Annotated in this window: 45 protein-coding genes and 1 pseudogene (1 of these 46 running past the window's edge); 17 read left to right on the top strand and 29 right to left on the bottom strand. The window is 71.6% G+C overall.

Going from position 1 to position 47,741, the window contains the following annotated elements:
- Positions 1-549 precede the first annotated feature (549 nt).
- A complete protein-coding gene (trpS, locus tag AC07C1_RS27590) occupies positions 550-1,578 on the top strand; it encodes a tryptophan--tRNA ligase (RefSeq protein WP_478943227.1) in 1,029 nt (342 codons plus the stop codon).
- A 125-nt stretch (positions 1,579-1,703) separates the two neighbouring features.
- Here trpS and proC read toward each other — a convergent pair whose 3' ends face one another.
- The 6 genes from proC to AC07C1_RS27560 form a co-directional block, all read right to left on the bottom strand.
- The gene (proC, locus tag AC07C1_RS27585; RefSeq protein ID WP_478943215.1) at positions 1,704-2,516 is read right to left on the bottom strand and encodes a pyrroline-5-carboxylate reductase; all 813 of its coding nucleotides are present in this window, start codon (positions 2,514-2,516) and stop codon (positions 1,704-1,706) included.
- A 71-nt stretch (positions 2,517-2,587) separates the two neighbouring features.
- A complete protein-coding gene (locus tag AC07C1_RS27580; RefSeq protein ID WP_478943214.1) occupies positions 2,588-3,370 on the bottom strand; it encodes an ABC transporter permease in 783 nt (260 codons plus the stop codon).
- Entirely contained in the window at positions 3,367-4,167 is an 801-nt protein-coding gene (locus AC07C1_RS27575; protein WP_478943212.1) for an ABC transporter ATP-binding protein, read from the bottom strand. The genes AC07C1_RS27580 and AC07C1_RS27575 overlap by 4 nt, the downstream gene beginning before the upstream one ends.
- 233 nt (positions 4,168-4,400) lie before the next feature.
- The gene (locus AC07C1_RS27570) at positions 4,401-5,195 is read right to left on the bottom strand and encodes a class I SAM-dependent methyltransferase (RefSeq protein WP_478943210.1); all 795 of its coding nucleotides are present in this window, start codon (positions 5,193-5,195) and stop codon (positions 4,401-4,403) included.
- A gap of 73 nt (positions 5,196-5,268) precedes the next feature.
- On the bottom strand, positions 5,269-5,793 hold the full coding sequence (locus AC07C1_RS27565; RefSeq protein ID WP_478943208.1) for an EamA/RhaT family transporter: 525 nt from the start codon (positions 5,791-5,793) through the stop codon (positions 5,269-5,271).
- 61 nt (positions 5,794-5,854) lie between these two features.
- Positions 5,855-6,175 carry an SH3 domain-containing protein gene (locus AC07C1_RS27560; protein ID WP_478943206.1) on the bottom strand — a complete coding sequence of 107 codons (321 nt, stop codon included), beginning with the start codon at positions 6,173-6,175 and terminating at the stop codon, positions 5,855-5,857.
- A gap of 176 nt (positions 6,176-6,351) precedes the next feature.
- Here AC07C1_RS27560 and AC07C1_RS27555 point away from each other — a divergent pair, with 176 nt between their 5' ends.
- Positions 6,352-8,478, top strand: coding sequence for a protein kinase domain-containing protein (locus AC07C1_RS27555; RefSeq protein WP_478943204.1), 2,127 nt, complete (start codon positions 6,352-6,354; stop codon positions 8,476-8,478).
- Positions 8,479-8,545: 67 nt separating this feature from the next.
- On the opposite strand, the gene ilvD is transcribed toward AC07C1_RS27555, so the two are convergent.
- The 4 genes and pseudogenes from ilvD to AC07C1_RS27535 form a co-directional block, all read right to left on the bottom strand.
- Positions 8,546-10,399 carry a dihydroxy-acid dehydratase gene (gene ilvD, locus AC07C1_RS27550; RefSeq protein ID WP_478943202.1) on the bottom strand — a complete coding sequence of 618 codons (1,854 nt, stop codon included), beginning with the start codon at positions 10,397-10,399 and terminating at the stop codon, positions 8,546-8,548.
- 124 nt (positions 10,400-10,523) lie between these two features.
- Positions 10,524-11,114, bottom strand: a pseudogene (locus tag AC07C1_RS27545) (TetR/AcrR family transcriptional regulator); the annotation flags it as partial.
- A 314-nt stretch (positions 11,115-11,428) separates the two neighbouring features.
- Entirely contained in the window at positions 11,429-12,241 is an 813-nt protein-coding gene (locus AC07C1_RS27540) for a sugar phosphate isomerase/epimerase family protein (RefSeq protein WP_478943200.1), read from the bottom strand.
- Positions 12,242-12,367: 126 nt separating this feature from the next.
- Entirely contained in the window at positions 12,368-13,300 is a 933-nt protein-coding gene (locus tag AC07C1_RS27535) for a Ppx/GppA family phosphatase (RefSeq protein WP_478943198.1), read from the bottom strand.
- A 71-nt stretch (positions 13,301-13,371) separates the two neighbouring features.
- On the opposite strand from AC07C1_RS27535, the gene AC07C1_RS27530 reads away from it, so the two are divergent.
- A complete protein-coding gene (locus AC07C1_RS27530) occupies positions 13,372-14,211 on the top strand; it encodes a DUF3109 family protein (protein ID WP_478943197.1) in 840 nt (279 codons plus the stop codon).
- A gap of 100 nt (positions 14,212-14,311) precedes the next feature.
- Here AC07C1_RS27530 and AC07C1_RS27525 read toward each other — a convergent pair whose 3' ends face one another.
- The gene (locus AC07C1_RS27525; protein ID WP_478943196.1) at positions 14,312-15,994 is read right to left on the bottom strand and encodes a BACON domain-containing protein; all 1,683 of its coding nucleotides are present in this window, start codon (positions 15,992-15,994) and stop codon (positions 14,312-14,314) included.
- A gap of 197 nt (positions 15,995-16,191) precedes the next feature.
- Between AC07C1_RS27525 and radA the strand changes: the two genes are divergently transcribed.
- The 3 genes from radA to AC07C1_RS27510 all read left to right on the top strand — a co-directional run bounded on the left by radA (position 16,192) and on the right by AC07C1_RS27510 (position 19,387).
- Complete coding sequence (gene radA / locus AC07C1_RS27520; RefSeq protein ID WP_478943194.1) at positions 16,192-17,601, top strand: DNA repair protein RadA; 1,410 nt, start codon at positions 16,192-16,194, stop codon at positions 17,599-17,601.
- Positions 17,602-17,680: 79 nt separating this feature from the next.
- On the top strand, positions 17,681-18,805 hold the full coding sequence (disA, locus tag AC07C1_RS27515; protein WP_478943192.1) for a DNA integrity scanning diadenylate cyclase DisA: 1,125 nt from the start codon (positions 17,681-17,683) through the stop codon (positions 18,803-18,805).
- Positions 18,806-18,940: 135 nt separating this feature from the next.
- Entirely contained in the window at positions 18,941-19,387 is a 447-nt protein-coding gene (locus AC07C1_RS27510; protein WP_478943191.1) for an RICIN domain-containing protein, read from the top strand.
- 128 nt (positions 19,388-19,515) lie between these two features.
- On the opposite strand, the gene AC07C1_RS27505 is transcribed toward AC07C1_RS27510, so the two are convergent.
- The gene (locus AC07C1_RS27505) at positions 19,516-20,340 is read right to left on the bottom strand and encodes a hypothetical protein (protein ID WP_478943189.1); all 825 of its coding nucleotides are present in this window, start codon (positions 20,338-20,340) and stop codon (positions 19,516-19,518) included.
- A 180-nt stretch (positions 20,341-20,520) separates the two neighbouring features.
- Here AC07C1_RS27505 and AC07C1_RS27500 point away from each other — a divergent pair, with 180 nt between their 5' ends.
- The 5 genes from AC07C1_RS27500 (at position 20,521) to cseC (ending at position 24,968) form a co-directional block, all read left to right on the top strand.
- On the top strand, positions 20,521-21,396 hold the full coding sequence (locus AC07C1_RS27500) for an HhH-GPD family protein (protein WP_478943188.1): 876 nt from the start codon (positions 20,521-20,523) through the stop codon (positions 21,394-21,396).
- A gap of 272 nt (positions 21,397-21,668) precedes the next feature.
- Positions 21,669-22,208, top strand: a complete 540-nt coding sequence (locus AC07C1_RS27495; protein ID WP_478943187.1) for a SigE family RNA polymerase sigma factor — start codon at positions 21,669-21,671, stop codon at positions 22,206-22,208.
- A complete protein-coding gene (locus AC07C1_RS27490; protein WP_478943185.1) occupies positions 22,196-22,846 on the top strand; it encodes a hypothetical protein in 651 nt (216 codons plus the stop codon). The genes AC07C1_RS27495 and AC07C1_RS27490 overlap by 13 nt, the downstream gene beginning before the upstream one ends.
- A 48-nt stretch (positions 22,847-22,894) precedes the next feature.
- Entirely contained in the window at positions 22,895-23,599 is a 705-nt protein-coding gene (gene cseB / locus AC07C1_RS27485) for a two-component system response regulator CseB (RefSeq protein ID WP_478943183.1), read from the top strand.
- A gap of 13 nt (positions 23,600-23,612) precedes the next feature.
- Positions 23,613-24,968 (top strand): two-component system sensor histidine kinase CseC, encoded by a 1,356-nt coding sequence (cseC, locus tag AC07C1_RS27480; RefSeq protein WP_478943181.1) that lies wholly within the window; start codon positions 23,613-23,615, stop codon positions 24,966-24,968.
- 281 nt (positions 24,969-25,249) lie between these two features.
- Here the strand turns inward: cseC and AC07C1_RS27475 are convergent, their stop codons facing one another.
- Positions 25,250-26,827 carry an MDR family MFS transporter gene (locus tag AC07C1_RS27475; protein ID WP_478943180.1) on the bottom strand — a complete coding sequence of 526 codons (1,578 nt, stop codon included), beginning with the start codon at positions 26,825-26,827 and terminating at the stop codon, positions 25,250-25,252.
- A 124-nt stretch (positions 26,828-26,951) separates the two neighbouring features.
- Here AC07C1_RS27475 and AC07C1_RS27470 point away from each other — a divergent pair, with 124 nt between their 5' ends.
- Entirely contained in the window at positions 26,952-27,551 is a 600-nt protein-coding gene (locus AC07C1_RS27470) for a TetR/AcrR family transcriptional regulator (protein ID WP_478943178.1), read from the top strand.
- Positions 27,552-27,630: 79 nt separating this feature from the next.
- Here AC07C1_RS27470 and AC07C1_RS27465 read toward each other — a convergent pair whose 3' ends face one another.
- A complete protein-coding gene (locus AC07C1_RS27465; protein ID WP_478943177.1) occupies positions 27,631-28,182 on the bottom strand; it encodes a M23 family metallopeptidase in 552 nt (183 codons plus the stop codon).
- 455 nt (positions 28,183-28,637) lie between these two features.
- On the opposite strand from AC07C1_RS27465, the gene AC07C1_RS27460 reads away from it, so the two are divergent.
- On the top strand, positions 28,638-29,243 hold the full coding sequence (locus AC07C1_RS27460) for an HAD family acid phosphatase (RefSeq protein ID WP_478943175.1): 606 nt from the start codon (positions 28,638-28,640) through the stop codon (positions 29,241-29,243).
- Positions 29,244-29,318: 75 nt separating this feature from the next.
- Here the strand turns inward: AC07C1_RS27460 and AC07C1_RS27455 are convergent, their stop codons facing one another.
- Complete coding sequence (locus AC07C1_RS27455) at positions 29,319-31,844, bottom strand: ATP-dependent Clp protease ATP-binding subunit (protein WP_478943174.1); 2,526 nt, start codon at positions 31,842-31,844, stop codon at positions 29,319-29,321.
- 430 nt (positions 31,845-32,274) lie between these two features.
- Here AC07C1_RS27455 and AC07C1_RS27450 point away from each other — a divergent pair, with 430 nt between their 5' ends.
- On the top strand, positions 32,275-32,964 hold the full coding sequence (locus tag AC07C1_RS27450) for an SCO3374 family protein (protein ID WP_478943172.1): 690 nt from the start codon (positions 32,275-32,277) through the stop codon (positions 32,962-32,964).
- 11 nt (positions 32,965-32,975) lie between these two features.
- Here AC07C1_RS27450 and AC07C1_RS27445 read toward each other — a convergent pair whose 3' ends face one another.
- From AC07C1_RS27445 to AC07C1_RS27400, 10 genes are all read right to left on the bottom strand, one after another.
- Positions 32,976-33,311 carry a histone-like nucleoid-structuring protein Lsr2 gene (locus AC07C1_RS27445; protein ID WP_030751806.1) on the bottom strand — a complete coding sequence of 112 codons (336 nt, stop codon included), beginning with the start codon at positions 33,309-33,311 and terminating at the stop codon, positions 32,976-32,978.
- A gap of 205 nt (positions 33,312-33,516) precedes the next feature.
- Entirely contained in the window at positions 33,517-34,050 is a 534-nt protein-coding gene (locus tag AC07C1_RS27440) for an amino-acid N-acetyltransferase (RefSeq protein ID WP_478943170.1), read from the bottom strand.
- 9 nt (positions 34,051-34,059) lie between these two features.
- Positions 34,060-34,509, bottom strand: a complete 450-nt coding sequence (locus tag AC07C1_RS27435; RefSeq protein ID WP_478943168.1) for a BlaI/MecI/CopY family transcriptional regulator — start codon at positions 34,507-34,509, stop codon at positions 34,060-34,062.
- A 158-nt stretch (positions 34,510-34,667) separates the two neighbouring features.
- Positions 34,668-34,850: a hypothetical protein gene (locus tag AC07C1_RS27430; protein ID WP_478943166.1), complete on the bottom strand. Its 183-nt coding sequence runs from the start codon at positions 34,848-34,850 to the stop codon at positions 34,668-34,670.
- Between the two features lie 98 nt (positions 34,851-34,948).
- A complete protein-coding gene (locus AC07C1_RS27425; RefSeq protein ID WP_478943225.1) occupies positions 34,949-35,605 on the bottom strand; it encodes a hypothetical protein in 657 nt (218 codons plus the stop codon).
- A gap of 154 nt (positions 35,606-35,759) precedes the next feature.
- Positions 35,760-36,557: a type III pantothenate kinase gene (locus AC07C1_RS27420; RefSeq protein WP_030651508.1), complete on the bottom strand. Its 798-nt coding sequence runs from the start codon at positions 36,555-36,557 to the stop codon at positions 35,760-35,762.
- 5 nt (positions 36,558-36,562) lie between these two features.
- Positions 36,563-37,540 (bottom strand): carboxylating nicotinate-nucleotide diphosphorylase, encoded by a 978-nt coding sequence (gene nadC, locus AC07C1_RS27415; RefSeq protein ID WP_478943164.1) that lies wholly within the window; start codon positions 37,538-37,540, stop codon positions 36,563-36,565.
- A 5-nt stretch (positions 37,541-37,545) separates the two neighbouring features.
- Positions 37,546-39,267, bottom strand: a complete 1,722-nt coding sequence (locus AC07C1_RS27410) for an L-aspartate oxidase (protein ID WP_478943162.1) — start codon at positions 39,265-39,267, stop codon at positions 37,546-37,548.
- The gene (panC, locus tag AC07C1_RS27405) at positions 39,264-40,265 is read right to left on the bottom strand and encodes a pantoate--beta-alanine ligase (protein ID WP_478943160.1); all 1,002 of its coding nucleotides are present in this window, start codon (positions 40,263-40,265) and stop codon (positions 39,264-39,266) included. The genes AC07C1_RS27410 and panC overlap by 4 nt, the downstream gene beginning before the upstream one ends.
- Positions 40,262-41,218: a Rossmann-like and DUF2520 domain-containing protein gene (locus AC07C1_RS27400; protein WP_478943159.1), complete on the bottom strand. Its 957-nt coding sequence runs from the start codon at positions 41,216-41,218 to the stop codon at positions 40,262-40,264. The genes panC and AC07C1_RS27400 overlap by 4 nt, the downstream gene beginning before the upstream one ends.
- Before the next feature lie 195 nt (positions 41,219-41,413).
- Here AC07C1_RS27400 and AC07C1_RS27395 point away from each other — a divergent pair, with 195 nt between their 5' ends.
- Complete coding sequence (locus AC07C1_RS27395; protein ID WP_478943157.1) at positions 41,414-42,610, top strand: threonine aldolase family protein; 1,197 nt, start codon at positions 41,414-41,416, stop codon at positions 42,608-42,610.
- On the opposite strand, the gene AC07C1_RS27390 is transcribed toward AC07C1_RS27395, so the two are convergent.
- The gene (locus tag AC07C1_RS27390) at positions 42,607-42,816 is read right to left on the bottom strand and encodes a hypothetical protein (RefSeq protein WP_478943155.1); all 210 of its coding nucleotides are present in this window, start codon (positions 42,814-42,816) and stop codon (positions 42,607-42,609) included. The genes AC07C1_RS27395 and AC07C1_RS27390 overlap by 4 nt on opposite strands.
- A 185-nt stretch (positions 42,817-43,001) precedes the next feature.
- Between AC07C1_RS27390 and AC07C1_RS27385 the strand changes: the two genes are divergently transcribed.
- Complete coding sequence (locus AC07C1_RS27385) at positions 43,002-44,105, top strand: DUF5937 family protein (protein ID WP_478943153.1); 1,104 nt, start codon at positions 43,002-43,004, stop codon at positions 44,103-44,105.
- 42 nt (positions 44,106-44,147) lie between these two features.
- Here AC07C1_RS27385 and AC07C1_RS27380 read toward each other — a convergent pair whose 3' ends face one another.
- Positions 44,148-44,819, bottom strand: a complete 672-nt coding sequence (locus tag AC07C1_RS27380; protein ID WP_478943151.1) for a response regulator transcription factor — start codon at positions 44,817-44,819, stop codon at positions 44,148-44,150.
- Between the two features lie 82 nt (positions 44,820-44,901).
- On the bottom strand, positions 44,902-46,107 hold the full coding sequence (locus AC07C1_RS27375) for a sensor histidine kinase (protein WP_478943150.1): 1,206 nt from the start codon (positions 46,105-46,107) through the stop codon (positions 44,902-44,904).
- 117 nt (positions 46,108-46,224) lie between these two features.
- Here AC07C1_RS27375 and AC07C1_RS27370 point away from each other — a divergent pair, with 117 nt between their 5' ends.
- The gene (locus tag AC07C1_RS27370) at positions 46,225-47,394 is read left to right on the top strand and encodes an SAM-dependent methyltransferase (RefSeq protein ID WP_478943148.1); all 1,170 of its coding nucleotides are present in this window, start codon (positions 46,225-46,227) and stop codon (positions 47,392-47,394) included.
- An 8-nt stretch (positions 47,395-47,402) separates the two neighbouring features.
- On the opposite strand, the gene AC07C1_RS27365 is transcribed toward AC07C1_RS27370, so the two are convergent.
- Positions 47,403-47,741, bottom strand: partial view of an NADH-quinone oxidoreductase subunit D gene (locus tag AC07C1_RS27365; RefSeq protein ID WP_478943146.1) — the 3' portion only. The gene runs 813 nt beyond the window's last position; only the last 339 of its 1,152 coding nucleotides appear in the window; its start codon lies beyond the right edge, outside the window; the stop codon is at positions 47,403-47,405.

The following is a 47,741-nucleotide window of genomic DNA, read 5'->3' as shown; positions in this document are numbered from 1 at the left end:
CCTCGGTGCTTTCCAGGTTCCCGCTTCCGCGTTTCCCTTTCCGGCGGTTCCGACTCTATCAGATCCTTTCGGTGTCTGACTCCCAGTCAGGGGGGTTTGTCTTCCCGGCCGCTGGGCCGTTCCGACGAGTGAGACTTTAGCGGATTCCCGGCTCCCGAGCTAATCGGGGGCTACGTCCTTTCGAACATGGATTCCTCATTTCGCAAATACGCACGCCAGTGCAGCCGACGCCGGAGCATCGATTGATGGGTGGTGCTTGCGGAATGGCTGTCCGGGGACCGACCTGAATCGGCGCTCACGTCGGACAACTCGGAGAACAGTACGGATCCGTGGTGGGTGTGTCAACTCAGCCCCCGAGGCCCTGCCTGCGGCGTATGCTCGGGGACGTGACTACGCGTACGTGCACCCAGCTTTGGTGGGCCGCCTGACGGCGGCCGTACTCACGTATGCACTCAACGGCCGCCGCTTCGGCGGCCGTTCTCGTATCTCCTCCGGGACTCCCGGGGCCGGCCGCAGGAGCGGCGGTCCCGATCAGGAGGTGGAGTGGAGATGACACGGGCCTTCAGCGGTATCCAGCCGACCGGGCACCTGACGCTGGGGAACTACCTGGGAGCCATGCGGCGCTGGGCGGAGGTGGACCAGCACCGGGCGGACTCGCTGTTCTGTGTGGTGGATCTGCACGCGCTGACCGTGGACCACGATCCGGCGCGGGTGAGCAGGCTCAGTCGCCAGACGGCGACGCTGCTGCTGGCCTCCGGGCTCGACCCCGAGGTGTGCACCGTCTTCCTGCAGAGCCATGTCGACGAGCACACGAGGCTGTCGTACCTGCTGGAGTGCGTGGCGGCCGACGGCGAGATGCGGCGGATGATCCAGTACAAGGAGAAGTCCGCGCGGGAGCGGGAGCGCGGCGGGAGCGTGCGGCTGTCGCTGCTGACGTATCCGGTGCTGATGGCGGCGGACATCCTGGCCTATGGCGCGGACGAGGTGCCGGTCGGGCACGACCAGGTGCAGCACGTGGAGCTGACACGGGGCCTGGCGGTGCGGTTCAACCAGCGCTACGGGCACACCTTCGTGTTGCCGCGGGCGACGCTTCCGGGGGTGGCGGCGCGGGTGATGAATCTGCAGGACCCGACCTCGAAGATGGGGAAGTCGGACGACTCGGGTGCGGGGGTCGTCTATCTGCTGGACGAGCCGGACGTGGTGCGGAAGAAGGTCATGCGGGCGGTGACCGACAGCGGGCGGGAGGTCGAGTACGACCGGGAGGCGCGGCCGGGAGTGGCGAACCTGCTGGAGATCCTCGCGGCGTGCACAGGTGGGAACCCCGAGGCCTTGGCCGGCGCGTATGAGTCGTACGGCGCCTTGAAGAAGGACACCGCGGAGGCTGTGGTGGAGGTCCTCAGGCCCGTGCAGGCCAGGCACCGGGAGCTGTGCGCGGATCCCGCCCATGTGGAGAGGGTGCTGCGGGTTGGTGCGGAGAAGGCCCGGTCGATGGCCCGGCCGACCGTCGATGCCGCGTACCGGGCGATCGGTCTGCTGCCTCCGCTGTTCGAGACGGCGCTGAGCACGACCGGCCGTTAGGGACGCGGGGCGTCCGGTGCGTGCGGAGGCGGTCGGCCGGTCCGGTGCCGAGCGGCCGTCGCCCCCGGCACCGGGCGGCCCCGTTCAGCCCTTGCGGCTCGCCTCGGTCCTTCTCGCGGCTCGCCTCAGTCCTTCTTGCCGGAGGCGAGTTCGCGGCTGCGGTCGCGGGCGGCTTCCAGGGCGGCGATGAGGGCGGCTCGTACGCCGTGGTTCTCCAGCTCGCGGATGGCGTTGATGGTCGTGCCGGCCGGAGAGGTGACGTTCTCGCGGAGCTTGACGGGATGCTCGCCGCTGTCGCGGAGCATCACGGCGGCGCCGATGGCGGACTGGACGATGAGGTCGTGGGCCTTGTCGCGGGGCAGGCCGAGCAGGATGCCGGCGTCGGTCATGGCTTCGACCAGGTAGAAGAAGTACGCCGGGCCGGAGCCGGACAGCGCGGTGCAGGCGTCCTGCTGGCTCTCGGGCACGCGGAGCGTCTTGCCGACGGCGCCGAAGATCTCCTCGGCGGTGGCGAGGTGGTCGGCGGTGGCGTGGCTGCCGGCGGAGATGACCGACATGGCCTCGTCGACGAGGGCGGGCGTGTTGGTCATGACACGGACGACCGGGGTGCCAGCGGCGAGGCGTTCCTCGAAGAAGGAGGTGGGGATTCCCGCGGCTCCGCTGATGACCAGGCGGTCGGCGGGGATGTGCGGCGTGAGTTCGTCCAGAAGGGTGCCCATGTCCTGCGGCTTGACCGTGAGGATCAGGGTGTCGGCGGACTTGGCGGCCTCGGTGTTGCCGACCGGGGTGACCCCGTAGCGGGTGCGGAGTTCTTCGGCGCGTTCGGGGCGGCGGGCGGTGACCAGGAGGTCGGCGGGGGCCCAGCCGGCCCGGATCATTCCGCTGAGCAGGGCTTCGCCGATCTTGCCGGTGCCGAGGACTGCGACTTTCTGGCTCATGGGGTCATCCTCGCACCGGGCCTGACGGGTGGGGGGTGGCTGTCCGGCAGGCGGAACACCGCCGGGCGCGCCTAGGACGTGCGGCGCCTGAGGGTGGCCGCGCCCAGGCCCAGGACGAGCAGTGCGCAGCCGGCCACGATCAGGACGTCGCGGACGAAGGTCGCGGTCATGTCGGTGTGATGCAGGACCTGGTTCATGCCGTCCACGGCGTACGACATCGGCAGGGCGTCGGAGATGCCCTTCAGGACCGGGTGCATGTCGGAGCGGGGGGTGAACAGGCCGCAGAGGAGGAGCTGGGGAAAGATCACCGCGGGCATGAACTGGACCGCCTGGAATTCCGAGGCCGCGAAGGCCGAGACGAAGAGACCGAGGGCCGTGCCGAGCAGCGCGTCGAGGAGGGCGACGAGCAGGAGCAGCCAGGGGGAGCCGGTGACGTCGAGGCCGAGCAGCCACACCGCGAGGCCGGTGGCGAGGGCCGACTGGACGACGGCGAGGGCACCGAAGGCGAGGGCGTAGCCGGCGATGACGTCGGCCTTGCCGAGGGGCATGGCGAGGAGGCGTTCCAGCGTGCCGGAGGTGCGTTCGCGCAGGGTGGCGATGGAGGTGACCAGGAACATCGTGATCAGCGGGAAGATCCCGAGCAGGGAGGCGCCGATGTTGTCGAAGGTGCGGGGGCTGGCGTCGAAGACGTAGCGCAGCAGGACCAGCATCAGGCAGGGGATGAGGATCATCAGCGCGATGGTGCGCGGGTCGTGGCGGAGCTGGCGAAGGACCCGGGCGGCCGTGGCGGTGGTGCGGGCGGTGCTGAAGGCGCTGGTGGGTGCGGGGGTGTGCGCGGGGGTGCTCGTGCTCATCGGGTGCTCTCCTTGGTGCGGCCCGCGGTGCCGGCCTGGTCGACGAGGTGCAGGAAGGCGGCCTCGACCGTGTCGGTGCCGGTGCGGGTGCGCAGGGCGTCCGGGGTGTCGTCGGCGAGGATCTCGCCCTCGCGCATGAGGAGGAGGCGGTGGCAGCGCTCGGCCTCGTCCATGACGTGGGAGGAGACGAGGAGAGTGGTGCCGCGGGTGGCGGCGAGGTCGTGGAAGAGGCTCCACAGGTCGCGGCGCAGGACGGGGTCGAGACCGACGGTGGGCTCGTCCAGGACGAGGAGGTCGGGGGTGCCGAGGAGGGCGACGGCCAGGGAGACGCGGCTGCGCTGACCGCCGGAGAGGTTGCCGGCGAGGGCGTCGGCGTGGCTGGTGAGGTCGACGTCGGCGATGGCCTGGGTGACGTGCTGGTGGCGGCGTTCGGCGGCGGTGCGGCCGGGGTCGAGGATCGCGGCGAAGTAGTCGAGGTTCTGGCGGACGGTCAGGTCGTCGTAGACGGACGGGGCCTGGGTGACGTAGCCGATGCCGCTGCGGAGGGCGGGGTGGCCGGCCGGGCGGCCGAGGACGTTCAGGGTGCCGGTGACCTTGGCCTGGGTGCCGACGATGGAGCGCATGAGGGTCGATTTGCCGCAGCCGGAGGGGCCGAGCAGGCCGGTGATCCGGCCGCGGGGCACGGTGAAGCGGAGGTGGTGCAGGACGGTGCGGGGGCCGCGCACGACGGTGAGGTCTTCGGCGTGGACGGCGGGGGCGGGGGCCGGGTGTGGTGGGTCCGGCACGTAATTCATCATGCGATGAATAATCTGCCCGGGCGGTCCGGAACGTCAAGAGGGAGGGAGTGCTTGTTCCGGGCGGGCGCTTCTGCCGGGCGGACTCTGGTGGCCGAGGCGGGAGGTGGGTCGCATGGGTGAAGGCGGTCCCGGGATGGGGGCACACGCGGGAGCGGCGGCCGGGCGAGACCCGTCCGCCGCTCCACGGGGGAGGGAAGACCCGTCCGCCGCTCCACCGGCGCGGGAAGCCGAGGTCAGGGCTTGGTGGCGACGAGCAGCAGCACGTCGTACGTCTCCTCGACGACGCCGTCCGGGAAGACGTTCAGCAGGTGGGCGCGCTCCTCGGCCAGGAAGGCGGTCCTGCGTTCCTCGGACGTCACGAGGAAGAGGGAATGGCTGCCGAGGTTGGCCAGGTGGGTGTCGATCGGCACCCGGCGGCTCCAGCGGATCTCGCGTCGGGTGAAGTCGAGACGGCCGCTGGGGTCGGCCCGGTCCGTGCGCTCACCGGCCTTGCGCTTCTCGGCGGCGATGTCCACGCCGAAGAAGCGGGCGACGCGATCGGCGGCCTCGGCGATCCAGTCGACGCCGACGGCGTCGGTGTTCCACCACAGCGCCAGCGCGCCGCCCGGCCGCAGCACCCGCAGCGCCTCCGGGACCGACTGGGCCGGGTCGGTCCAGTGCCAGGCCTGGGCGTAGGTGAGGAAGTCGGCGTGCGCGTCGGCGACGGGGAGGGCGTTGCCGTTGCCCCGGACGAGCGGGATGTGGGGCAGGCCGCGGCGGAACTCGGCGGCCATCCCGTCGCCGGGCTCGACCGCGAGGACGTCGGCGCCGCGGGCGTGCAGGAGGGCGGTGGCGATGCCGGTACCGGCGCCGGCGTCCACAACCTTGGCTCCGGACAGGGACCGGCCGGCCGTTTCCTCGACGGCGTCGAAGAGGGCGGGCGGGTAGGAGGGGCGGTTCGCGGCGTACTGGGCGGCGGCGGAGTCGAAGGAGCGGGCGCGCAGAGTGCGGGAGGCGTGTGGGCCGGTGGGCGGCTGCGTGGTCGTCATGCGGCCATGGTGGTCGGAGCGTGGCGCGAAGGGACAGCGACTTGTGGCCGACCGGACCCGCGGGCCGGGCCTCCTACCGGTGCCGCTTCTTTTTCGACGGGTTGCCGGTGCGGCGGGTGGTGCGGCGTTCGTGTTCCTCGCGGGCCTTGTCGTACTCCTCGCGGTGCAGCTTCTCGCCCGGGGCCTCGGTGAGGGAGCGGACGAAGTAGGCGAGGAGGGAGCCGACGAAGCCGATGGCGAGCAGGCCACGCAGGGAGGCCTGGCGCCGGGGGTCGTGGCGCTTGCCGAAGCCCTCCCAGGTGTTGCGGAAGGCGAGCGCGCTGCAGATCGCGAACATGACCGTGATCAGCACCATCACGAAGGAGCCGGTGTCGGCGATCCGAATGCCGTCGTAGGCGAGGCGCAGCACCAGGCAGGAGGCGGCGGCCGCGGCGAGGGAGCCGACGGCGACGCCGGCCCGGCGGAGCGCGTAGCCGTTGTCGTGGTTCACCCAGGAGGTGCCGAAGAAGCGCAGGGGCTCCGGGCGGGGGCCGCCGCTCCGGGCCGCGCCGCCTGGGGAGCCCGCCGGGGTGTCCGGGGTGCCGGTTTCGTCGCTCACGGGACGATTATGGCGCCGGGCGGAGGCGGGCTTCCGGGTGGGGTCGGGCGCGGCGGGGGCGTCAGACGGCGCAGCGTGAGGCGATGTAGCCGTTGCTGCCTGTCTGGACGTAGGCGTCGGAGACGTACTCGCCGTTGTCGATGTTGTCCCAGATCTTCGTGGTGCCGTAGGGGCCCGTGACCGTCGTGCCAGGTGCCTGGCAGAAGATCGCGACGCGGGAGCCCTCGGGGAGGACCCGGACGATGCTGTAGCTGGTGCCGGGGCCGTTGCGGACGTTCAGGCGGACACCCGGGGCCACCGCGAACGTGCGCACGGTCGCCTCCGCCGTGAGGGACGCCTGCTCGGCGGAGCCCGTGGTTGCTTCCGAACGGTCGACAGACATGAGACCTCTCCCCCTGGGCCCCACGGCCGTCATGGGGACCGTCGATTTCTCGAAGCGAGTCACGGAACACCTGTGCGCGACTCGCACGCGGAGGCTAGCAAGCCGCCTCTGTGTCGTACGAGTCATCGACTAGGCTCCGTGCGTCGCGCGCGGACGATGAGCACGGGGGGCGGTCCATGGCGCCACAGCGCAGCACCGGAGCGGGCGCGGAAGCGGAACTTCCCGAGTACGCCGGTCACTACCACCTGGAGTCGTGTCTGGGGTCGGGTGGCATGGGCGTCGTCCACCTCGCCCGCAGCACCTCGGGGATGAGGCTCGCGGTGAAGGTCGTACATGCCGAGTTCGCCAGGGACCCCGAGTTCAGGGGCCGGTTCCGGCAGGAGGTGGCCGCGGCCCGGCGAGTGAGCGGTGCCTTCACCGCGCCTGTCGTCGACGCCGATCCGGAGGCCGCACGGCCCTGGATGGCCACGCTGTTCATTCCCGGGCCGACCCTTTCCGACCAGGTGAAGGGGAATGGCCCCATGGCTCCGGAGCAGTTGCGGCGGCTGATGGCCGGGCTCGCGGAGGCGCTGCGCGACATCCATCGTGTCGGGGTCGTGCACCGGGATCTCAAGCCGAGCAACGTCCTGCTCGCCGAGGATGGGCCGAAGGTCATCGATTTCGGCATCTCCCGGCCGAAGGACAGTGAACTGCGCACGGAGACGGGGAAGTTGATCGGCACGCCGCCGTTCATGGCGCCCGAGCAGTTCCGCCGGCCCCGGGAGGTGGGACCGGCGGCGGACATCTTCGCCCTGGGGTCCGTGATGGTGCACGCGGCGACCGGGCGGGGGCCGTTCGACTCCGACAGCCCGTACGTGGTCGCGTATCAGGTGGTGCACGACGAACCCGATCTGGCGGGGGTGCCGGCGAGTCTCGCACCGCTGGTCGGGCGCTGTCTCGCCAAGGAGCCCGAAGAGCGGCCGACCCCCGACGAGTTGATGCGGGAGCTGCGCTCCGTGGCGGCCTCGTACGACACGCAGGCCTTCATACCGGCGCAGCGGGCCGGAGACGACGCCGGGCGGCGGGGGCCCGCCCCCGCGCAGGTCGGGCCGGAGTCCCGGGACCGCTCGTCCCGGCGGACGGTCCTCGGCCGTCCGGTCTCCCGCACCCTCTTCGCCGTCGCGTCCGCCGCCCTGGTCACAGCCGGTGTGCTCGCGGCGCTGCTGTGGCCGCGCGGTGACGGCGGCCCGGCGGTGAAGGAGACCGGCGCCCGTGCCGGTGCGGCCGGGTTCACCGCCTGGCGGGCGAAGCCGGCGGGCGAAGGCTCCGGGATGCCCCGGTGCGCCGACGGCGCCGGACGGTTGCTGTGCTTCCGTTCCGGGTCGGCCTACGCCCTCGACCTGACGGACGGCACGCTGCTCTGGCGGCGCGCGGTCGCCGGGGAACACTCCAATGGCACGCCCGCGCTGGCGGGCGGACTGCTGTTGCTGCCCACGGACGGCGGCAGCCGGGTGGTGGCTCTCGATCCGGCCTCCGGACGGTCCCGCTGGCAGCGGACCGTGCCCGGCCACGCGGGTACGCGGATCGCCGGTGACATGCTTCTGATCACCGGCGCGGACGGAACGGTGACGGGAGTGGACGGGAGGTCGGGGAACGAGAAGTGGCACCGGCGCCTGCCCGGCCGCGGCACCCCCACCCTGACCACCTACGCCGGCGACCCGCTGGTCCACGCGGCCACCACCTCCGCCGATGGGGCGTACACGCTGGTCACCGCGCTGGACGCGCACACCGGTGCCGCGCGCTGGGAGGCGCGGTCGCGGGGCGCCCTGCGATCCGTCGGCAGCCAGGACGGTTCGCTGATCCTGCTGTCCGACGACAACGCCTCCGCGGTCACGGACGCGGTGGTCCGCTACTCGCCCGGCTCGAGGACGACGCGCCGCATGGCGTTGCCCGTTCCGCTGACCGCTCCGCAGGCCGCCGTGCGCGGCCACATGATCTACCTGCTGGCGGCCGGTGGCTCGCTGGACGCCGTCGACCTGAACGCCGGGAAGCGGCTGTGGCACCTGGAGACGGCCGTGAGCCGTGGCTCGGCGCCCGCCGCCACCGCCGAGCACGTGTACTTCAGCGCCCCCGACGGGCGCCTGCTCGCCGTGGACGCCCGTGACGGACGCCTGCTCGGGCAGACACCGCCACGGCTCGGCACGAACTCGGCCGAGGTCGCCGGCACGCTGCCGTCGCCGCTGGTCGTCGGCGACCACGTCTACGCCACCGCCCCTGACGGCACCGTCTTCGCCAGGGACGGGCGGGTCCCCTCGGCCTGGTGAGACTCGGCCTGGTGAGACGGCGAAGGGGCCGCGCCCGATGGGTGCGGCCCCCGTCGCGGGCGTCGGGTCAGCCCAGCCTGCTCACATCGCGCACCGCGCCCTTGTCCGCGCTGGTCGCCATCGCCGCGTAGGCCCGGAGGGCGGCGGAGACCTTGCGGTCGCGCTTCTTCGGGGCGTAGACGCCGTTCAGGGCCTGCTCGCGGCGCGCGAGTTCCGCCTCGTCGACCAGCAGCTCGATGGTGCGGCCCGGGATGTCGATGCGGATGCGGTCACCGTCCTGGACGAGGGCGATGGTGCCGCCGGAGGCCGCCTCGGGGGAGGCGTGGCCGATCGACAGGCCCGATGTGCCGCCGGAGAAGCGGCCGTCGGTGATCAGCGCGCAGCTCTTGCCGAGGCCGCGGCCCTTCAGGTACGAGGTCGGGTACAGCATCTCCTGCATGCCGGGGCCGCCCTTGGGGCCCTCGTAGCGGATGACGACGACGTCGCCGTCCTTGACCTCCTGGGTGAGGATCCGCTGGACGGCCTCCTCCTGGGACTCGCAGACCACCGCGGGGCCCTCGAAGGTCCAGATCGACTCGTCGACGCCGGCCGTCTTCACGACGCAGCCGTCGACCGCCAGGTTGCCCCGGAGGACCGCGAGGCCGCCGTCCTTGGAGTACGCGTGCTCGGCGGAGCGGATGCAGCCGCCCTCGGCGTCGTCGTCCAGTGCCTCCCAGCGCTCGGACTGGGAGAAGGCCTCGGCGGAGCGGACGCAGCCGGGGGCCGCGTGCCACAGCTCGACGGCCTCGGGGGACGGGGAGCCGCCGCGGACGTCCCACGTCTTCAGCCAGTCCGACAGCGAGGGGCTGTGGACGGCGTGCACGTCCTCGTTGAGGAGGCCCGCGCGGTGCAGTTCACCGAGCAGGGCCGGGATGCCGCCGGCGCGGTGCACGTCCTCCATGTAGTACGTGCGGTCCTTCGCGACGTTGGGCGCGACCTTGGCCAGGCAGGGCACCCGGCGCGAGACCGCGTCGATCTCCTCCAGGCCGAAGGGGACGCCCGCCTCCTGGGCGGCGGCCAGCAGGTGCAGGATCGTGTTGGTGGAGCCGCCCATCGCGATGTCCAGGGCCATGGCGTTCTCGAAGGCCTGGAAGGTGGCGACGTTGAGCGGCAGGACCGTGGCGTCGTCCTGCTCGTAGTAACGGCGGGTGATGTCCATGACCGTGCGGGCCGCGTCGACGTAGAGCTGCTTGCGCGCGGTGTGGGTGGCGAGGACCGAGCCGTTGCCGGGCAGGGACAGGCCGATCGCCTCGGTGAGGCAGTTCATCGAGTTGGCGGTGAACATGCCGGAGCACGAGCCGCAGGTCGGACAGGCGTTCTCCTCGATACGGAGGATGTCCTCGTCCGAAATCTTGTCGTTCACGGCGTCGGAGATCGCGTCGACCAGGTCGAGCGTGCGGACCGTGCCGTCGACCAGGGTGGCCCGGCCGGACTCCATGGGGCCGCCGGAGACGAAGACCGTCGGGATGTTCAGGCGCAGGGCGGCCATCAGCATGCCCGGGGTGATCTTGTCGCAGTTGGAGATGCAGACCAGGGCGTCGGCGCAGTGCGCCTCGACCATGTACTCCACCGAGTCCGCGATCAGGTCGCGGGAGGGCAGGGAGTAGAGCATGCCGCCGTGGCCCATGGCGATGCCGTCGTCGACGGCGATCGTGTTGAACTCGCGCGGGATGCCGCCGGCCTCCTTGATCGCCTCGCTGACGATCCGGCCGACCGGCTGCAGGTGGGTGTGGCCCGGCACGAACTCGGTGAAGGAGTTCGCGACGGCGATGACCGGCTTCCGGCCGATGTCCGCACCGGGTACACCGGAGGCGCGCATAAGGGCGCGGGCGCCCGCCATGTTGCGGCCGTGGGTGACTGTGCGGGACCTCAGCTCGGGCATCGTCGCTCGCTCCTTCGAAGACCGTCCGCCAGAGAGTTCTGGCTCTTACGAGCGTACGCCGCCCCTCCGAGGGCTGGACAAGCCTGTCCGGAATGCGGGACGCGCGTTTCACTCCGCGTGCCTGTCAGGGTTGCGTCAGATGCCTCTGCACCACCGGCGCCACCCGCGCGATGATCTGCTCCAGGTCCGCCGACGCCAGCGGCTCCAGCTTGATCACGTAACGCATCATCGCCGTGCCCACCAGCTGCGCGGCCGCCAGCTCGGCGCGCAGCTCCGCGTCCGGCAGGTCCAGCTGGGCGGCGATGCGGCGCAGCAGCTGGGAGGCGACGAGGCGGCGGAAGACGGCGGCGGCGGTCTCGTTGTTCACGGCGGACCGGAGGATCGCGAGGAGGGGTGTACGGGTGACGGGGTTGTCCCAGACGCCGAAGACGAAGCGGGTCAGCCGCTCCCCCACCGCGTCCAGCGGGGCGTCGGCCAAGGCGTTCGGGGCATCCAGGGCGGGCGCGAAGGCGACCTCGATGGCGGCCTCGAAGACCTGCTCCTTGGTGCCGAAGTAGTGGTGGACGAGCGCCGAGTCCACGCCGGCCGCCTTGGCGATCCCGCGTACGGACGTCTTCTCGTACCCGCGTTCGGAGAACTCCTCGCGGGCCGCGGTGAGGATGCGGTCGCGGGTGCCGGCGGACTCGGTGCGCGGGGGGCGACCGCGACGACGCGCCTTGGGCTGCGGCGCCGACGGGAGTGAGCTCTCCGCCGCCGCGGGGGGCTGCGACGGCGGGACCGAGGTCTCCCCCGCCGGGGGCGAAGGCTCGTGTGCCGCCGGGGGCGAGGGCTTTGCCGCCGGGTGCGAAGGCTCGTGTGCCACCCGGGGCGAGGGCTCGTGTGCCGCCCGGGGCGAGGACTCCTCCGCCGCGGGAGGCTGCGACGGCGGGACCGAGGTCTCCCCCACCGCGAGAGGCTTCGCCACCGGGGGCGAGGACTCGGGTGCCACCGGAGGCGAAGGCTCGGGTGCCGCCGGGGGCGTGGGCTCGCTCATCGCCGGGGCACCCGCACCGCCGAGGCCAGGTGCTTGCGCGTGAACTCCAGGGCCTCGGCGAGGTCGGCCTCACGTTCGGCGCTGGACATCGCCCGCCGGGTGTTGACCTCGATGACGACATGGCCGTCGAACCCGGTGAGCGCGAGGCGCTCCAGCAGCTCGGCGCAGGGCTGGGTGCCGCGGCCGGGCACGAGGTGCTCGTCCTTGGCCGAGCCCCGGCCGTCGGCGAGGTGGACGTGTCCGAGGCGCTCGCCCATGCGGCCGATCATGTCCAGGGCGTCGGTGCGGGCCGTCGCCGTGTGGCTGAGGTCGATCGTGAAGTGCCGGTAGTCGTCCTGGGTGACGTCCCAGTCGGGGGCGTAGGCGAGCATCTCGCGGTCGCGGTACCGCCAGGGGTACATGTTCTCGACGGCGAACCGTACGTCCGTCTCGTTCGCCATCCGCCAGATCCCGTCGACGAAGTCCCGGGCGTACTGCCGCTGCCAGCGGAAGGGCGGGTGCACGACGACGGTGGAGGCGCCCAGCTTCTCCGCGGCCGCCTTGGCCCGCTGGAGCTTCACCCAGGGGTCGGTGGACCAGACCCGCTGGGTGATCAGCAGGCAGGGGGCGTGGACGGCCAGGATGGGGATGCCGTGGTAGTCCGACAGGCGGCGCAGCGCCTCGATGTCCTGGCTGACCGGGTCGGTCCACACCATGACCTCGACGCCGTCGTAGCCGAGGCGCGCGGCGATCTCGAAGGCCGTCGCCGTCGACTCCGGGTACACGGAGGCCGTCGACAGGGCGACGCGCACGTCCCTTGGTTCAGCCACGTCCGTCACCTTACGGGGTCGGGCGGTGCGGGTGCCGGGTGCCTGTTCGCCGTTGTGAGGTTTGCCATTCGGGCGGGTGCGGCGAGCGGCGTGGTCGGCCGCGCCGTTCCCCGCGCCCCTCGGAAGTCAGGCCGTACCCAGGTGATCGAGGCGCCGCAGGATCACGCCTTCCCGGAGCGCCCAGGGGCATATCTCCAGGCTCTCCACGCCGAAAAGGTCCATCACGCCCTCGGCCACCAACGCGCCCGCCAGGAGCTGGTTGGCCCTGCCCTCCGAGACCCCGGGGAGTTCGCAGCGCTGTTCCGTGGTCATGCCGGCCAGCCGCGGGACCCAGGCCTCCAGGGACTCGCGCTTGAGTTCGCGCTGGACGTAGAGGCCGTCGGCGCTGCGGGCGGCGCCGGCGATGCGGGCGAGCTGCTTGAAGGTCTTGGACGTGCCGACCACGTGGTCGGGAGCGCCGAAGCGGCTGAATTCGCCGACCGTGCGGGCGATCTGCGCACGGGCGTGGCGGCGCAGCGCGCGGACGTCCTCCGGGTCGGGCGGGTCGCCGGGCAGCCAGCCGGCGGTGAGGCGGCCGGCGCCGAGCGGGAGGGAGACGGCGGTGTCCGGCTCCTCGTCCATGCCGTAGGCGATCTCCAGGGAGCCCCCTCCGATGTCGAGGACCAGCAGCTTTCCGGCGGACCAGCCGAACCAGCGGCGGACCGCGAGAAAGGTGAGCCGGGCCTCCTCCTCGCCGGTGAGCACCTGGAGCCGTACGCCGGTCTCGGCCTCCACGCGCGCGAGGACGTCGTCGGCGTTGCTCGCCTCCCGTACGGCGGAGGTGGCGAACGGCAGCAGGTTCTCCACGCCCTTGTCCTCGGCGGCCTGGAGCGCCTCCCGTACGACGGCGATCAGCCTGTCGACGCCTTCGTCACCGATGGCACCGCTGTCGTCGAGGAGTTGGGCGAGCCGCAGTTCGGCCTTGTGCGAATGCGCGGGCAGCGGGCGGGCGCCGGGGTGGGCGTCCACCACCAGCAGGTGCACCGTGTTCGAGCCCACGTCCAGGACACCGAGTCTCATGTACGGAACGCTACTGCCAGAACGTCCGTCCTCGGTCCCCGGAGCGGGCCCGGGCCACTTACCCTGGAGACGTGCCAAAGACGAAAAAGGCGAACTCCGTGAAATCGGAAAAGGCGGACAAGGTTCGCAAAGGCGCCAAAGCGCCCAAGAGGCCGAAGGCGAGCGACGAGAAGGGGCTCGACTTCGCGCGCGCCTGGGTGGAGTTCCCTGATCCGGCGGACGACGAGCAGGTCTTCCGCTGCGATCTGACATGGCTGACCTCTCGCTGGAACTGCATCTTCGGCAGCGGCTGCCAGGGCATCCAGGCCGGCCGCGCGGACGACGGGTGCTGCTCGCTGGGCGCCCACTTCTCCGACGAGGACGACGAGAAGCGGGTCGCCGAGCATGTGGCCCGGCTGACGCCGGAGATCTGGCAGCACCACGACGAGGGCACCCGCAACGGCTGGGTCTCCGAGGACGAGGAGGGGTCCCGGCAGACGCGGCCCTTCCAGGGTTCCTGCATCTTCCAGAACCGGCCCGGCTTCGCGGGCGGCATGGGCTGCTCGCTGCACATCCTCGCCCTGAAGGAGGGCCGGGAGCCGCTGGAGACCAAGCCGGACGTGTGCTGGCAGCTGCCGATCCGGCGGACGTACGACTGGATCGACCGGCCGGACGACACGCGCGTGCTGCAGGTGTCCATCGGCGAGTACGACCGCCGGGGCTGGGGCCCGGGCGGCCACGACCTGCACTGGTGGTGCACCTCGGCGACGTCGGCGCACGGCGCGGGCGATCCGGTGTACGTCTCCTACCGGCCCGAGCTGACCGAGCTGATGGGCAAGGCCGGCTACGACCGTCTGGTCGAGCTGTGCGAACAGCGCCTGGCGTCCCAGCTGCCCCTGCTGGCCCCCCACCCGGCGGACCCCACGCCATAGCCCCTCTTCCGCCCCACCCCGGCCGCTGTGAGGGGCCGGGTGATGGGCAGATACGTTCCGCCCTCCTGGCCTGGCGTCGGCATGATCGAAACGAGAGGCCCTAGGTGCCGGACGGGCCCGGTGTGTCCGTGTCGGACGGCGAGGGGGTCGGGGGCGGGGAGTCGGAGGACGAGGGTGGGTCGGTGGGGGTGGGAGTCGGGTCCGCCGGGGGCGGGGACGGGCTGGTGGGCGGGTCGGTGGGGGGTGTGCTGGACGGCGCCGGAGCCGGCTCGGCGGACGACGGGACGGGCGTGGGGCGGCTCGGCGCGGTGCCGTAGCCGTCGATGGTGACCACGGCGCCGGCCGGGGAGATCGCCACCTGTGCGCGCCAGTGGCCGGAGGGCTCGCGCAGATGGTCGACGTACACCTTGACCGTCAACGTCTCGCCGGGTTCGAGGGTGCCCGTGGCCTGGCTGAAGTAGAGCCAGGCCGCCGAGGTGGACGCGGACCAGCGCACCGGTGCGGAACCCGAGGCGGTGAGGATGATCAGGGTGGTGTCGCCGTCGTTGGCCGCGCCGACCGCGAGGTGTCCGGCGCCCTTCTCGCCGCTGCCGGAGACGCTCACGACCTCCACGGAGACGTCCGGCTTGCCGTCCTTGCCGGTGCGCGCCCCGGGCTTCACGCTGGCGTTCCCCGCGTTCTCGTAGCCGCCCGCCGCGTCGCTGCCGAGCGCGTCGGGGCCCTGCGCCTCGCGCGCGGTGGCGGAGTGGCCGTCCTCGTCGCCCACCGGAGCCCCCCGGTAGGCGGCCCACAGGGCGAGCACGGGCGCGGCGACGACCGTGGCGACGACGGTCGTCGTGACGGCACGCGCGCGAAGGCGGTCGCGGCGGGCCGCGCGGTCCTTGGGGTCCATCGGGAAGCCGCGCCGGTCGAAGCGGGGTACGGCGGCGCCCCGCGCGCGTGGGTGGTGGGCGAGGGCCATGTGCAGGGCCGCCCGGGGTGCCGCCAGGACGGGCAGCTCGGCCGGGGTGACCGTGGCGCCGGGCCAGCGGCCGGGGACGGCGCGCTCGGCGGTACGGCGGCAGCGCGGACAGTCGTCGACGTGCCGGACCAGCTCGCGGCGCAGCGCGGTGCTGAGGACCAGCCGGCTGTCGCCGGTGAGGTGGGCCACGCTCGGACAGCCGCCGGTCTCGACGACGGCCAGGGCGGCGCGGGTGCGCTCGACCTCGCAGGCGGCCGCAGCGAGCAGCTCGCGCGCGGTGGCGGGTTCCATGCCGAGGACGGCGGCGACCTCGTGGGCGGCGAGATGGTGGCGGACGGCGAGTTCCAGGGCCTCGCGCTGCTCGGGGGAGGTACCGGCCGCCTCCGGCCAGGCGAGCAGGGCGAGTTCGGCGCGCCGCTGCTCCTGGACCTCGGGGGCGACGGACGGGTCGGGGACCGTTCTCCCGGCGGCGGTACGGCCCGCCGCGTGGGTGGCCTGACGTTTCTGCTTGGCCTCGGCCAGCTTGCGCAGGCATGCCCAGCGGGCCAGCGCGTACAGCCAGGCCCTGCGGTCGGTGGCGGCCTCCGGGACGCGGTGCCCGCGCCGCTCGGCCAGGGCGAGGACGTCACCGAGGGCCGCGGTGGCCGCGTCGTGGTCGCACAGCACCGACAGACAGTAGGTGAACAGACCGTCCAGATAGGGTTCGTAGCGGGCCGGCGGCCGCTGGGCGACGGTGCGCGCGGCGGCGCGATCACGCGCCTCGCGGTGCGCCCGGTGCGCGCCGGTGGTGCGGGTCGTGGTCTCCGGACTGCTACTCATCACCCGTGCGACCGTAGGCGGCGGCGGAGTGCCCCTTCTGTAAGCTTGAGCACTTTTAATCCGTACGGGTGAAACGATCCCTCATAAGGGGACAGGAACCCTTTGTTCCACGGCTGGTTTCCGATGTGGGGTGGCCGATACCGGACCGCCCACAAGCGGCCCCCGGTCCCGTTGTCAGTGCCGCGGGCTACGGTTTCCGCATGGCTGCCCGTACCAAGACCACCAAGGACCGCCCGTCCTACCGCTGCACCGAGTGCGGCTGGCAGACGGCCAAGTGGCTCGGCCGCTGCCCGGAGTGCCAGGCCTGGGGCACGGTCGAGGAGTACGGCGCGCCCGGGGTCCGTACGACGGCACCGGGCCGTGTGACCAGCTCCGCGCTGCCCATCGGCCAGGTCGACGGCCGCCAGGCCACCGCCCGCTCGACCGGCGTGCCCGAGCTGGACCGGGTGCTCGGCGGCGGCCTCGTGCCCGGCGCGGTGGTGCTCCTCGCGGGCGAGCCCGGCGTCGGCAAGTCCACCCTCCTGCTGGACGTGGCCGCCAAGTCCGCGAGCTCCGAGCACCGCACCCTCTATGTCACCGGTGAGGAGTCGGCGAGCCAGGTACGGCTGCGTGCCGACCGCATCGGCGCCCTCGACGAGGACCTCTATCTGGCCGCCGAGACCGATCTGTCCGCCGTTCTCGGCCACTTGGACGAGGTGAAGCCGTCCCTGCTGATCCTCGACTCGGTGCAGACGGTGGCCTCCCCGGAGATCGAGGGCGCACCCGGCGGCATGGCCCAGGTCCGGGAGGTCGCGGGCGCCCTGATCCGCGCCTCCAAGGATCGCGGCATGTCCACGCTCCTGGTGGGCCATGTCACGAAGGACGGCGCCATCGCGGGCCCCCGCCTGCTGGAGCACCTGGTCGACGTCGTCCTGCACTTCGAGGGCGACCGGCACGCGCGCCTGCGCCTGGTGCGGGGCGTGAAGAACCGCTACGGCGCGACCGACGAGGTCGGCTGCTTCGAGCTGCACGACGAGGGCATCACGGGCCTCACCGACCCGAGCGGCCTGTTCCTGACCCGCCGTGCCGAACCGGTCCCGGGCACCTGCCTGACCGTCACCCTGGAGGGCCGCCGTCCGCTGGTGGCCGAGGTCCAGGCGCTGACCGTGGACTCCCAGATCCCCTCCCCGCGCCGCACCACCTCGGGCCTGGAGACCTCGCGCGTGTCCATGATGCTGGCCGTCCTGGAGCAGCGGGGCCGGATCAGCGCGCTCGGCAAGCGGGACATCTACTCCGCGACGGTCGGCGGCGTGAAGCTGTCGGAACCGGCCGCCGACCTCGCCATCGCCCTCGCGCTCGCCTCCGCCGCCAGCGACACCCCCCTGCCGAAGAACCTGGTCGCGATCGGCGAGGTGGGCCTCGCGGGCGAGGTCAGACGGGTCACGGGCGTGCAGCGCAGGCTCGCCGAGGCGCACCGGCTGGGCTTCACGCACGCGCTCGTGCCGACCGATCCGGGCAAGGTGCCGGCCGGCATGAAGGTCCTGGAAGTCGCCGACATCGGGGACGCGCTCCGGGTGCTGCCGCGCTCCCGTCGCCGAGAGGCCCCACGGGAGGCGGAGGAGCGCCGGTAGACTTTGCGCAGGTCTCGCCCGTCCGTACGAACCGAGTGCGGGACGGGAGCGCGTCAGAACCTGCGACCGGAGGAGTGCAGTGGCAGCCAACGACCGGGCAGGAGCTCCCGGAAAGTCCGGTGGGAGTGCCGGTGCCGATCGCCTGATGCGCGCCTCGCTGAGCGCCGTGGCGCCGGGGACCCCCCTGCGCGACGGCCTGGAGCGGGTCCTGCGCGGCAACACCGGCGGCCTCATCGTCCTCGGCTCCGACAAGACGGTCGAGGCGCTGTGCACGGGCGGTTTCGTGCTGGACGTCGAGTTCACCGCCACCCGGCTGCGGGAGCTGTGCAAGCTGGACGGCGGCATCGTGCTGTCGTCGGACCTGTCGAAGATCCTGCGCGCGGGAGTCCAGCTGGTCCCGGACCCGACGATCCCCACGGAGGAGACGGGCACCCGGCACCGCACGGCGGACCGGGTGAGCAAGCAGGTCGGCTTCCCGGTGGTCTCCGTCTCCCAGTCGATGCGGCTGATCGCCCTGTACGTGGACGGTCAGCGCCGCGTCCTGGAGGACTCCGCGGCGATCCTCTCCCGCGCGAACCAGGCGCTGGCCACCCTGGAGCGGTACAAGCTCCGTCTCGACGAGGTCGCGGGCACGCTGTCGGCGCTGGAGATCGAGGACCTGGTGACGGTCCGCGACGTGTCGGCGGTCGCCCAGCGACTCGAAATGGTCCGCCGCATCGCCACCGAAATCGCCGAATACGTGGTCGAACTGGGCACGGACGGCCGGCTGCTCGCCCTCCAGTTGGAGGAGCTGATCGCCGGGGTCGAACCCGACCGCGAGCTGGTCGTCCGGGACTACGTCCCCGAGCCGACGGCGAAGCGGTCCCGTACGGTCGAGGAGGCGCTGTCCGAACTGGACGCGCTGTCCCACGCGGAGCTGCTCGAACTCGGCACGGTGGCGCGCGCGCTGGGCTACACCGGCTCCCCCGAGACCCTCGACTCGGCGGTGTCCCCGCGGGGCTTCCGGCTCCTTGCGAAGGTCCCCCGCCTTCCGGGCGCGATCATCGACCGCCTGGTGGAACACTTCGGCGGCCTGCAGAAGCTGCTCGCCGCGAGCGTCGACGACCTCCAGACCGTGGACGGCGTGGGCGAGGCCCGGGCGAGGAGCGTGCGGGAGGGTCTGTCGCGGCTGGCGGAGTCCTCGATCCTCGAGCGGTACGTCTGAGTTCGGGCCGGGACGACCCAACTTTTCGGCACTTCCCCCTGGTTGATCCATAAAGCGTTGCATGGGGTGATCATGCCCGGGTAGCGTGACATCGACCATTGTTCGATTTGAAATTCGAACTGCAGGGGGAATTCCATGAAGAAGCGCCTCATAGGCACGTTCACCGCCGCGGCAGTCCTCGCCCCGGCGCTGGCCCTCGCGGGTTCGGGGCAGGCATTCGCCGCCGACCATGCCGTCACCTGGAAGAACAAGAGCAACAGCGAGTACCTCGCGTACTTCAACGGCAAGGTCCGTACGACTTCTGCCAGCGGGGCGAGCATGAAGTGGGACGAGAGCGAGCAGTCCGACGGCACCTTCACCATGAAGCACCACATGACCGGGAAGTGTCTCGACAGCAACAGCCACGGTGACGTCTACGTCGGTGCCTGCAATGGCGGCAACTACCAGAAATGGTACGAGAGCAAGGACTCCTCGGGCTGGCGGCTGAAGAACAAGGCCACTGGGCGCACCCTCGGGCTGGCGCTCAGTGGGGCCGTTCACACCGATTCCGACTCGGGCGCGCCGCGCCAGCGCTGGAGCTGATCCGTAGCTCGTGCTCGCTGCCGGCTTCCGGGGCTCGTTCCGGCTTGGCCACTGGGGCTCCTCCTTGGGAGCCCGCACACCCTCGGTCGCGTCGCGACCGGGGGTGTAGGCCGGTAAGGGACCGGATCTCAGTCAGCCGACAGCACGAAGGACGCCGCCGCTTTCCCGAACCCCGGTGCCTTCGCCTCCAGCAGATACGTACCCGCCTTCGCCGAGCCGCCGGAGGGCGTCGCACAGTGCGGCGCACTCGGCTTCCGGTCCCACTTCACGGTGTACGTGATGCTCTTGCCCGCCGGCACCCGGAACACCAGGCTCCCCGGCCCCTTGGGGCAGTCGGCCGACGACCAGAAGGCGTCGTCCCCGTCCGCCGGCGTGATCGTCAACACCGCGCTCTTCGGCCCGAGATCGACCTTGCAGTCGACGGACGACGTGTTCTTCGCGGTGAGTTCGAACGTCGGCGTCTGGTCGGGCGAGTAGGAGTTGTGCAGGCTGCGCAGGCTCAACGCCGCCGCGCGGGGTGTGCAGTTGGGCAGGGTGGAGGACGCCGGAAGCGTGTTACCCGTACCGACGTCGCCGCTTCCGGGGCCCGAACCCGAGCCACCGTCGGCCCCGGCCGAGCCGGCCGTGCCGGACGAGCCGGAAGCGCCGCCGTCCGAGCCCCCGGCACCAGCGGAACCGGAACCGCTCCCACCGGAGTCCCCGCCGCCCGACTCGTCCCGTCCGCCCGGATGTTGGCTGATCGCGGAACCGGACGGCGTCGGCCCCGGCGTGATGGTGTGCGTGGGATTCTTGCCGTCGGATCCGTCGGCGTCCTTCTTGCCGCCCCCGCCACCGGCGGTGACGATCCACGTGATCAGCAGCGCCAACAGGGCGACCACGGACAGCAGTACGACCCTCCGACGCCAGTAGATGGTGGAGGGAAGCGGCCCGACCGGATTGCGCAGAGATCCCACGGCGCAAACTGTACGAGAGATCGCGACGCTTGCTCGCGCCACCCGCCGCGCGAAGACCAACTTTTCCGGATCATCATTTCGGCAACTGCCGTCAACGGCGCGCCCCTTCGCTCACCGCAACGCTGGGTGACCGCGCGGTCACCCACCCGGCCCGCCAACCCGTGGCAGGATCGGAGGGCCATGACTGAGAAGCTCCACGCCCCCGTGATCGCCTGGTTCGACGCCCACGCCCGCGACCTCCCCTGGCGCCGCCCGGAGGCGGGTCCATGGGGTGTGATGGTCAGCGAGTTCATGCTCCAGCAGACCCCGGTCAACCGGGTGCTGCCCGTCTACGAGCAGTGGCTGGCCCGCTGGCCGCGCCCCGCAGCCCTCGCGAGGGAGGCGCCGGGTGAGGCGGTGCGCGCCTGGGGCCGGCTCGGCTACCCGCGCCGGGCCCTGCGGCTGCACGGCGCCGCGGTCGCCATAACGGAACGGCACGGCGGGGACGTACCGACGGACCACGCGCAGCTGCTGGCGCTGCCCGGGATCGGCGAGTACACGGCGGCGGCCGTCGCCTCCTTCGCGTACGGGCAGCGGCATCCGGTGCTGGACACCAATGTCCGCCGGGTCCTCGCGCGGGCGGTGAGCGGTGTGCAGTACCCGCCGAACGCGACCACGGCCGCCGAGCGGCGGCTGGCCCGGGAACTGCTGCCGGAGGATGAGCGGACGGCCGCCCGCTGGGCCGCCGCCTCCATGGAGCTGGGTGCGCTGGTGTGCACGGCGAAGAACGAGGGCTGCCAGCGGTGCCCGATCGCCACGCAGTGCGCCTGGCGCGTCGCGGGCAAGCCGGAGCACGCGGGGCCGCCACGGCGCGGGCAGACGTACGCCGGTACGGACCGGCAGGTGCGCGGCAAGCTGCTCGCCGTGCTGCGGGAGGCGCACGCGCCGGTGCCGCAGGCGGCGCTGGACCGGGTGTGGCACGAGCCGGTGCAGCGCGCTCGAGCCCTCGACGGACTGGTCGCGGACGGTCTGGTGGAGCCGCTGCCGGGCGCGTTGTATCGCCTCCCGCTCAACTGACGAACAGCCAAGTCACAGTCGCGTGGGCGCCGTTACCGGGCTCACTGGCTGACAAAGCGTCCCATGGCGGGACATATGGACCACCCCTCTTACCCCACTCGTGCTTCCGTTACACAACCGACGGATAGCCGATTGCTAGCCGAAGGCTGGTCCGCACAGCCCCGTGACAACCACTCCGTAGCTTCTTTTCCGTGCCCGGCAGATCACGGGACACGGGGACAGCAGGACTTCGGGAACGAGCCGGAGTGAACGGGGAACGGAGGCGGTTGATCATGGCCCAGGGCGAGGTGCTCGAATTCGAGGAGTACGTCCGCACCCGGCAGGACGCGCTGCTGCGCAGCGCCCGCCGGCTGGTACCGGACCCCGTCGACGCGCAGGACCTGCTGCAGACCGCGCTGGTACGGACGTACGGCCGCTGGGAGGGCATCGCCGACAAGCGGCTCGCCGACGCCTATCTGCGCCGCGTCATGATCAACACTCGTACGGAGTGGTGGCGGGCGCGCAAGCTGGAGGAGGTCCCGACCGAGCAGCTGCCGGACGCCTGTGTGGAGGACTCCACCGAGCAGCACGCCGACCGGGCCCTGCTGATGGACATCATGAAAGTTCTCGCCCCGAAGCAGCGCAGCGTCGTGGTGCTGCGACACTGGGAGCAGATGTCCACAGAGGAGACGGCCGCCGCCCTCGGCATGTCGGCCGGTACGGTCAAGAGCACGCTGCACCGGGCGCTCGCCCGGCTCCGCGAGGAGCTGGAGGCCCGCGATCTGGACGCACGCGCGCTGGAGCGTGAGGAGCGGGAGCGTTGCGCGGCCTGACCGAGGCCGGGTCCGAGGGGATCCGAGGGAGCACGCAGGCGGTGATCGCGGTGGGGATCGCGTTCGCCGCCATCGCCCTTTTCGTCGCCGCGTGCGGTACGGGGGGCACGGGGGCCCGGGACGAGGGCCCGGCCCACGCCTCGGCGGTGGCGGGAGCCGTCGCCTCGCCCAGCCCCAGCTTGACTACCGGCTATCGGCGGGTTGACGCGGTCTCACTGATCAAGAAGGACCCGGCGGTCTCCTCGACGGTGAAGCGCGAGCTGAAGCCGTGCGGCGGCGACCACTACCCGGTCGACGTCTCCTACGGCGATCTGACCGGCGGATCGGTCAACGACGTCCTGATCAACGTGTCGGCCTGCAGTGACTGGGTGGGCATCGGCACGTACGTGTACCGGGACATCGAGGGCACGTACAAGAATGTGTTCAAGGCGGAGGACTCGCCGGTCTTCTCGGAGATCGACGGCACCGACCTGACGGTGACCAAGCAGGTGTACGACACGGACGATCAGGTGTTCAACCCGTCCCGGGAGACCGTGATCACGTACCGGTGGAAGGCGGGCCGGTTCACCGAGTGGAACAGGCACGACACCTACTACAGCAGAACCGGCGGCGACGCGACGCCCGCGCCGGACAGCTGACCCCCCTCCCCACCGCACACGCACACCACGAGGACTGAGAGCACCGGGATGGCAGACCAGACCCACGTCCTGTTCGTCGAGGACGACGACGTCATCCGCGAGGCCACCCAACTCGCCCTGGAGCGGGACGGCTTCGCGGTCACCGCCATGCCCGACGGTCTGTCGGGCCTGGAGGCGTTCCGGGCGGACCGTCCCGACATCGCCCTGCTGGACGTCATGGTCCCCGGTCTGGACGGGGTCAGCCTGTGCCGCCGTATCCGGGACGAGTCGACGGTGCCGGTGATCATGCTGTCGGCGCGCGCCGACTCCATCGACGTCGTCCTCGGTCTGGAGGCGGGCGCGGACGACTATGTGACCAAGCCGTTCGACGGCGCCGTGCTGGTCGCGCGGATCCGGGCGGTGCTGCGCCGCTTCGGGCACGCGGGCGGCAGCACACAGGCCGAGGCCGCCGCGGACGCGGTGACCGGCGGGGTGCTGACGTTCGGGGACCTGGAGATCGACACCGAAGGCATGGAGGTGCGCCGGGCCGGGCAGCCGGTCGCGCTCACCCCGACCGAGATGCGGCTGCTGCTGGAGTTCTCCTCCGCGCCGGGCACCGTCCTCTCCCGCGACAAGCTGCTGGAACGGGTGTGGGACTACGGCTGGGGCGGGGACACCCGGGTCGTCGACGTGCATGTGCAGCGGCTGCGGCAGAAGATCGGCCAGGACCGGATCGAGACGGTCCGCGGCTTCGGCTACAAGCTGAAGGCCTGAGCGGGGAAGCGGCATGCGGGGCATCCTTCGGTACCCGGTCCGGCGCATGGAGCGCGCGGGCCTGCACACCGGGCTCAGATGGAAGCTCAGCGCGGCGATCGCGCTGGTGTCCGGGCTGGTGGCGATCGTGCTGAGCCTGGTCGTGCACAACGCGGCCCGGGTCTCGATGCTCGACAACGCACGCGACCTGGCCAACCAGCGCGTCCAGATAGCGCAGCGCAACTACGAGCTGACCCGGCGGCCGAACTTCCCCAACATCAAGGTCGACGACCCCGAGCTGCCGGCCGCGCTGCGCGAGAAGGCCGAACAGGGCCGGAAGGCGAGCGACGTCAGCGACCACGGCGAAGGCGCGGACATCTGGGCGGCCGTGCCGGCGAAGGACGGGCATGTGCTGTCCCTGCACAGCAACATGCCGGACCGTTCCACCGACGTGATGAAGGACCTCGACCAGGCACTGGTCATCGGCTCCGTCACGGTCGTGCTCGGCAGCAGCGCGCTCGGCGTGCTGATCGGCGGGCAGCTGTCCCGGCGGCTGCGCAAGGCGGCCGCCGCCGCGGGCCGGGTCGCCAAGGGCGAGACCGACGTCCGGGTGCGGGAGGCCATCGGCGGGGTCGTGCGGGACGAGACCGACGATCTCGCGAGCGCGGTGGACGCCATGGCGGACGCGCTGCGGCAACGCATCGAGGCGGAGCGGCGGGTCACCGCGGACATCGCGCACGAGCTGCGCACCCCGGTGACGGGCCTGCTGACCGCCGCCGAACTCCTGCCCCCCGGCCGCCCGACCGAACTGGTCCTGGACCGGGCCAAGGCCATGCGCACGCTCGTCGAGGACGTGCTGGAGGTCGCCCGTCTCGACGGGGCCTCCGAGCGGGCCGAGTTGCAGGACATCATGCTCGGCGAATTCGTCGCCCGGCGGGTGGCCGTCAAGGATCCGGACATCGTCGTGCGGGTGGTGCACGAGTCGGAGGTCACCACCGACCCGCGGCGCCTGGAGCGGGTGCTGTTCAACCTGCTGGCCAACGCGGCCCGGCACGGCCGGCCGCCGATCGAGGTCACCGTCGAGGGGCGGGTCATCCGGGTCCGCGACCACGGTCCCGGCTTCCCCGAGGAGCTGCTCGCCGAGGGCCCGAGCCGGTTCCGCACCGGCAGCAAGGACCGTGCCGGGCAGGGCCACGGCCTGGGCCTGACCATCGCGGCCGGCCAGGCGCGGGTGCTGGGCGCCCGCCTGACCTTCCGCAACGTACGCCCCGCCGGAGCCCCCGCCCACCTGCCCGCGGAGGGCGCGGTGGCCGTCCTGTGGCTCCCGGAACACGCCCCGACGAACACCGGAAGCCACCCGATGATGCCCCTGTCCGGGAGTGCGGGGTGAGCGTGGCGGTGGCCGGGGGCCGGGGGCCGGTTGAGCTTGGCCGGGGGCGGCGTTGTGCCTGGCGGCCGGTGCCGGTTGAGGGTGGCCGAGGGCGACGTTGTGCCTCACGCCCGGTGCCGGTTGAGGGTGGCCGAGGGCGGCGTTGTGCCTCACGCCCGGTGCCGGTTGAGGGTGGCCGAGGGCGGCGTTGTGCCTCACGCCCGGTGCCGAACCGAAGCCGGACGGCAATGCCGAAGACCCCCTGGCGCGGACACCAGGGGGTCTTCGAGTGAGAAAGGGGGTCAGACGACCTCGATCACCGGGGCCGGAGCCAGGTCCTCACTGCCCTCCGCGGCTGCCTGCTTCTGCGGCCCGCTGCGCAGCGGCACCTCCTTGACGAACAGCCCCGCGATCAGCACCAGCACCGCGATCGCCGCTCCCAGCAGGAACGCCGAGTGGATGCCGGCGGACACCGCGTGCTGGTACGCCTCCCGCGCCGCCGCCGGCAGCTTGCCGAGGCTCTCCTTGTCCAGCTGCGCCGAGTTCTCGGTGACGCTCTGGCCCAACGCGCCGGCCTTCTCCGCCATGACGTCCTGGACCCGGTGGTTGAACAGCGCGCCCATGATGGCCACACCGAAGGAGGAGCCGAGCGTACGGAACAGGGTCGCGGACGAGGACGCGACGCCCATGTCCTTCATCTCCACGCTGTTCTGCGCCACCAGCATGGTGATCTGCATCAGGCAGCCCATGCCCGCGCCGAGCACGGCCATGTAGACGCCGGAGGTCAGCCGGCTCGTGTCCGTGTCCATCCGCGACAGCAGGTACATGCCGACGATCATCAGGACACCGCCGACGAGCGGGAAGGCCTTGTAGCGGCCGCTGCCGGTGGTGACCCGGCCGGCGATCATCGACGTCACGAGCATCGCGCCGAGCATCGGCAGCAGCAGCAGACCGGAGTTGGTCGCGGAGGCGCCCTGCACCGCCTGCTGGTACAGCGGCAGGAACAGGGTGGCCCCGAACATCACGAAGCCGGCGATGAAGGCGATGAGCGACATCAGGGTGAAGTTGCGGCTCTTGAAGATGTGCAGCGGCAGGACCGGCTCGGCGGCCTTGGTCTGCCAGAACACGAACCCGACGAGCGCGGCCACGCCGATGCCGATCAGCTCCATGATCCGCGCGGAGGTCCAGGCGTACTCGGTGCCGCCCCAGGTGGTGACCAGCACGATGGAGGTGATGCCGACGGTCAGCAGCACGACACCGAGGTAGTCGATACCCGCCTTGGACCGCTTCTTGGGCAGGTGCAGCACGGCGGTGACCAGCGCGAGCGCGACCACGCCGAGCGGCAGGTTGATGTAGAAGGCCCAGCGCCAGCCCCAGTTGTCGGTGATGGTGCCGCCGACCAGCGGTCCGCCGATCATCGCCAGTGCCATGACGCCGGCCATCATGCCCTGGTACTTCCCGCGTTCCCGCGGCGGTACGAGGTCACCGATGATCGCCATGACGCCGACCAGCAGACCGCCGGCCCCGAGCCCCTGAATGGCCCGGAACCCGATCAGCTCGCCCATGCCCTGGGCCATGCCGCTCAGCACCGAACCGATCAGGAAGATCACGATCGAGGTGAGGAAGGCGCCCTTGCGCCCGTACATGTCCCCGACCTTGCCCCAGACCGGGGTCGAGGCCGCGGTGGCCAGCGTGTACCCGGTGACCACCCAGGACAGGTGCTGCAGACCGCCCAGCTCGCCCACGATCGTCGGCATGGCGGTGCCCACGATCATGTTGTCCAGCATCGCGAGCATCATCGCGATCATGAGCGCGAGCACGACGACGCGCACGCTCTTGCCCTGTTTGGTCTCCGTGACGCTTTCGCCTGCGTCCGCCATCTTTCCCAACTCCCCCTGCGACGGTTACTTACTTGCCGCCCGGCTAGTTCACTACACTGGGAAGGTAGACCTGTCACTAGCCGGTCGTCAAGTAAGTTTCCGCGGAAGCGCGAGGAGTACGAGGATGGGCGGCACCATGGACGGCACCAAGCAGCAGCGCCGCGGCAACACCCGCCAGCGCATCCAGGACGTGGCCCTCGCACTCTTCGCGGAGCAGGGGTACGAGAAGACCTCTCTGCGCGAGATCGCCGAGCGTCTCGACGTCACCAAGGCGGCCCTGTACTACCACTTCAAGACCAAGGAAGAGATCATCGTCAGCCTCTTCGCGGATCTGACGAAACCGATCGAGGACCTGATCGAGTGGGGCCGGGAGCAGCCGAGGACCCTGGAGACCAAGCAGGAGATCATCCACCGCTACAGCGAGGCGCTGGCCGGTGCGGAGCCGCTCTTCCGGTTCATGCAGGAGAACCAGGCGACGGTGCGGGAACTGCGCATCGGCGACACTTTCAAGGACCGGCTGCGCGGCTTCAGGGACATCCTCATCGACCCCGAGGCGCCGCTAGTGGAGCAGGTCCGCTGCGTCAGCGCGATGTTCACGCTGCACGCCGGGATGTTCGTGATGCAGGACCTGGAAGACGACCTCGAGAAGCGGCGCGCGGCCGTTCTCGAGGTCGCCATGGACCTGGTCACGCAGGCGCACCAGCGCACCCACGGGAACGCCTAGGCCCTTTCGTTCGGATCATGCCGGATCAGGGAGCGCCAGGCCCCGCGAGCCCGGCATGATCCAAACGAGAGGCCTTAGGTCAGACCTTCACGCCCTTGGCGTGCAGGAACGCCACCGGGTCGACGGCGGAGCCGTAGTTCGGGGTCGTGCGGATCTCGAAGTGCAGGTGCGGGCCGGTGGAGTTGCCGGTGGAGCCGGAGAGGGCGATGTGCTGGCCGGTCTTGACGATCTGGCCGATCTTGACGTCGATCCGGGACAGGTGCGCGTACTGCGAGTACGTGCCGTTGCCGTGCTTGATGACGATGGCGTTGCCGTACGCGGGGCCGTCACCGGCGCCGTTGGGGCCCGCCTTGACGACGGTGCCGCCGTGCGCGGCGTTGACATCGGTGCCGGTCGGCACGGCGAAGTCCTGGCCGCTGTGCTTGGCGACCCAGTGGCTGCCGGCCTGGGCGAAGCTCGCGGAGAGCGTGTACTTCTTCACCGGGTCGACCCAGGAGGCTGCGGACGGCGCCGCGGCGCTCGCGACCCCGGCACCCAGCACAGCCGTGGCGCCGATTCCGGCGGCCAGGACGGACACACGGGCGCGGAGCGAGGACGTACGGGAAGAACGGGACGTGACGCGCTGGAACATCGAAACCTCGTGAACTCGGAAGCAGGTCAGCCACCCGGCGCACAGAGGTTCACCGGAGCAGCCATCCCTTGGTAACCGAGCACCCCATCAAGCCCAAAACGCCCTATCTACGGCATCAACTAGTAGATGACCTCAAAGACATCTCGAGTCTTGACAGCTCCGCCACCCAGGAGACCCCCCACCGACGACGTCGTTCTTTCCTGCACGATTCCGTAATGAAGGTCCTTTTTTCGCCCCTTTTGTCCACCCGGCAGATCCCACTATCAGCGCTAGTACCGGATATTTCGCCTGTGCCGCTTATCACCGGCCGCCCAATTCGACGATCACAGAAATGTGACGCAGGCCTCTAGGCACCTACCGTCCAGTAACCCTACGGTTCCCCTCGCGCCACCCTCACCAAAGATCATGGCCCTGACATTCAGGCACGTATACGGACGTGAGAGGACCCCCCACCGATGACCAGACGCCCCTGGGCGCGCCACATGGCCGTGACCGCCGTCTCCGTGGCCGCCCTGGCCGCGATGGCCGCCCCGGCCGAGGCCGCGACCACGAGCAGCTCCTCAGCGAAGGTCGACTACACCACCTGGCAGAAGGACTGCCAGACGGTGATGGACCAGGCCCTGCCGTATCTGAAGGACCGCATCGACGCCGCCGCGCCGGGCGAGAAGCAGGCGATCGTCTTCGACATCGACAACACCACGCTGGAGACCGACTACGGGTTCAGCTACCCGCAGCCGGCCAACAAGCCCGTCCTGAACGTCGCCCGGTACGCCCAGGAACACGGCGTCAGGCTCTTCTTCGTCACCGCCCGCCCGGGTGTCCTCTACTGGCCCACCGAGTACAACCTCGAGCACGACGGCTACGACGTCTCCGGCCTCTACGTCCGCGGCCTGTTCGACCTCTTCAAGGACGTCGCCGCCTACAAGACCGCCCAGCGCCTCGACATCGAGAACCAGGGCTACACGATCATCGCGAACATCGGCAACAGCGCCACCGACCTTTCGGGCGGCCACGCCGCGAAGACGTTCAAACTGCCGGACTACGACGGGCAGTTGTCGTAGGCGTTCCGCGCTCTTCAGGCATGCGAAAGGGGCCGGTGCCCGAAGGCACCGGCCCCTTTCGCTCGGCCGTGACGCTTACGCGTCCTTGCTCAGGTTCGGTCCGGCACCGCCGGCCGCCTGCTCGATCGGCGGGACGTCGGGAAGCGCCGACTTCTCCTCACCCCGGAAGGTGAAGATCTTGGCGTCGCCCTCGCCCTCGGTGTCCACGACCACGATGTGACCGGGGCGCAGCTCGCCGAAGAGGATCTTCTCCGAGAGCGTGTCCTCGATCTCGCGCTGGATCGTGCGACGCAGCGGACGTGCGCCCAGCACCGGGTCGTAACCCTTCTTGGCCAGCAGTTCCTTGGCGGACTGGGACAGCTCGATGCCCATGTCCCGGTCCTTCAGGCGCTCGTCGACCTTGCCGACCATCAGGTCGACGATCCGCAGGATGTCCGCCTGCGTGAGCTGCGGGAAGACGACCACGTCGTCCACACGGTTGAGGAACTCGGGGCGGAAGTGCTGCTTGAGCTCGTCCGAGACCTTGTTCTTCATGCGTTCGTAGTTGGTCTTCGTGTCACCCGAGGCCGCGAAGCCGAGGTTGAAGCCCTTGGAGATGTCCCGGGTGCCGAGGTTGGTCGTCATGATGATGACCGTGTTCTTGAAGTCCACGACCCGGCCCTGGGAGTCGGTCAGGCGACCGTCCTCCAGGATCTGCAGCAGCGAGTTGAAGATGTCCGGGTGGGCCTTCTCGACCTCGTCGAAGAGGACGACGGAGAACGGCTTGCGGCGGACCTTCTCGGTCAGCTGGCCGCCCTCTTCGTAGCCCACGTAGCCGGGGGGCGAACCGAAGAGGCGGGACACCGTGTGCTTCTCGCTGAACTCCGACATGTCGAGGGAGATCAGCGCGTCCTCGTCACCGAAGAGGAACTCGGCGAGCGCCTTGGACAGCTCGGTCTTACCGACACCGGACGGGCCGGCGAAGATGAACGAGCCACCCGGACGCTTCGGGTCCTTCAGACCGGCACGGGTACGGCGGATCGCCTTGGACAGCGCCTTGACGGCGTCGATCTGGCCGATAACCCGCTTGTGCAGCTCCTCCTCCATGCGGAGCAGGCGGCTGGACTCCTCCTCGGTCAGCTTGAAGACCGGGATGCCGGTGGCCGTGGCGAGGACCTCGGCGATCAGCTCGCCGTCGACCTCGGCGACGACGTCCATGTCGCCGGCCTTCCACTCCTTCTCCCGCTTGGCCTTGGCGGCGAGGAGCTGCTTCTCCTTGTCGCGCAGGGAGGCGGCCTTCTCGAAGTCCTGCGAGTCGATCGCGGACTCCTTGTCCCGGCGGACGCCGGCGATCTTCTCGTCGAACTCGCGCAGGTCCGGCGGCGCGGTCATCCGGCGGATACGCATCCGGGAACCGGCCTCGTCGATCAGGTCGATCGCCTTGTCCGGCAGGAAGCGGTCCGAGATGTACCGGTCGGCCAGGGTGGCCGCCTGGACCAGGGCCTCGTCCGTGATGGAGACGCGGTGGTGCGCCTCGTACCGGTCACGCAGACCCTTGAGGATCTCGATCGTGTGCGGCAGGGAGGGCTCGGCGACCTGGATGGGCTGGAAGCGGCGCTCCAGGGCCGCGTCCTTCTCCAGGTGCTTGCGGTACTCGTCCAGCGTGGTCGCACCGATGGTCTGCAGCTCACCACGGGCCAGCATCGGCTTCAGGATGGAGGCCGCGTCGATGGCACCCTCGGCGGCACCCGCACCGACCAGCGTGTGCAGCTCGTCGATGAACAGGATGATGTCGCCGCGCGTGCGGATCTCCTTGAGTACCTTCTTCAGGCGCTCCTCGAAGTCACCGCGGTAGCGGGAGCCGGCGACCAGCGCGCCGAGGTCCAGGGTGTAGAGGTGCTTGTCCTTGAGGGTCTCGGGCACCTCGCCCTTGACGATGGCCTGGGCGAGGCCCTCGACGACGGCGGTCTTGCCGACGCCGGGCTCACCGATCAGCACCGGGTTGTTCTTGGTACGGCGGGACAGCACCTGCATGACCCGCTCGATCTCCTTCTCGCGCCCGATGACCGGGTCGAGCTTGGACTCACGAGCGGCCTGGGTGAGATTCCGGCCGAACTGGTCGAGGACCAGGGACGTCGAGGGGGTGCCCTCCGCAGGCCCGCCTGCGGTGGCGGTCTCCTTGCCCTGGTAACCGGAGAGCAGCTGGATCACCTGCTGCCGCACGCGGTTGAGGTCTGCGCCCAGCTTGACCAGGACCTGGGCGGCGACGCCCTCGCCCTCACGGATCAGGCCGAGCAGGATGTGCTCCGTGCCGATGTAGTTGTGGCCCAGCTGAAGGGCCTCGCGGAGCGACAGCTCCAGGACCTTCTTGGCACGGGGGGTGAAGGGGATGTGGCCGGACGGGGCCTGCTGGCCCTGACCGATGATCTCCTCCACCTGCTGGCGGACCGCCTCAAGCGAAATGCCGAGGCTCTCCAGGGCCTTAGCGGCGACACCTTCGCCCTCGTGGATGAGACCCAGGAGGATGTGCTCGGTGCCGATGTAGTTGTGGTTGAGCATCCGGGCTTCTTCCTGAGCCAGGACGACAACCCGCCGCGCGCGGTCGGTGAACCTCTCGAACATCGTTAATCGCTCCTCAGAGCGGTCAGGCAGTGGGGGGAACTTCCCCTCCCTGTCCTTCCGCAGCTTAGTCCCGCAAGCGGGGACCGCTCATTCCAACTGCCGACACCGTCGATGGCCTCCTGACCCCGAACGCCGACATCTGCTCCAACCCGATGGTGCGAGACGATGTTCCCGCAGGCCAGGCAGTTACCCCAGTCGCCAGTACGCCGATGGCGAACGTGAGACGGCCCGTACTGCGTGTCGCCCCCTCCCACTAGGCATGTCTTACCCGCCGTGACGGACACTCCATGCCGCGCGCACCGGTTCCCTCCGCTATGGGCGAACAACCTTGCGCCTCCCCCGCGCCGCACGCGCCCCCTTTTTCCGAACTCCCCGCACTCGAAAGAGCACACAGCGTAACCCGCCGCTCGCTTTCGCGGTTGCACTTGGCATGGTTGGCCCGGCTCCCACGACATCCCCGGAGACCCGCACGGTCCCCCTTCCTCGCCGGCCCCTCGATCCGGAGCCGGAATCGCCCTGTGCCCTTCCGGCCGGCCCGGACGCGCGGACCCGGCACTGGTACGAGAACGATCTGGGCTGGGCGACAGTGCCCGGACGGCCGCTGCGGCTGCTCACCGGTGTGCGGTTCGACGTCCTGGACGTGCCGGCCGAGGCGGGCGCGGGCGCGCTCCGACGTCTCGCACCGGGCTCTCCGGTGGCCCTGTGGGGCGACCGGATGGGGCTGCTGGTGGCCGCGGGCAGCGCGGAGGAGCTGCCGGGGCTGCTGGACTGGCTGGAGTGGAGCGCCGTCGCCCTCGACCTGCGGGTGCTGGGGGCGGGCGGCACCATGGCCGCACCGAGGGAGCCGATGGCACCGCTCGCGCCCACGGCGTCGTTCGACGGCGCCGCCGCGGTGCGCGCCTGTTCCGTACCGGGGGCCGCCGTATGGCTGCGGCCCCCCGGCCCGGGACGCGAGGCCGAGGCCTCGCTGCCGGCACTGCCGGCCGTGGGGCGCGAGGGGAGCGCCCCCGATCTCGTACGACTCGTGGACACGGTGGCAGCGCAGTGCCACCGGGTCCGGCTGCGACGCGCGTGCGCCGGACCGCCCGCCTGCCGGCGGGGTCGGCCGTCGTTCTCGTAGGCGGCGCGAAATCAGCCGTTGGCCTTCTCGTAGGCCTCGCGGATGGACGCGGGAACACGGCCGCGGTCATTGACCTCGTAACCGTTCTCCTTGGCCCAGGCGCGGATCGCCGCGGTGTCCTGGTTGCCGCCGGAAGCGGCACGGGCCTTTCCACGCCCACCCGAAGCACGGCCACCGGTACGACGGCCACCCTTCACATAGGGGTCGAGAAGGCCACGCAGCTTGTCCGCATTGGCAGTCGTGAGATCGATCTCGTACGTCTTGCCGTCCAGCGCGAACGTCACGGTCTCGTCCGCCTCGCCGCCGTCGAGGTCATCGACAAGAAGGACCTGAACCTTCTGTGCCACCGGATTTCCTTTCATCGATAACGTTCAGGGTCAGGGGGTGTGCGGCGTCCGCCGTTTCGCCGCCCCTGTTATATGCAGTACTGCAGTACGTCGGAAAGCAAACCGCTTTTGCCGGAAAAACACAAACCCCTGGGAGAGACTCGGTGACCCGCCTCCGCCCAGAAACATGCGCGTTTCGGACATAGGGGCACCGAGGCAATGACGATCACAGATGCAGAAGCATCCGGCTGTTGCCCAAGGTGTTCGGTTTCACTCGTTCGAGACCGAGGAACTCCGCGACGCCCTCGTCATAGGAACGCAACAGCTCCGCGTACACATCGGTGTCGACCGGGGTCTCGCCGATCTCCACGAAGCCGTGCTTCCCGAAGAAGTCGACTTCGAAGGTCAGGCAGAAAACCCGGCGAACGCCGAGCCAGCGCGCGGTCTGCAGCAACTTCTCCAGCAACTGATGGCCGACCCCGGCTCCCTTGAGGCCGGGCTTCACCGCCAGAGTGCGGACTTCCGCGAGGTCCTCCCACATGACGTGCAGCGCACCGCAGCCGACGACCTCGGCGTTGTCGTCGCGTTCCGCGACCCAGAACTCCTGGATGTCCTCGTAAAGGGTGACCGTGGCTTTGTCGAGCAGGATGCGACCGCGGACGTAGGCGTCGAGGAGGCGGCGTACGGCGGGGACATCGCCGGTCCGGGCCCGCCGGACGGTGATGGCTTTTGCGGAGGCTTCGGGACGCTCTGCTGACATGAGCGGACGCTATCGCCCGCCACTGTCCTCTGCCGAGCCGGGGTTCTCCTCTTGCCGGGCATCGGGAGCTTGCTGTTGCCGGGCCGCCCGTTGCGGAGCTTCCGGCCGGGCTTCGGGTGCTTCCCGGGTTTCTTCCGGGCCCTGGACGATGCGTACGGCGTCCCTGAGGGCCTGACGCTGTTCCTCGCTCATCATCCCGAAGAACGCGACGAGAGCGGCGGCCGGGTTGTCGCTCTGTGACCAGGCGTCGTTCATCAGGGCGGCGGCGTACGCGGCTCGCGTGGAGACGGCCTCATATCGATAGGCCCGCCCTTCCGCCTCGCGGCGCACCCAGCCCTTCTGATGGAGATTGTCCAAAACGGTCATCACGGTGGTGTACGCGATGGAGCGTTCCTGCTGCAGGTCTTCCAGGACTTCTCGAACGGTCACCGGGCGGTTCCACTTCCACACCCGCGTCATGACCGCGTCTTCGAGTTCTCCCAATGGGCGAGGCACAGCTCAGAACAATAGTGGGAGATCCCGGCAATGGCCTGCCAGACGTGCGCTAAGCCGACATATATGAACAAAAAGGGCGTACATCTGCAAGAGCGTCGGACGCCCCGCCGGGCGCCACCGACTCAGGCCTTGCCGCCGCCGGCGGAGGCCTGGCGCGCACCCTCCGCGCGCGCGAGCGCGGCGTCGACGGCCGCGTCCTCCTTGGTCTTGGCGGCCCCGCCCTGGGTCTTCACGATGACCCTGACCACACCGATGAAGAACGCGGCCATGACGACCGGGGGCACGAGCGCGGAGACGTAGTCCATGTCACCAGAGTAGCCACGGGAGAACGCCCGAAAGGGCCGGGGGGCACAAAGGTGGTGCGGTCGCGCCGGTAGGAACGGGGCCGGCCGAAGCCGGATTCTCAGCCGGCGACCAACCGGTGACTCCCGGCCGCTTCCGCCTGAGGTCCCGGCTTGCGGCGCGGAAAGACCTCCCCCGGGGTCGGGATCGGCCGCTTCGGCGTGTCCGGCTCCGGGGCGGGGCGCGCCGGAGGGGCCGGCGCAGGCGTCGGCGCGGGCTTGGGAGCGGGCTGCGCGGGTTTCGGCGCCTCCTCGGCCTGCCGCACCCCGGCGTCGCCCGCGCCGCCGGCCAGAGCCAGCAGACGGGCCCGGGAGGGCGGTACGGCGGGGGCCGGGACCTTGCGCGCGCCCTGCGCGAACCGGGCCCGTACGTCCCGCTCGGCCAGCACCTGGCAGCGGTCCAGGAGGGCGGCCGCCACGGGGTTCCCGCGCAGCGCCCGGAGCGCGGCGAGGTCGTCCCGTGTCGGCCGGTGCCCGGCGCCCAGCGCCTCTTCCAGGAGGGCGAGATAGCCGGCGGCGGTGCCCGGCAGGGCGGCGCGGTACCGCCCGAGGTCGGCCACCAGGAAGGCGCGCAGTCTGGCGCCCTCGCACATCGCCTCGTCGAGCGACTCGGCGAGCCGGAAGCAGTCCTGGACGTCCTCGGCGGACGCTTGGCCGGGGTGAAGGGCGAGGGCGAGGGCGCGGCGGAGCACACGCAGCTCCTCCACGCCGAACGCCATGCCGCCGCGGGATCCGTGTGGCGTGGGCATGCGGCGACGGTACCGCTAATCGGACAAAAGTGACGGATCGGAATGCTATGTAGTCGCGTGTCGCTTCCGGTTTCCCCCGACCGGGGTCAGGCGCGGCTCGGCACCCCGGAGGGCGCCGGCCACCTCACAGACGCGAGACGTTCCGCTCGTACACCAGGCGCAACCCGATCAGCGTCAGCCACGGCTGGTGCTCGTCGATCACCGAGGACTCCCCCAGCACCATCGGCGCGAGCCCGCCCGTGGCGATCACCGTCACGTCGTCCGGGTCGTCGGCCAGCTCCCGTGCCATCCGGCTGACGACCCCGTCGACCTGTCCGGCGAACCCGTACACGATGCCCGCCTGCATGGCCTCGACCGTGTTCTTGCCGATCACGCTGCGCGGCCGGGCCACCTCGATCTTCCGCAGCTGCGCGCCCTTGACGCCGAGCGCCTCCACGGAGATCTCGATGCCGGGCGCGATGACGCCGCCGACGTACTCCCCGCGCGCGGAGACCGCGTCGAACGTGGTCGCCGTACCGAAGTCGACGACGATCGCCGGGCCGCCGTACAGCTCGACGGCCGCGACCGCGTTGATGATCCGGTCGGCGCCGACCTCCTTGGGGTTGTCGGTGAGGATCGGCACGCCCGTCTTCACGCCCGGCTCGACGAGGACGGCGGGGACGTCGCCGTAGTACCGCCGGGTGACCTCGCGCAGTTCGTGCAGGACCGAGGGAACGGTCGCGCAGATCGCGATGCCGTCGATGCCGTCGCCGAGTTCCTCGCCGAGCAGCGGGTGCATGCCCATCAGGCCCTGGAGCAGGACCGCCAGCTCGTCCGCCGTGCGGCGCGCGTCCGTGGAGATGCGCCAGTGCTCGACGATGTCCTCCCCGTCGAACAGACCGAGGACGGTGTGCGTGTTGCCGACGTCGATCGTGAGCAACATGGCCGTTACTCCGCCTCGCGCAGGTCCAGGCCGATGTCCAGGATCGGCGAGGAGTGGGTGAGCGCGCCGACGGCCAGGAAGTCCACACCGGTGTCGGCGTACGCGCGCGCGGTGCCGAGGGTGAGCCGGCCGGAGGCCTCCAGCAGCGCCCGGCCGGCGACGACGCCGACGGCCTCCGCGCACTCGCCGGGCGTGAAGTTGTCCAGCAGGATCAGGTCGGCGCCCGCGTCCACCACCTCGCGCAGCTGGTGCAGGGTGTCGACCTCGACCTCGATCGGCACCTCCGGGAATGCCTCCCGTACGGCCTCGAAGGCCTGCGCGACGCCACCGGCGGCGACCACGTGGTTGTCCTTCACCAGGGCCGCGTCGGACAGCGACATGCGGTGGTTGACGCCGCCGCCGCAGCGCACGGCGAACTTCTCCAGCGAGCGCAGGCCGGGAGTCGTCTTCCGGGTGTCCCGCACGCGCGCCTTGGTGCCCTCCAGGGCGTCCGCCCACGCGCGCGTGGCGGTCGCGATGCCGGACAGGCGGCACATGATGTTCAGGGCGCTGCGTTCGGCGGTGAGCAGGTCACGCGTGCGCGTGGTGACCGACAGCAGCTTCTGCCCGGCCTCGACGCGGTCGCCGTCCTCGACGTGCCGCTCGACCTCGAACTCGTCCGTGCAGACCACGGAGAGCACGGCCTCGGCGACCCTGAGGCCGGCCACGACGCCCGCCTCGCGCGCGGTGAAGTCGGCGGTGGCCACCGCGTCCTCGGGGATGGTCGCGACCGTCGTCACATCCACACCGCCGTCCAGGTCCTCCTGGATGGCGACGTTGGCGATGTCCTCGACCTCGACGGGGTCGAGCCCGGCGGCGGCCAGCAGCTCGGCGAGCGCGGGGTCGAGCCCGCACTCCAGGTACTCCTCGTCCCCCTCGGCGCCGCAGGCGCAGCCGTCGCCGCAGCCGTCGGTCGGGGCGAGGGGAAGGTCGTCGGTGCTCACGTCTGTCACTGCTCCTGGGAACGCTGATGGTGCCGGGTAGGGGGGAAGTCTGCGGTGTCCGTGGTCCGTACGGCCAGCGACCGGTCCGGGTTGAGCCGTACGACGATGTGGCGCCGCCAGCCGGTGTCGTCACGGTCGGCGCGGTCCTCGCGCCAGTGGCAGCCGCGGGTCTCCTCGCGCAGCCGGGCGGCGGCGACCAGGACGCGGGCCACGCACAGGAGGTTGGTCGCCTCCCAGGTGTCGACGCCGGGTTCGGCGGTCTTGCCGTTCTCGTCGAGCGCGTCGCGGGCCTCGGTGTGCAGCCGCTGCAGCTGGCCGGCGGCCATGGCGAGGGACCCCTCGGAGCGCAGTACGCCCGCGCCCTCGGTCATGATCCGCTGGATGGCGAACCGCGACTCGGGAGCGAGCAGCGGGTGCGCGGGCTTCTCGGGGTCGGGCACCGGTGCGGGCACGCGCGCGTGGAGGCCGTTCTCGGCGCGGGCGTCGGCGATGTCGGCGGCGATGCGCTCGGCGTAGACGAGGCCCTCGAGCAGGGAGTTGGAGGCGAGCCGGTTGGCGCCGTGCACACCGGTGCAGGCGACCTCCCCGCACGCGTACAGCCCAGGGACGGTCGTGCGTCCCTGCGCGTCGGTGCGGACACCTCCGGAGGCGTAGTGGGCGGCCGGGGCGATCGGGATGGGCTCGGTGACCGGGTCGATGCCGTTGACCCGGCAGGCGGCCAGGATCGTCGGGAAGCGCTGCTCCCACATCGCGGCGCCGAAGTGCCGGGCGTCGAGGAACATGTGCTCGGCGCCCTGCTCCAGCATCCGGCGCAGGATGCCCTTGGCGACGATGTCCCGGGGCGCCAGCTCGGCCAGCTCGTGCTGGCCGACCATGAAGCGGACCCCGTCCCCGTCGACCAGGTGGGCGCCCTCGCCGCGCACCGCCTCGGAGACGAGCGGCTGCTGGCCCTCGGCGTCCGCGCCGAGGAAGAGCACGGTCGGGTGGAACTGGACGAACTCCAGGTCGCTGATCTCCGCTCCCGCGCGCAGCGCCAGGGCCACGCCGTCGCCGGTGGACACCGAAGGGTTGGTGGTCGCGGAGAAGACCTGGCCCATGCCGCCGGTGGCGAGGACCACCGCGGGGGCGTGCACGGCGCCCACACCGTCGTGCTGGCCCTCGCCCATCACGTGCAGCGTGACGCCGGCCGTACGGCCCTCGGCGTCGGTGAGCAGGTCCAGCACGAGCGCGTTCTCGACGGTGCGCAGCCCACGCGCGCGTACGGCCTCCACGAGCGCCCGGGAGACCTCCGCGCCGGTTGCGTCGCCGCCCGCGTGCGCGATCCGGCGCCGGTGGTGGCCGCCCTCGCGGGTGAGGTGGATGTCGCCCTCGTCGTCGGTGTCGAAGTGGGCGCCGGTGGAGATCAGCCGCCGTACCGCGTCGGGGCCCTCGGTGACGAGGATCCGTACGGCCTCCTCGTCGCACAGACCCGCGCCGGCCACCAGGGTGTCCTCGAGGTGCTGTTCGGGCGTGTCACCCTCGCCGAGGGCCGCCGCGATGCCGCCCTGCGCCCAGCGGGTGGAGCCGTCGTCCAGGCGGGCCTTGGTGACGACGACCGTCGTGAGCCCGGCGGCCTCGCAGCGCAGCGCCGCGGTCAGGCCGGCCACTCCGGAACCGACGACGACCACGTCCGCCGAGATGTTCCACCCGGGTGCGGGTGCGTGCAGTCGTATGCCTGTGCTGGTCACGAGGCGGCTCCGAGGGATCCGAAGGTGAGGGGGAGGTTGTCGATCAGCCGGGTCGTGCCGACCCGGGCGGCGACGGCGAGGACGGCTTCGCCGGTGAAGCCGTCGCCGATCTCGGTGAAGTCGGCAGGGTCCACCAGGGCGAGGTAGTCCAGCCGCAGCGGCGGGTCCATGCGGGCCGCCTCGTCCAGGACCTGGCGGGCGGCGGCGCGGACGGCCGCCGGGCCACCGGGGGCCACCGCGGCCACCGCGTGCGCGTCGGCCGCCGCGCGGGACTCCCCTATGGCGCTCAGCGCCTCGGCCCGCGCGCGCGTGGAGGGCACTTCGCGGGCCCGCGCGCGCAGCGCCTCCTGCGCGGCGTGCCGGTCACGGCCCGCGAACAGCGCCCGGGACAGCGCGAGGGCGGTACGGCGCTCGCCGGGCGAGAGGTAGCGGTTGCGGCTGGACAGGGCGAGCCCGTCCTCCTCGCGCACGGTCGGTACGGCGACGATCTCCACGCCGAAGTTGAGGTCGCGCACCATGCGCCGGATCAGGGCCAGCTGCTGGGCGTCCTTCTGCCCGAACAGGGCGGCGTCGGGGCGGGTGAGGTGCAGCAGCTTGGCGACGACGGTGAGCATGCCGTCGAAGTGGCCGGGCCGCGAGGAGCCCTCCAGCCGCTCGCCCATGGGGCCCGCGGTGATGCGTACCTGGGGTTCGCCGCCCGGGTACACCTCGTCCACGGCGGGCGCGAACACGGCGTCCGCGCCCGCCTGCTCCGCGAGCTTGAGGTCGGCGTCGAGGGTGCGCGGGTAGCGGTCCAGGTCCTCGCCCGCGCCGAACTGCAGCGGGTTGACGAAGACGGTGACGACGACCTCACCGTCCGGGCCGGCGATCTCCCGCGCGGTGCGGATCAGGGTCGCGTGGCCCTCGTGCAGCGCGCCCATGGTCATCACGACGGCCCGGCGACCGTGACGCACGCGCGCGTGCAGCTCTTCCGCGGTGCTCAGCAGGGCGGTGCTCATCGGCCGTTCCCCTCGGTGCCGTCGGTGCCGTCGGTGCCGTGCGTGCCACCGCTTCCCTCGGCGAGTACCCCGAGCAGGTCCTCGGCGAGTTCTGGCTTCAGCAGTCCGTGCGCGAGCGCCCGGTCGGCGGTCGCGCGGGCCATCGCCAGATAGCCCGCCACGGTCTGCGGGGCGTGCCTGCGCAGCTCGGTGACGTGCGCGGCGACCGTACCGGCGTCCCCGCGCGCGACGGGCCCGGTGAGGGCGGCGTCACCGGAGCGCAGGGCGTTGTCCAGGGCGGCGCCGAGCAGCGGGCCGAGCATCCGGTCGGGGGCCTCCACGCCGGCGGTGCGCAGCAGCTCCATGGCCTGGGCGACCAGGGTGACCAGGTGGTTGGCGCCGAGGGCGAGGGCCGCGTGGTAGAGCGGGCGGTTCTCCTCGCTGATCCACTCCGGCTCGCCGCCCATCTCGATGACCAGGGCCTCGGCGGCCAGGCGCAGCTCCTCGGGCGCGGTGACGCCGAAGGAGCAGCCGGCGAGCCGCTGCACGTCCACAGGAGTGCCGGTGAAGGTCATCGCCGGGTGCAGGGCCAGCGGCAGGGCGCCCGCGCGCAGGGCGGGGTCCAGGACCTTCGTGCCGTACCGGCCGGAGGTGTGCACCAGCAGCTGTCCCGGCCGTACGGCACCGGTCTCGGCGAGTCCGGTGACCAGGCCCGGCAGAGCGTCGTCGGGGACGGTGAGCAGCACCAGGTCGGCGCGCTGGAGGACCTCGGCGGGCGGCATCAGCGGCACGTCCGGGAGCATCGTCTCGGCACGCCTGCGGGAGGCGTCGGATACCCCGGAGACGGCCACCGGACGGTGCCCGGCGAGCTGGAGGGACGCGGCCAGCGCGGGGCCGACGCGTCCGGCGCCGACGACGCCGACGGTGAGCCGCGCGGGGCGGTCCTTGAGGTCTGGCTGGTGGACTGTACTCACGCGACGGCGGCCTTCCCGTTCCAGTCCGCTCTGGGTACCGGACGATGTACCGAACGATTTCTCGTCATGTTAACGCTATCGGGTCGGGCGGCGGCCGGTTGTCCACAGGCTGTGGGTTTCGCCACGCCTCCGGGCCGGGGCGCCCGCGCGGATATCCCGGTGCCCCCGCCGGTCCGCCACGGCATGATCCCCGGCATGACTGACACGACCGGACAGGGCACGGAACAGGACACCGGCCAGGGCGCGCCACGATCGGCGCAGGAGCGGATGCGGGAACGGCGCGCGGCCGCCCAGCGGCAGGCGCGGCGCACGCTGTCCCGCGGGGGCTGGGGGGCCACGATCCGCGAACGCCTCGCGCATCTCACGGAGGTGGGGGCCGGGGTGTACGACCTGGACGAGCCGGCCGACGTCTACGGCAACCGGATCGTTGCGGCCCTGGAGGAGCGGGTCGCCGCGCTGCTCGGTACGGAGGCCGCGGCGTTCTTCCCGACGGGCACCATGGCCCAGCAGGTGGCCCTGCGCTGCTGGGCGGCGCGCACCGGCGACCCGACGGTGGCCCTCCACCCCCTGTCCCACCCGGAGGTGCATGAGCGAAACGCGTTCAGCCAGGTCAGCGGTCTGCGCCCGGTCAGGGTGGGCAGCGGGCCCCAGCTGCCCACGGCAGCCGAGATACGCGACTTCGACGAGCCCTTCGGGGCACTGATGCTGGAACTGCCTCTCCGGGACGCCGGTTTCGTGCTGCCGACCTGGGAGGAGCTGACCGAGGTCGTCGAGGCGGCGCGGGAGCGCGACGCGGTGGTGCACTTCGACGGCGCGCGCCTGTGGGAGTGCCCGGACCACTTCGGGCGCCCTCTGGAGGAGATCGCGGGCCTGGCCGACAGCGTCTACGTGTCGCTCTACAAGTCCGTCGGCGGCTTCGGCGGCGCCGCGCTCGCCGGCCCGAAGACGCTCGTGGAAGACGCGAAGACCTGGCGGCACCGGTACGGCGGCATGATCTTCCAGCAGTTCCCGACCGCTCTGTCCGCGCTCATCGGCCTGGAGCGTGAGCTGCCGAGGCTGCCGGAGTACGTGCGGCACGCGCGCGTGGTGGCCGCCGCGCTGCGCGAGGGCTTCGCGGCGGCCGGGGTGCCCTGGGCCCGCGTCCACCCGGAGGAGCCGCACACCCACGAGTTCCAGGTCTGGCTGCCGTACGAGCCGGACGTGGTGGCCGAGGCCGCCGTGCGCCAGGCCGAGGAGACCTCCGTGATGCTCTTCGCGAACAGCTGGCACAGCGCTGGGCCCGGTATCGCGGTCACGGAGGTCGTCATTCGTGCCGCGGGCCTGGAGTGGACGCCCGACGACGTCCACGCGGCCGTGCGGGGCTTCGCCGACCGGCTGCCGGACAAGGCCTAACCGAGAGCACGGGGGCGCAGCCGGCGCTTCAGGACGTGCCACAGCCGCCCGCGCGCCGGACGCTCGGCGATGACCGCGCGGAAACGCCGGTGGTCACGCAGCTCGCGCAGCGCCTCGAGGTCATGACGGCCCGGCGCGGGCGGTTCCGGCTCGCCGTGCAGGCGGGCGCGGTAGCTGTCGAGGAGGTACTGCTGGGTGATGCTCATGGCGGATCGCCTTCTCGGGACGTGGACTGATCACTGGCTGATCACCGACCACTCGGTGACCGATCGGGCTCCGCGGCTGCCCCGGTGCCTCCAGGTTGCTCTCCCCCGCGGCGGATGTCCCGTGGATTGACGGCTGCCGTCAATCGACGCGGGCACTGTCAGTGGGCGAGTGCACGATGGACGGCATGAGCGTGACCATCGACATCACCGGACTGCCGCCGGAGCGGGTCTCCGTCGTGCCCTCCCCGCTCGCGGAGCTGGGTATGGCACTGCACGCGCTCAGCGAGCCCGGCCACCACCCCGATCTTCAGGGCTGGGCCACCGCCGTCTCGTCCCGGCTGGACCCCTGCCTGGCCGACCGCCTGTGCGAGGCGGACTTCCTGTGGCGGACGACGTTCTCGGACGTCTTCGCCCCGTTCGCCGGGATCCCCGGCGGCCGCGCGCTTCCCGGCGCCGCCCTCGCCGAGGAGCTGGACCAGCTGGACAAGCTGACGGACGAACAGTTCGTCCACGCCGCGCTGGAGTTCACCTGCCAGCTGCGCTACGACATCCGGGAGCCCGGCCCGCTGGACGACCCGGAGCTGCGCCGGCGCTCCCTGGAGCTGGCCGCGGCGCGCGGCGCCGTCCAGGAGCGGTTCACCCGCCGTCTGCTGGACGACCCGCCGACTGTCCGTGCCTGGTTCCGGCAGCTGATGCTCGACTGCGACGAGGCCTTCTTCGCCGACACCTGGGCCCGTATCCAGCCCCAGCTCGCCGCGGACGCCCGGCACAAGACCGAACTGCTGCGCCGCAAGGGGCTCGGCGAGGCCCTCTCGTCGCTGTCCGGGGCCGTCTCGCTGGACGAGAAGGCCGCGCTCATCACGATCGACAAGCTCGTCGTGGGCCGCACCGCCACCGGGGACGGCGGCCTGGTCCTCGTGCCGACCAGCCTCGGCCGGCCGCATCTGATGGTCCTGCACCGGTACGGCTGGCAGCCCGCGATCACCTACCCCGCGAGCGGCTCCCGCCCGCAGGCGCCGTCCGTCGAACAGCTCACGCGCCGCCTGGAGGCGCTGGCCCACCCGGTGCGGATGCGGTTGTGCCGGCACCTGGCGCGGGCACCGCACACCACGAGCGAGCTGGCCGACTCGCACGGCATGTCGGCACCGGAGATATCCCGGCACCTGGCGGTGCTGAAGAAGGCGGGCCTGATCACCGACTGCCGCCGCGGCCGGTACGTGCAGCACCAGTTGGACCTGGCCGCGGTGGCCCGGCTGGGCAGCGACTTCATCGAGGGCGTCCTGCGCTGAAGGCCGAAAACCCTGCGGGCCGGTCCGCCGGTGCGGCCGCCGTCAGCCGTGGCCGCCGGCGCGCACCAGGCCGGTCTCGTACGCCAGCACCACCACCTGCACCCGGTCGCGCAGGGCGAGCTTGGTCAGGATGCGGCCCACGTGGGTCTTCACCGTCGCCTCGCTCAGCACCAGCCGGGCCGCGATCTCGCCGTTGGACAGCCCCTGCGCGACCAGCACCATCACCTCGCGTTCCCGCTCGGTGAGCCGCTCCAGCTCCTTGTGCCGGGGTTCGCTGCCGGTGGAGGGCAGCATCGGCGCGAAGCGGTCCAGCAGGCGCCGGGTGGTGGACGGCGCCACCACCGCGTCACCGCTGTGCACGGCACGGATGGCGGTCAGCAGCTCGCCGGGCGGCACGTCCTTGAGCATGAAGCCGGAGGCCCCCGCCTTGAGTCCGGAGAAGGCGTACTCGTCCAGGTCGAAGGTGGTCAGGATCAGCACCTTCGGCGGGTCGGGCTCGGAGCAGATCCGCCGGGTGGTCTCCACACCGTCCAGCTTCGGCATGCGGACGTCCATCAGGACGACGTCGACGGCGGTGGACCGCAGCACCTGGAGGGCCTCGACGCCGTCGCCCGCCTCCGCGACGACCTCCATGTCCGGCTGGGCGGCGAGCACCATCCGGAACCCGGTGCGCAGCAGCATCTGGTCGTCGACGAGCATCACGCGGATCGTCATCGGGTCTCTTTCGTTCGGGGCGGGCGGGTAAGGCGTTGCACGGAGTGGGCGTGACCGGTGTCGATCGGGGCGCGTGAGGTCGTCAGTGCGCCGGTTTGAGCGGCAGCAGGGCGCTGATGCGGAATCCTCCGCCCGGGCGCGGACCGGCGTCCAGGGTGCCACCGACCATGCCGACCCGCTCGCGCATGCCGATCAGGCCGTGCCCCTGCCCGTCGGCGCCGCCCTCCTCGTACAGCTCGTGCGGGGCGCCCTTGCCGTCGTCCTCGACGAGCAGGCCGAGTCCGTCGTCGAAGTAGACCAGCCGTACGCTCGCGCCCGCGTTGGGGCCGCCGTGCTTGCGGGTGTTGGTGAGCGCCTCCTGCACGATCCGGTACGCGGTCAGCTCCACGCCGCTGGGCAGCGGGCGCGGGGTGCCCTCGACCTTGAAGTCGACGGGGAGACCGGAGGTGCGGCACTTCTCGATGAGATCGTCGATCTGCTCGACGTCGGGCTGCGGGACGTACTCGCCGCCCTCCTGGTGCTCGCCGGTGCGCAGCACGCCCAGCAGGCGGCGCATCTCGGCCAGGGCCTGGCGGCCGGTGGAGGAGATCGTCTCCAGGGCCTTCCTGGCCTGGTCGGGTGCGGCGTCCAGGACGTAGGCGGCGCCGTCGGCCTGCACGACCATAACGGACACGTTGTGCGCGACGACGTCGTGCAGCTCGCGGGCGATGCGGGCGCGCTCGGCGGCGACCGCGACCTTCGACTGCGCCTCGCGCTCCTTCTCCAGACGCGCGGCGCGCTCCTCCAGCTGGGCGAAGTAGGCGCGCCGGGTGCGCATGGAGTCGCCGAGCACCCAGGCGAGGGCGAACGGGACCGTCTGGAAGACCTCTATCGCGCTCTGCCCGAGGAAGCCGGTGTGCTCGGCCGGCCAGCGGATCTGCGCGAGGACCGCCGCGCAGAGGCTGACGGCGAGTGCGAGCCGGGAGGCCCAGCGTGCGCCGATCGCCGCGACCGTGTAGGTGATCACCAGTATCGCGAAGTCGGCGACGGTCGTCTCCACGTCCAGGACCAGCTGGGCCAGTCCGGTCGCGAGGGCGAGCAGCAGCATCGGCTCCGGGAAACGGCGACGCAGCGCGACCACGACGCACAGGACCGTGGAGACGGCCATCCCCGCGGCCCGCGTCCCGTGGTGACCGGGCACCCCGTCGAGATTGACCACGCTCAGGCCGGACAGCCCGAGCAGGACGACGGCCCAGAAGGTGTCGACCCAGGTCGGGTGGCGGCGGAGGAAGTCATAGAGGCGCTGCACGTAACCCAGAGTAGGTAGACCAGATGTGTGCAGGGTCAACCGGAGGGCCGATCCGCGCCCGGCGCACGTACTCCGCAAGGTGGAGGACGTGATCATCTGTGCGCCTAGTCTGGTCCGGTGACGGATGAGACGACGGAGCCGGGCCACCGCCGGGAGCCCGCGCCGCGCGGCTGGCGCGCGGCGGCCGAGACGGCGCTGTACGGGCCCGGCGGCTTCTACCGTCGCCCGGAGGGCCCGGCCGGTCACTTCCGTACGTCCGTGCACGCGTCCCCGCTGTTCGCGCGGGCCGTGGCCCGGTTGCTGTGCCGGGTCGACGAGTCGCTGGGGTGGCCCGAGGTCCTGGACTTCGTCGACGTGGGCGCCGGGCGGGGCGAGCTGGTCACGGGAGTGCTCGCCGCCCTGCCCGCAGAGGTGGCCGCCCGCGCGCGCGGGTACGCCGTCGAGGTCGCCGACCGCCCGGCGGGCCTGGACGCGCGGATCACCTGGCTGAGCGAACTCCCCGACGCGATCACCGGACTGCTGTTCGCCAACGAGTGGCTGGACAACGTGCCGGTGGACGTCGCCGAGGTGGACGGCGCGGGGGTGCCCCGGCTGGTGCTCGTCGCACAGGACGGCTCCGAACGGCTCGGGGAGCCCGTGACCGGCGCGGAGGCGGAGTGGCTGGCGCGCTGGTGGCCGCTGCCGGCCGAGGAGGGGCTGCGGGCGGAGATCGGGCTGCCCCGGGACCGGGCCTGGGCGGCCGCCGTGGACCGGGTGGCGCGCGGGCTCGCGGTGGCCGTGGACTACGCGCACACCGTGGACACGCGCCCCCCGTTCGGCACGCTCACCGGCTTCCGGGAGGGGCGCGAGACGGCGCCCGTCCCGGACGGCTCGTGCGACATCACGGCGCACGTGGCCCTGGACGCGTGCGCGGCGGCTTGCCCCACACACGCGCTCCCGAGCACCCCGCACACGCCCGCTGACACCCCGCCCACGCCTCCTGGCGGGGCGCGCAAGCCCTGCGAAACGGCGCGCGCCTCTTCCTGCGCGCCCACGGACACGGCGCAGCACTCCGCCGAAGCGGCGCGTGCGCGTCCCGCCGCGCGCCTGCTCACCCAGCGCGCCGCTCTGCGCGCCTTGGACCTCACCGGCGTGCGCCCCCCGCTCGCGCTCGCCTCCACCGACCCCGCCGACTACGTGCGCGCCCTCGCGAGCGCCGGCGAGGCGGCCGAACTCACCGCACCGGGCGGCCTCGGCGACTTCGGCTGGCTGATCCAGCCGGTGGGGATCGCCCACCCGCTCGGCTGAGGGGCGGCCTACTTGTCGATGTCGCCCACCACGAAGAACATCGACCCCAGGATCGCCACCATGTCCGCCACCAGCGTCCCTGGCAGCAGCTCGGTCAGGACCTGGATGTTGTTGTACGACGCCGAGCGCAGCTTCAGCCGGTACGGGGTCTTCTCGCCCCTGCTGACCAGGTAGTAGCCGTTGATGCCGAGCGGGTTCTCGGTCCACGCGTACGTGTGGCCCTCGGGCGCCTTCAGCACCTTGGGCAGCCGCTGGTTGATCGGCCCCGGCGGCAGCTCCGCGAGCCGGTCGAGGCAGGCGTCGGCGAGGTCCAGCGCGTTGTGGGTCTGCTCCAGCAGGACCTCGAA

The sequence above is a fragment of the Streptomyces sp. NPDC045022 genome (assembly GCF_056432605.1).
This window is presented reverse-complemented; position numbering and strand designations above follow the sequence as displayed.

Excerpts from the sequence above, each read along its gene's own strand:
- AC07C1_RS27450 (WP_478943172.1), top strand. The coding sequence starts at position 32,275 with ATGGTTGGCCCGGCTCCCACGACATCCCCGGAGACCCGCACGGTCCCC.
- AC07C1_RS27430 (WP_478943166.1), bottom strand. The coding sequence starts at position 34,850 with ATGGACTACGTCTCCGCGCTCGTGCCCCCGGTCGTCATGGCCGCGTTC.
- AC07C1_RS27465 (WP_478943177.1), bottom strand. The coding sequence starts at position 28,182 with ATGTTCCAGCGCGTCACGTCCCGTTCTTCCCGTACGTCCTCGCTCCGC.
- AC07C1_RS27390 (WP_478943155.1), bottom strand. The coding sequence starts at position 42,816 with ATGAGCATCACCCAGCAGTACCTCCTCGACAGCTACCGCGCCCGCCTG.
- AC07C1_RS27425 (WP_478943225.1), bottom strand. The coding sequence starts at position 35,605 with ATGGCGTTCGGCGTGGAGGAGCTGCGTGTGCTCCGCCGCGCCCTCGCC.
- AC07C1_RS27495 (WP_478943187.1), top strand. The coding sequence starts at position 21,669 with ATGGCCCAGGGCGAGGTGCTCGAATTCGAGGAGTACGTCCGCACCCGG.
- AC07C1_RS27420 (WP_030651508.1), bottom strand. The coding sequence starts at position 36,557 with ATGTTGCTCACGATCGACGTCGGCAACACGCACACCGTCCTCGGTCTG.
- AC07C1_RS27570 (WP_478943210.1), bottom strand. The coding sequence starts at position 5,195 with ATGACGACCACGCAGCCGCCCACCGGCCCACACGCCTCCCGCACTCTG.
- AC07C1_RS27575 (WP_478943212.1), bottom strand. The coding sequence starts at position 4,167 with ATGATGAATTACGTGCCGGACCCACCACACCCGGCCCCCGCCCCCGCC.
- AC07C1_RS27385 (WP_478943153.1), top strand. The coding sequence starts at position 43,002 with ATGAGCGTGACCATCGACATCACCGGACTGCCGCCGGAGCGGGTCTCC.
- trpS (WP_478943227.1), top strand. The coding sequence starts at position 550 with ATGACACGGGCCTTCAGCGGTATCCAGCCGACCGGGCACCTGACGCTG.
- radA (WP_478943194.1), top strand. The coding sequence starts at position 16,192 with ATGGCTGCCCGTACCAAGACCACCAAGGACCGCCCGTCCTACCGCTGC.
- AC07C1_RS27580 (WP_478943214.1), bottom strand. The coding sequence starts at position 3,370 with ATGAGCACGAGCACCCCCGCGCACACCCCCGCACCCACCAGCGCCTTC.
- AC07C1_RS27535 (WP_478943198.1), bottom strand. The coding sequence starts at position 13,300 with ATGAGACTCGGTGTCCTGGACGTGGGCTCGAACACGGTGCACCTGCTG.
- panC (WP_478943160.1), bottom strand. The coding sequence starts at position 40,265 with ATGAGCACCGCCCTGCTGAGCACCGCGGAAGAGCTGCACGCGCGCGTG.
- AC07C1_RS27455 (WP_478943174.1), bottom strand. The coding sequence starts at position 31,844 with ATGTTCGAGAGGTTCACCGACCGCGCGCGGCGGGTTGTCGTCCTGGCT.
- AC07C1_RS27460 (WP_478943175.1), top strand. The coding sequence starts at position 28,638 with ATGACCAGACGCCCCTGGGCGCGCCACATGGCCGTGACCGCCGTCTCC.
- AC07C1_RS27435 (WP_478943168.1), bottom strand. The coding sequence starts at position 34,509 with ATGACGCGGGTGTGGAAGTGGAACCGCCCGGTGACCGTTCGAGAAGTC.
- AC07C1_RS27475 (WP_478943180.1), bottom strand. The coding sequence starts at position 26,827 with ATGGCGGACGCAGGCGAAAGCGTCACGGAGACCAAACAGGGCAAGAGC.
- AC07C1_RS27395 (WP_478943157.1), top strand. The coding sequence starts at position 41,414 with ATGACTGACACGACCGGACAGGGCACGGAACAGGACACCGGCCAGGGC.
- AC07C1_RS27555 (WP_478943204.1), top strand. The coding sequence starts at position 6,352 with ATGGCGCCACAGCGCAGCACCGGAGCGGGCGCGGAAGCGGAACTTCCC.
- ilvD (WP_478943202.1), bottom strand. The coding sequence starts at position 10,399 with ATGCCCGAGCTGAGGTCCCGCACAGTCACCCACGGCCGCAACATGGCG.
- AC07C1_RS27560 (WP_478943206.1), bottom strand. The coding sequence starts at position 6,175 with ATGTCTGTCGACCGTTCGGAAGCAACCACGGGCTCCGCCGAGCAGGCG.
- cseB (WP_478943183.1), top strand. The coding sequence starts at position 22,895 with ATGGCAGACCAGACCCACGTCCTGTTCGTCGAGGACGACGACGTCATC.
- AC07C1_RS27380 (WP_478943151.1), bottom strand. The coding sequence starts at position 44,819 with ATGACGATCCGCGTGATGCTCGTCGACGACCAGATGCTGCTGCGCACC.
- AC07C1_RS27440 (WP_478943170.1), bottom strand. The coding sequence starts at position 34,050 with ATGTCAGCAGAGCGTCCCGAAGCCTCCGCAAAAGCCATCACCGTCCGG.
- proC (WP_478943215.1), bottom strand. The coding sequence starts at position 2,516 with ATGAGCCAGAAAGTCGCAGTCCTCGGCACCGGCAAGATCGGCGAAGCC.
- AC07C1_RS27470 (WP_478943178.1), top strand. The coding sequence starts at position 26,952 with ATGGGCGGCACCATGGACGGCACCAAGCAGCAGCGCCGCGGCAACACC.
- cseC (WP_478943181.1), top strand. The coding sequence starts at position 23,613 with ATGCGGGGCATCCTTCGGTACCCGGTCCGGCGCATGGAGCGCGCGGGC.
- AC07C1_RS27510 (WP_478943191.1), top strand. The coding sequence starts at position 18,941 with ATGAAGAAGCGCCTCATAGGCACGTTCACCGCCGCGGCAGTCCTCGCC.
- AC07C1_RS27500 (WP_478943188.1), top strand. The coding sequence starts at position 20,521 with ATGACTGAGAAGCTCCACGCCCCCGTGATCGCCTGGTTCGACGCCCAC.